The sequence below is a fragment of the Azospirillum thiophilum genome (assembly GCF_001305595.1).
Taxonomy (GTDB): domain Bacteria; phylum Pseudomonadota; class Alphaproteobacteria; order Azospirillales; family Azospirillaceae; genus Azospirillum; species Azospirillum thiophilum.
The window spans coordinates 2,500,489-2,556,376 of sequence record NZ_CP012401.1 but is presented as its reverse complement, the minus strand read 5'-3'; the positions used below and the strand labels follow the sequence as shown (position 1 = coordinate 2,556,376).

General features: G+C 66.8%; 56 protein-coding genes (2 of these 56 running past the window's edge). 30 read left to right on the top strand and 26 right to left on the bottom strand.

Features of this window, described 5'->3' with window-relative positions; all coding sequences use genetic code 11:
• Nucleotides 1-153 carry the 3' portion of a transglutaminase family protein gene (locus AL072_RS11830; protein WP_045580156.1) on the top strand. The gene continues 777 nt to the left of window position 1, outside the view, so the window shows 153 of its 930 coding nt (coding positions 778-930); the start codon falls outside the window, past its left edge; it ends in the stop codon at nt 151-153.
• A 6-nt stretch (nt 154-159) separates the two neighbouring features.
• Here the strand turns inward: AL072_RS11830 and AL072_RS11825 are convergent, their stop codons facing one another.
• From AL072_RS11825 to AL072_RS11800, 6 genes are all read right to left on the bottom strand, one after another.
• Nucleotides 160-540 (bottom strand): response regulator, encoded by a 381-nt coding sequence (locus tag AL072_RS11825; protein WP_045580157.1) that lies wholly within the window; start codon nt 538-540, stop codon nt 160-162.
• Entirely contained in the window at nt 533-2,098 is a 1,566-nt protein-coding gene (locus AL072_RS11820) for a sensor histidine kinase (protein WP_245636800.1), read from the bottom strand. Before AL072_RS11820 ends, AL072_RS11825 begins: the two co-directional genes overlap by 8 nt.
• Before the next feature lie 226 nt (nt 2,099-2,324).
• Nucleotides 2,325-3,932, bottom strand: coding sequence for a peptide chain release factor 3 (locus tag AL072_RS11815; protein WP_045580159.1), 1,608 nt, complete (start codon nt 3,930-3,932; stop codon nt 2,325-2,327).
• A 150-nt stretch (nt 3,933-4,082) separates the two neighbouring features.
• The gene (locus AL072_RS11810) at nt 4,083-4,328 is read right to left on the bottom strand and encodes a phage tail protein (protein WP_200909752.1); all 246 of its coding nucleotides are present in this window, start codon (nt 4,326-4,328) and stop codon (nt 4,083-4,085) included.
• 170 nt (nt 4,329-4,498) lie between these two features.
• Nucleotides 4,499-5,533 (bottom strand): aspartate-semialdehyde dehydrogenase, encoded by a 1,035-nt coding sequence (locus AL072_RS11805; protein WP_045580161.1) that lies wholly within the window; start codon nt 5,531-5,533, stop codon nt 4,499-4,501.
• A 411-nt stretch (nt 5,534-5,944) separates the two neighbouring features.
• Nucleotides 5,945-8,443 carry a glycogen/starch/alpha-glucan phosphorylase gene (locus AL072_RS11800; protein ID WP_045580162.1) on the bottom strand — a complete coding sequence of 833 codons (2,499 nt, stop codon included), beginning with the start codon at nt 8,441-8,443 and terminating at the stop codon, nt 5,945-5,947.
• 178 nt (nt 8,444-8,621) lie between these two features.
• Between AL072_RS11800 and AL072_RS11795 the strand changes: the two genes are divergently transcribed.
• Together AL072_RS11795 and AL072_RS11790 are read left to right on the top strand one after the other, a co-directional pair.
• Nucleotides 8,622-9,164 (top strand): GNAT family N-acetyltransferase, encoded by a 543-nt coding sequence (locus AL072_RS11795; protein WP_052709855.1) that lies wholly within the window; start codon nt 8,622-8,624, stop codon nt 9,162-9,164.
• A 409-nt stretch (nt 9,165-9,573) separates the two neighbouring features.
• Nucleotides 9,574-10,047, top strand: coding sequence for a sigma-70 family RNA polymerase sigma factor (locus AL072_RS11790; protein WP_045582271.1), 474 nt, complete (start codon nt 9,574-9,576; stop codon nt 10,045-10,047).
• A gap of 97 nt (nt 10,048-10,144) precedes the next feature.
• On the opposite strand, the gene AL072_RS11785 is transcribed toward AL072_RS11790, so the two are convergent.
• Nucleotides 10,145-11,017: an SDR family oxidoreductase gene (locus AL072_RS11785; RefSeq protein ID WP_045580163.1), complete on the bottom strand. Its 873-nt coding sequence runs from the start codon at nt 11,015-11,017 to the stop codon at nt 10,145-10,147.
• A 369-nt stretch (nt 11,018-11,386) separates the two neighbouring features.
• Here AL072_RS11785 and AL072_RS11780 point away from each other — a divergent pair, with 369 nt between their 5' ends.
• Nucleotides 11,387-11,611, top strand: a complete 225-nt coding sequence (locus tag AL072_RS11780; RefSeq protein ID WP_045580164.1) for an anti-sigma factor family protein — start codon at nt 11,387-11,389, stop codon at nt 11,609-11,611.
• Between the two features lie 171 nt (nt 11,612-11,782).
• Nucleotides 11,783-13,306 (top strand): hypothetical protein, encoded by a 1,524-nt coding sequence (locus AL072_RS11775; RefSeq protein WP_045580165.1) that lies wholly within the window; start codon nt 11,783-11,785, stop codon nt 13,304-13,306.
• Between the two features lie 15 nt (nt 13,307-13,321).
• Here AL072_RS11775 and AL072_RS11770 read toward each other — a convergent pair whose 3' ends face one another.
• Entirely contained in the window at nt 13,322-14,500 is a 1,179-nt protein-coding gene (locus tag AL072_RS11770) for a tetratricopeptide repeat protein (RefSeq protein WP_245636668.1), read from the bottom strand.
• Between the two features lie 764 nt (nt 14,501-15,264).
• Here AL072_RS11770 and AL072_RS11765 point away from each other — a divergent pair.
• Nucleotides 15,265-15,960 (top strand): transglycosylase SLT domain-containing protein, encoded by a 696-nt coding sequence (locus tag AL072_RS11765; protein WP_045580167.1) that lies wholly within the window; start codon nt 15,265-15,267, stop codon nt 15,958-15,960.
• Between the two features lie 96 nt (nt 15,961-16,056).
• The gene (locus AL072_RS11760; RefSeq protein ID WP_045580168.1) at nt 16,057-16,911 is read left to right on the top strand and encodes a 23S rRNA (adenine(2030)-N(6))-methyltransferase RlmJ; all 855 of its coding nucleotides are present in this window, start codon (nt 16,057-16,059) and stop codon (nt 16,909-16,911) included.
• An 81-nt stretch (nt 16,912-16,992) separates the two neighbouring features.
• Here the strand turns inward: AL072_RS11760 and AL072_RS11755 are convergent, their stop codons facing one another.
• The 7 genes from AL072_RS11755 to AL072_RS11725 form a co-directional block, all read right to left on the bottom strand.
• Complete coding sequence (locus AL072_RS11755; RefSeq protein ID WP_045580169.1) at nt 16,993-17,652, bottom strand: phasin family protein; 660 nt, start codon at nt 17,650-17,652, stop codon at nt 16,993-16,995.
• Between the two features lie 247 nt (nt 17,653-17,899).
• Nucleotides 17,900-18,910, bottom strand: a complete 1,011-nt coding sequence (locus tag AL072_RS11750) for a branched-chain amino acid ABC transporter permease (RefSeq protein WP_082108773.1) — start codon at nt 18,908-18,910, stop codon at nt 17,900-17,902.
• 4 nt (nt 18,911-18,914) lie between these two features.
• On the bottom strand, nt 18,915-19,802 hold the full coding sequence (locus tag AL072_RS11745; RefSeq protein WP_045582273.1) for a branched-chain amino acid ABC transporter permease: 888 nt from the start codon (nt 19,800-19,802) through the stop codon (nt 18,915-18,917).
• Between the two features lie 128 nt (nt 19,803-19,930).
• The gene (locus AL072_RS11740) at nt 19,931-21,175 is read right to left on the bottom strand and encodes an ABC transporter substrate-binding protein (RefSeq protein ID WP_045580170.1); all 1,245 of its coding nucleotides are present in this window, start codon (nt 21,173-21,175) and stop codon (nt 19,931-19,933) included.
• A 210-nt stretch (nt 21,176-21,385) separates the two neighbouring features.
• Nucleotides 21,386-22,678: a cation:proton antiporter gene (locus tag AL072_RS11735; RefSeq protein ID WP_045580171.1), complete on the bottom strand. Its 1,293-nt coding sequence runs from the start codon at nt 22,676-22,678 to the stop codon at nt 21,386-21,388.
• 262 nt (nt 22,679-22,940) lie between these two features.
• The gene (locus tag AL072_RS11730) at nt 22,941-23,414 is read right to left on the bottom strand and encodes a MarR family winged helix-turn-helix transcriptional regulator (protein ID WP_045580172.1); all 474 of its coding nucleotides are present in this window, start codon (nt 23,412-23,414) and stop codon (nt 22,941-22,943) included.
• 240 nt (nt 23,415-23,654) lie between these two features.
• On the bottom strand, nt 23,655-24,716 hold the full coding sequence (locus tag AL072_RS11725; protein WP_045580173.1) for an enoyl-CoA hydratase/isomerase family protein: 1,062 nt from the start codon (nt 24,714-24,716) through the stop codon (nt 23,655-23,657).
• A 311-nt stretch (nt 24,717-25,027) separates the two neighbouring features.
• Here AL072_RS11725 and AL072_RS11720 point away from each other — a divergent pair, with 311 nt between their 5' ends.
• The 5 genes from AL072_RS11720 (at nt 25,028) to AL072_RS11700 (ending at nt 29,531) form a co-directional block, all read left to right on the top strand.
• Entirely contained in the window at nt 25,028-25,921 is an 894-nt protein-coding gene (locus tag AL072_RS11720) for a diacylglycerol/lipid kinase family protein (protein WP_045580174.1), read from the top strand.
• Nucleotides 25,922-25,940: 19 nt separating this feature from the next.
• Nucleotides 25,941-26,831, top strand: coding sequence for a metallophosphoesterase family protein (locus AL072_RS11715; protein WP_045580175.1), 891 nt, complete (start codon nt 25,941-25,943; stop codon nt 26,829-26,831).
• A gap of 118 nt (nt 26,832-26,949) precedes the next feature.
• Nucleotides 26,950-27,954, top strand: coding sequence for a porphobilinogen synthase (hemB, locus tag AL072_RS11710; protein WP_063840334.1), 1,005 nt, complete (start codon nt 26,950-26,952; stop codon nt 27,952-27,954).
• A 91-nt stretch (nt 27,955-28,045) separates the two neighbouring features.
• A complete protein-coding gene (locus AL072_RS11705) occupies nt 28,046-28,627 on the top strand; it encodes a YbhB/YbcL family Raf kinase inhibitor-like protein (protein WP_082108774.1) in 582 nt (193 codons plus the stop codon).
• A 43-nt stretch (nt 28,628-28,670) separates the two neighbouring features.
• Nucleotides 28,671-29,531, top strand: coding sequence for a helix-turn-helix transcriptional regulator (locus AL072_RS11700; protein ID WP_045580177.1), 861 nt, complete (start codon nt 28,671-28,673; stop codon nt 29,529-29,531).
• Here the strand turns inward: AL072_RS11700 and AL072_RS11695 are convergent.
• Nucleotides 29,503-30,138, bottom strand: a complete 636-nt coding sequence (locus tag AL072_RS11695) for a TetR/AcrR family transcriptional regulator (protein WP_045580178.1) — start codon at nt 30,136-30,138, stop codon at nt 29,503-29,505. The genes AL072_RS11700 and AL072_RS11695 overlap by 29 nt on opposite strands.
• A 95-nt stretch (nt 30,139-30,233) precedes the next feature.
• On the opposite strand from AL072_RS11695, the gene AL072_RS11690 reads away from it, so the two are divergent.
• Complete coding sequence (locus tag AL072_RS11690; RefSeq protein WP_045580179.1) at nt 30,234-31,217, top strand: aldo/keto reductase; 984 nt, start codon at nt 30,234-30,236, stop codon at nt 31,215-31,217.
• 25 nt (nt 31,218-31,242) lie between these two features.
• On the opposite strand, the gene AL072_RS11685 is transcribed toward AL072_RS11690, so the two are convergent.
• From AL072_RS11685 to dapA, 3 genes are read right to left on the bottom strand one after another with little or no spacing between them, the layout of a single operon-like run.
• On the bottom strand, nt 31,243-32,280 hold the full coding sequence (locus tag AL072_RS11685; RefSeq protein ID WP_045580180.1) for a class I SAM-dependent methyltransferase: 1,038 nt from the start codon (nt 32,278-32,280) through the stop codon (nt 31,243-31,245).
• A gap of 20 nt (nt 32,281-32,300) precedes the next feature.
• Complete coding sequence (smpB, locus tag AL072_RS11680) at nt 32,301-32,774, bottom strand: SsrA-binding protein SmpB (protein ID WP_045580181.1); 474 nt, start codon at nt 32,772-32,774, stop codon at nt 32,301-32,303.
• Nucleotides 32,775-32,802: 28 nt separating this feature from the next.
• Nucleotides 32,803-33,678 carry a 4-hydroxy-tetrahydrodipicolinate synthase gene (gene dapA / locus AL072_RS11675; RefSeq protein WP_045580182.1) on the bottom strand — a complete coding sequence of 292 codons (876 nt, stop codon included), beginning with the start codon at nt 33,676-33,678 and terminating at the stop codon, nt 32,803-32,805.
• Between the two features lie 36 nt (nt 33,679-33,714).
• Here dapA and AL072_RS11670 point away from each other — a divergent pair, with 36 nt between their 5' ends.
• Nucleotides 33,715-35,703 carry a lytic transglycosylase domain-containing protein gene (locus tag AL072_RS11670; RefSeq protein WP_045580183.1) on the top strand — a complete coding sequence of 663 codons (1,989 nt, stop codon included), beginning with the start codon at nt 33,715-33,717 and terminating at the stop codon, nt 35,701-35,703.
• A gap of 33 nt (nt 35,704-35,736) precedes the next feature.
• Here AL072_RS11670 and AL072_RS11665 read toward each other — a convergent pair whose 3' ends face one another.
• From AL072_RS11665 to AL072_RS11655, 3 genes are all read right to left on the bottom strand, one after another.
• On the bottom strand, nt 35,737-35,967 hold the full coding sequence (locus tag AL072_RS11665; protein WP_045580184.1) for an FmdB family zinc ribbon protein: 231 nt from the start codon (nt 35,965-35,967) through the stop codon (nt 35,737-35,739).
• Nucleotides 35,968-36,080: 113 nt separating this feature from the next.
• Entirely contained in the window at nt 36,081-36,287 is a 207-nt protein-coding gene (locus AL072_RS11660) for a heavy-metal-associated domain-containing protein (RefSeq protein WP_045580185.1), read from the bottom strand.
• A 24-nt stretch (nt 36,288-36,311) separates the two neighbouring features.
• The gene (locus tag AL072_RS11655; RefSeq protein WP_245636667.1) at nt 36,312-37,457 is read right to left on the bottom strand and encodes a divergent polysaccharide deacetylase family protein; all 1,146 of its coding nucleotides are present in this window, start codon (nt 37,455-37,457) and stop codon (nt 36,312-36,314) included.
• Nucleotides 37,458-37,596: 139 nt separating this feature from the next.
• Between AL072_RS11655 and AL072_RS11650 the strand changes: the two genes are divergently transcribed.
• From AL072_RS11650 to AL072_RS11610, 9 genes are all read left to right on the top strand, one after another.
• Nucleotides 37,597-38,049: an STY0301 family protein gene (locus AL072_RS11650; protein WP_045580186.1), complete on the top strand. Its 453-nt coding sequence runs from the start codon at nt 37,597-37,599 to the stop codon at nt 38,047-38,049.
• Between the two features lie 180 nt (nt 38,050-38,229).
• A complete protein-coding gene (locus tag AL072_RS11645) occupies nt 38,230-38,826 on the top strand; it encodes an anthranilate synthase component II (protein ID WP_045580187.1) in 597 nt (198 codons plus the stop codon).
• Complete coding sequence (gene trpD, locus AL072_RS11640; protein WP_045580188.1) at nt 38,823-39,857, top strand: anthranilate phosphoribosyltransferase; 1,035 nt, start codon at nt 38,823-38,825, stop codon at nt 39,855-39,857. The genes AL072_RS11645 and trpD overlap by 4 nt, the downstream gene beginning before the upstream one ends.
• Nucleotides 39,857-40,660 (top strand): indole-3-glycerol phosphate synthase TrpC, encoded by an 804-nt coding sequence (gene trpC / locus AL072_RS11635; protein ID WP_045580189.1) that lies wholly within the window; start codon nt 39,857-39,859, stop codon nt 40,658-40,660. The genes trpD and trpC overlap by 1 nt, the downstream gene beginning before the upstream one ends.
• A gap of 46 nt (nt 40,661-40,706) precedes the next feature.
• Nucleotides 40,707-41,204, top strand: a complete 498-nt coding sequence (locus AL072_RS11630; RefSeq protein WP_045580190.1) for a GNAT family N-acetyltransferase — start codon at nt 40,707-40,709, stop codon at nt 41,202-41,204.
• The gene (moaC, locus tag AL072_RS11625) at nt 41,201-41,716 is read left to right on the top strand and encodes a cyclic pyranopterin monophosphate synthase MoaC (RefSeq protein ID WP_045580191.1); all 516 of its coding nucleotides are present in this window, start codon (nt 41,201-41,203) and stop codon (nt 41,714-41,716) included. The genes AL072_RS11630 and moaC overlap by 4 nt, the downstream gene beginning before the upstream one ends.
• Nucleotides 41,717-41,720: 4 nt before the next feature.
• The gene (locus AL072_RS11620; RefSeq protein WP_045580192.1) at nt 41,721-42,950 is read left to right on the top strand and encodes a molybdopterin molybdotransferase MoeA; all 1,230 of its coding nucleotides are present in this window, start codon (nt 41,721-41,723) and stop codon (nt 42,948-42,950) included.
• A gap of 508 nt (nt 42,951-43,458) precedes the next feature.
• Nucleotides 43,459-44,649, top strand: coding sequence for a ribonuclease D (gene rnd, locus AL072_RS11615; protein WP_045580193.1), 1,191 nt, complete (start codon nt 43,459-43,461; stop codon nt 44,647-44,649).
• A gap of 282 nt (nt 44,650-44,931) precedes the next feature.
• Nucleotides 44,932-46,191: an EAL domain-containing protein gene (locus AL072_RS11610; protein ID WP_245636666.1), complete on the top strand. Its 1,260-nt coding sequence runs from the start codon at nt 44,932-44,934 to the stop codon at nt 46,189-46,191.
• A gap of 33 nt (nt 46,192-46,224) precedes the next feature.
• Here the strand turns inward: AL072_RS11610 and AL072_RS11605 are convergent, their stop codons facing one another.
• Entirely contained in the window at nt 46,225-46,986 is a 762-nt protein-coding gene (locus AL072_RS11605) for an SDR family NAD(P)-dependent oxidoreductase (protein ID WP_045580195.1), read from the bottom strand.
• Between the two features lie 140 nt (nt 46,987-47,126).
• Between AL072_RS11605 and AL072_RS11600 the strand changes: the two genes are divergently transcribed.
• Nucleotides 47,127-47,993 (top strand): YicC/YloC family endoribonuclease, encoded by an 867-nt coding sequence (locus AL072_RS11600; RefSeq protein ID WP_045580196.1) that lies wholly within the window; start codon nt 47,127-47,129, stop codon nt 47,991-47,993.
• 5 nt (nt 47,994-47,998) lie between these two features.
• Nucleotides 47,999-48,646 (top strand): guanylate kinase, encoded by a 648-nt coding sequence (gmk, locus tag AL072_RS11595; RefSeq protein WP_045582276.1) that lies wholly within the window; start codon nt 47,999-48,001, stop codon nt 48,644-48,646.
• 18 nt (nt 48,647-48,664) lie between these two features.
• On the opposite strand, the gene AL072_RS11590 is transcribed toward gmk, so the two are convergent.
• Entirely contained in the window at nt 48,665-49,396 is a 732-nt protein-coding gene (locus AL072_RS11590; RefSeq protein ID WP_045580197.1) for a DUF6065 family protein, read from the bottom strand.
• Nucleotides 49,397-49,639: 243 nt separating this feature from the next.
• Here AL072_RS11590 and AL072_RS11585 point away from each other — a divergent pair, with 243 nt between their 5' ends.
• The 3 genes from AL072_RS11585 (at nt 49,640) to AL072_RS11575 (ending at nt 52,979) form a co-directional block, all read left to right on the top strand.
• Nucleotides 49,640-51,328 (top strand): methyl-accepting chemotaxis protein, encoded by a 1,689-nt coding sequence (locus AL072_RS11585; RefSeq protein WP_045580198.1) that lies wholly within the window; start codon nt 49,640-49,642, stop codon nt 51,326-51,328.
• Between the two features lie 90 nt (nt 51,329-51,418).
• Nucleotides 51,419-52,543: a PLP-dependent cysteine synthase family protein gene (locus tag AL072_RS11580; protein ID WP_045580199.1), complete on the top strand. Its 1,125-nt coding sequence runs from the start codon at nt 51,419-51,421 to the stop codon at nt 52,541-52,543.
• A 16-nt stretch (nt 52,544-52,559) separates the two neighbouring features.
• On the top strand, nt 52,560-52,979 hold the full coding sequence (locus AL072_RS11575) for a winged helix-turn-helix domain-containing protein (RefSeq protein ID WP_045580200.1): 420 nt from the start codon (nt 52,560-52,562) through the stop codon (nt 52,977-52,979).
• 98 nt (nt 52,980-53,077) lie between these two features.
• Here the strand turns inward: AL072_RS11575 and AL072_RS11570 are convergent, their stop codons facing one another.
• Both AL072_RS11570 and AL072_RS11565 read right to left on the bottom strand, forming a co-directional pair.
• Nucleotides 53,078-53,320 carry an Lrp/AsnC ligand binding domain-containing protein gene (locus AL072_RS11570; protein ID WP_045580201.1) on the bottom strand — a complete coding sequence of 81 codons (243 nt, stop codon included), beginning with the start codon at nt 53,318-53,320 and terminating at the stop codon, nt 53,078-53,080.
• A 4-nt stretch (nt 53,321-53,324) separates the two neighbouring features.
• Nucleotides 53,325-54,905 carry a DEAD/DEAH box helicase gene (locus tag AL072_RS11565; protein ID WP_045580202.1) on the bottom strand — a complete coding sequence of 527 codons (1,581 nt, stop codon included), beginning with the start codon at nt 54,903-54,905 and terminating at the stop codon, nt 53,325-53,327.
• Between the two features lie 256 nt (nt 54,906-55,161).
• Here AL072_RS11565 and AL072_RS11560 point away from each other — a divergent pair, with 256 nt between their 5' ends.
• On the top strand, nt 55,162-55,707 hold the full coding sequence (locus AL072_RS11560) for a hydrolase (RefSeq protein ID WP_045582277.1): 546 nt from the start codon (nt 55,162-55,164) through the stop codon (nt 55,705-55,707).
• A 17-nt stretch (nt 55,708-55,724) separates the two neighbouring features.
• Nucleotides 55,725-55,888, top strand: the 5' portion of a protein-coding gene (locus tag AL072_RS11555; protein WP_045580203.1) for an alpha/beta fold hydrolase. Its footprint extends 541 nt past the window's final position; only the first 164 of its 705 coding nucleotides appear in the window; it begins with the start codon at nt 55,725-55,727; its stop codon lies beyond the right edge, outside the window.

Genomic DNA, 55,888 nt, shown 5'->3' with positions numbered 1-55,888 from the left:
TGCCCGACCAATGCCTGTGTCGCCAATCGCGATTTCATCACCATCGCGTGGGGCCGCGATTACGACGATGTCAGCCCGGCGCGGGGCGTGCTGGTCGGCGGTGCCGGCCACGGCCTGACCGTCAGCGTCGACGTCGAACCGATGGAGGAGTGAGGGCTCTCAACCCTCCTGCGGCAGGCCAAGCATGCGATGCAGCGTGTTGCAGATGGTGCGCGGGTTGACCGGCTTGCTCAGGATCTCCAGCGGCTTCCAGCGCTCGTGGGTCAGGTCGCTGTCCTGGGTCAGAAAGCCGGTCATCACCACCACCGGCAGCGTCGCGTCGCGTTCGCGGATTTCCCTGATCAGCGCATGGCCATCCATCCGCGGCATGCGCAGGTCCGTCACCAGCGCATGCACCCGATCCCGTGCGTAATGTTCCAGCGCTTCCAGCCCGTTGGCCGCGACGGTGACGCGGAAGCCCTTGAAGGACAGGAAATCCTCCAGCGCCATTGCCGCCAGAACCTCGTCCTCCGCGACCAGGATGTGGAATGGGTCAGGCATGCGACAACTCCCGGTCGGATGAGGATACCGGCTGGCTCGGCAGGGTGATGGTGAAGCGGGCGCCGCAGCGTCCGTCATCCAGTTCGACGCTGCGGGCATCGATGCGGCCGCCCATGCCGTCGACGATGCCGTAACCGATGGACAGGCCGAGGCCAGAGCCCTTTCCGACCTCCTTGGTCGTGAAGAAGGGGTCGAAGATCCGGGGCAGCACCGTCGGATCGATGCCGCCGCCGTCGTCGGTTACCCGGATGACCGTGTTGTGTCCGTCGCGATCATCGTCCACCGCCACCATGATGCATCCTGACGTCCCGTCCGCCGCGCGACATGCGATGATCGCATCCCGGGCGTTCGACAAAAGGTTGAGGATGACCTGCTCCAATTCAAGGGGGCGTCCGCTCACCGGCAGGTCGGCCGAGGTGATGCTCTCGACGACCTCTATGTTCTCCAATGCATACTGGTGACGCACCAGTTCCACCGCACTGCGCACACAATGGGCGGGATGGAAGATCTGGGTTCCGCCGCCGTCCCGTCGTCCGAAGGTGCGGACATGGTCGATCAGCTTGGCCATGCGCTCGGTCTGTTCGATCACCAGCGTCAGCGCCCGTTCGGTTCTGACGGGGTCGAGCGTGGTCTCACGCAGCCGGGCCAGCGTATTCTCCGTCCACAGGCGGATGACATTCAACGGCTGGCTCATCTCATGGGCCATTCCGGCCGCCAGGGTACCGAGCGTCGCCAGCTTGGAGGTCTGCACCATCTCCTCCTGCAGCCTCTTGCGCTCGGTCACGTCGCGGCCGCTGCCCAAAAGCTGGGCCACCCGGCCGGCGGCGTCCCTCACCGGAACCAGCATGGTGTGGAACACACGCCGGCCGACCGGCAGCGACAGCACTTCCTCATAGTCGACGCTTTCACCACTGTCCCGGCATTGGGCATAGCGTGGGAGCACTCCGTCCGCTATCTCCGGCGACAGCGCATCCTCCACCCGCCTTCCGCGCAGTTTTTCCGGATCCAAGCCCGTTGCCCGCGCCAGTGCGGGATTGATCGCCTGATAGGCGAAACCGCCGTCGGGCAGCACCTCGACGATGAACAGCGCTTCTGCCAGATTGTTGAAGAAGCCGGAGTAGCGCTGCTCCATCTGCCGGCGGATGGCGATCTCATGCTCCAGCGCGGCGTTGCTGCGCGCCAGTTGCGCCGGGCTGGGCAATGCCAGGAGGCGTGGCATCAGCCACCACAGCGTTGCCGCGGTGGCCAGCGATACGACCGCGGTGATCAGCTTCACCGCTCCTTCCAGCAGGTAATCCGCCTCCCACAGCGTCCAGATCGAGAGGAAATGGGTGCTGCCGCAAGCGATGATGAACAAGGCGAACAGAACCGCGACCCAGCCGAAGGCCACGTCGCGCCGACGATAGACGAAATAGAGCAGCGCCAGGGGAATCGAGAAATAGGACAAGCCGATCAGCGTGTCGGACGCGACATGAAGCGCCAGCAGATCGGGACGCCAGAGCAGGCAGACGCCATGCGGCACGAAGCCGCCGGTATCCAGGAGTTCATCCAATCCCACAGCCATCTCCGCCCCTTGTCCGACGCCACCCGACCATTGGAGGTCGCTGATTGAGTGTCGAAACTGTTTCGCGCGTCAGCACACGTTCTTCCACCGGATTGACGGCGTCAAGCCGTCAATCCGTAGAGGGTCCAACGATGCCGAACTGCTATCTGGAAGGGTGCCCGCCCACGGTATCGGCGGGCGGGCTGGCGGCTGATCTGACAGCCGCTTCTCAGTCAGGCCGTCAGGCCGCGGTATGGACCTTGCGGTTCTGCTCGCGGGTCTTCAGGAAGCGCAGGGCGGGGAAATCTTCCTGCGCGCGGTTCAGGTGCCAGGCGTTGCGGGCCAGGAAGACCAGGGCGCCGTCATGGTCCTCCGCCAGCGCCGAGCGGTTGAGCTCGATGAACTTCTCCAGCTGGACCTTGTCGTCGGTCTCGATCCAGCGGGCGGCGTCGAGACCGGCCCCCTCGAAGCGGGCGGCGATGCCGTATTCCGCCTCGATGCGCGAGGCCAGGACCTCGAACTGCAGCTGGCCGACCACGCCGACCACCCAGTCGGCGCCGGTCAGCGGCTTGAACACCTGGGAGGCGCCCTCTTCGGCGAAATGCTCCAGCGCCTTGCGCAGGTGCTTCACCCGCATCGGATCGTCCGGGCGGACGCGCTGCAGCAGTTCCGGCGCGAAACTTGGTACGCCGGTGAAGCGCAGATCCTCGCCCTCGGTCAGCGTATCGCCGATGCGCAAGGACCCGTGGTTGGGGATGCCCATGATGTCGCCGGGCCACGCCTCTTCCGCCACCTCGCGGTCGCGGGCCAGGAACAGCACGGCGTTGTTCACCGCCATCAGCTTGCCCGAGCGGATGTGCTTGAGCTTCGCGCCGCGCTTGTAGCGGCCGGAGCACAGGCGAACGAAGGCGATGCGGTCGCGGTGGTTGGGGTCCATGTTGGCCTGGACCTTGAACACGAAGCCGGTGACCTTATCCTCGTCCGGCTGGACGGTGCGCGGATCGGCCGGCTGCGGACGCGGCGGCGGGGCGTTCTCCGCCAGGCCGGACAGCAGCTCGCGCACGCCGAAATTGTTGATGGCGGAGCCGAAATAGATCGGCGTCAGGTGGCCGGCGCGGTAGGACTCCAGATCGAAGGCCGGCATCAGGCCGCGCGCCATCTCGACCTCCTCGCGCAGCTTGGCGACGGCGTGGGCGGGCAGCAGCTCGTCCAGACGGGGATCGTCCAGGCCGTTGCACTCGATGCCCTCGTCGATCTCGTCGCCCTTGCTGCGGTCCATCAGGATCAGCCGGTCGCGGATCAGGTCGTAGCAGCCCAGGAAGTCGCGGCCCATGCCGATCGGCCAGCTCGCCGGGGTGACCTCCAGAGCCAGCGCGCTCTCGATCTCCGAGATCAGGTCGAAGGGATCGCGCGCCTCGCGGTCCATCTTGTTGCAGAAGGTCATGATCGGCACGTCGCGCAGACGGCAGACCTCGAACAGTTTCAGCGTCTGGGTCTCGATGCCCTTGGCGCCGTCGATCACCATCACCGCACTGTCCACCGCAGTCAGCGTGCGGTAGGTGTCCTCCGAGAAGTCCTCGTGGCCCGGCGTGTCGAGCAGGTTGAAGGTGCGCCCGTCGAAATCGAAGGTCATGACGGAGGCGGTGACGGAGATGCCGCGCTCGCGTTCCACCTTCATCCAGTCTGACTTGGCACGCCGCTGTTCGCCGCGCGCCTTGACGGCGCCGGCCATCTGGATTGCGCCGCCGAACAGCAGCAGCTTTTCGGTGAGCGTGGTCTTACCGGCGTCGGGGTGCGCGATGATGGCAAAGGTCCGACGGCGGGAGACGGCGTCCTGAAGTTCGGACATGCGCGAAGTCCCGTGACAAGAGAAGGTGATCTTACGAACGGCGAAAGGGGCCGGCAGGCGAAAAACGCCCACCGGCCCCCGTCGATTAGATAGCAGCAGCGCTGGGCGGATTCCAGAGCGTTCCGCCAGCCCGGTCCCGGGGCGGGTCCGTCAGGGCCGCTGCGGATAGATGCCGTCGTTGCAGATGACGTAGTGAAGGCTTGGCAACGGCTCCTTCCCCTTCAGGTTCGGCAGGGCGAAGGTCGTATGGCCGTCGCCGCCATATTGCGGGCCGATCAGGGAATAGAGCGCTTCGTACTGCGCGATGGGGAGGATGCTGCCGTCGCAGGGCAGAAAGCCCACGGGGACGAAGTTGCAGCCAACCAAAATAATGTCGCTGATCAGGTAATCCATCATCGCCTCGTGTCTGGATGCGACGGCGGCACGGGGCGAGCCGTGCCGCCCGAAGCGCTGTCGGGCGTATGATGAAACGCGCAATGGAATTTCCGCAACCGGGAAATCAATACGACTGTATTCTCATGCGGGAATTCTGCGGGACGGAGACCCGTCCCGCAGAGCTCAACCGATCAGAGAGCCAGCTCGGCGATCTGCACCGCGTTCAGGGCGGCGCCCTTCAGCAGCTGGTCGCCGCAGACGAACAGGTCCAGGCCATGGTCGCCGAACACCAGGTTGGTGCGGATGCGGCCGACCTCGACATCATACTGGCCGGTGGCGTTCAGCGGCATCGGGTAGGCGCCGTTGGCCGGATCGTCCACCAGCTTCACGCCGGCGGCATCGGCCAGTACCGCGCGGGCGGCGTCGGGCGTGACCGGCTGGATGGTTTCCAGCGTGATCGCCTCGGAATGGGCGCGGTAGGTTGGGATGCGGACGGCGGTGCAGCTGAGCAGGAGGTCCGGAACCTCCATGATCTTCCGCGTCTCCCACGTCACCTTCATCTCCTCCTTCGTGTAGCCGTTCTCCTGGAAGGCATCGATCTGGGGGATCAGGTTGAAGGGGATCGGGTGGCGGAACACGCTGTTGGTAACCGGCTTGCCGTCCAGCTGGTTGCGGGTCTGCTCCTCCAACTCGGCCATGCCCTCGGCACCAGCGCCGCTGGTGGCCTGATAGGTGGAGACGATGGCGCGCTTGATGCCGAAGGCCTTGTGCAGCGGGCCGAGCGCCACGACGGCGATGGCGGTGGTGCAGTTCGGGTTGGCGATCAGACGGCTGCCGGCGGCGTACGCCTCGCGGAAGACGTGGGCGTTGATCTCCGGCACGATCAGCGGGATGTCGGCGTCGTAGCGGAAGGCGGAGCTGTTGTCGATCACCAGCGCGCCGGCCGACGCCAGATCCTTGGCATGCGCCTTGGCGAAGTCGCCCGACACCGCCAGCAGGACCACGTCATAGCCCTTGACGACATCGGCGTCGAACGCCTTCAGGGTCAGGGCGCCATACGGGGTCTCCTGCACCTTGCCGGCCGAACGCTCGGAGGCGAACAGGCCCAGCTCGGCGACCGGGAAGTTGCGGTCGTGCAGGACCTTGACCATCTCGCGGCCGACGGCACCGGTGGCGCCGACCACGGCGACGCGGCGGGGGGAAACGGAGGCGGTGTTGCTGCTCATGTCGGGGTTCCGTCCTGTCTATCGCACTGTTGATCGGACCGGCCTATCGGTCGTTCGGACAGCGGACCCCGGATACGACGAGGCCCCGTCCGATGTCCGGCGGGGCCTGCCTCGTGGAAGAAACGCTGGTCGATCCGATCAGCACGCACCACGACGCTTCCCGCCGAAGCGAGTCGCTTTTTTCGTCGTAGTGATGGTGATGGCCTTGCGGTTCATACAGGTTGTCATAGCCCATTGGAGGGGGCTTGTAAAGCGCTGGGTATGGTTCGGCCGCAGCGCCACTTGCCCCCTCCCCGACCCCCCCCCCGCGGCGCGGGAGAGGGTGCCTTACGTAAAAGTGGCGGGAGTCCCCTCCACCGCCAAAGGCGGGGGAGGGTTAGGGAGGGGGCAAGATCTCAGCACCCAATCCCCTTACCGGTACCCCTCGCCCTCGTGGTTCGGATGTACCGGGTGTACGTCCCAGACCTCTTCGGCATACTCGTTGACCGTGCGGTCGGACGAGAACCAACCCATGTTGGCTGTGTTCAGGATGGCCTTGCGGGTCCACTCCTCCTGGTCGCGGTACAATTGCATCGCCGCGTCCTGCGCCTGGCAATAGTCGGCGAAGTCGGCCGTCACCAGGAAATGGTCGCCGCCGTCGGTCAGCGCCTGGACGATCGGGTGGTAGCGGTTGCGGTCGTCCGGCGAGAAGGCGCCGGTGGAGATCATGTCGAGCGCCCGCTTCAGGCTGGGGTTCGACGCGATCACCTCGCGCGGGTTGAAGCCGCCGGTCGCGCGCAGGTCGTTCACCTCGTCCGCGGTCATGCCGAAGATGAAGATGTTGTCGGGCCCGACATGCTCGCGGATCTCGACGTTGGCGCCGTCCAGCGTGCCGATGGTCAGCGCGCCGTTCAGTGCCAGCTTCATGTTGCCGGTGCCCGACGCCTCCATGCCGGCGGTGGAGATCTGCTCTGACAGGTCGGCTGCCGGGATGATGATCTCCGCCGCGGTGACGTTGTAGTTGGGCAGCAGCACGACCTTCAGGTTGTCGTGCACCGACGGGTCGTGGTTCACCACCTTGGCGACGTCGTTGATCAGTTTGATGATCAGCTTGGCCATGTGGTAGGACGGCGCCGCCTTGCCGGCGAAGATCTTGGTGACGGGCACCCAGCTGACGGTCGGGTTGTCGCGCATCTCGTTGTACAGCGCGATGGTGTGCAGCACGTTCAGGAGTTGGCGCTTGTATTCGTGCATGCGCTTGACCTGGACGTCGAAGATGCTGTCGACCAGCACCTCCTCGCCGGTCTGGCGGGCGATGTAGGCGGCCAGCCGCTTCTTGTTCTTGCGCTTGGCCCGGCGGAATTCCTCGCGGAACACCACGTCGTCGGCCTTCTCGCGCAGCGCCGATATCTGCGACAGGTCGGAGATCCAGCCCTGGCCGATGCGGGTGGTGATCAGCTCCGACAGGGCCGGGTTGGCCTGCTTCAGCCAGCGCCGCGGGGTGATGCCGTTGGTCTTGTTGTTGATGCGGTCCGGGAATTCCTCGTGGAAATCGTTGAAGACCGTCTGTTTCATCAGGTCGGTGTGCAGGGCCGAGACGCCGTTGACCTTGTGCGACCCCAGGAAGGCGAGGTTGCCCATGCGCACGCGTCGCTCGCCGCGTTCGTCGATCAGCGACAGGCGCGACAGCCGGGCATTGTCGCCGGCGGCCTTGGCCTTGGTGCGGTTCAGGAACTTGGCGTTGATCTCGTAGATGATCTGCATGTGGCGCGGCAGCACCCGCTCGATCATCCGCACCGGCCAGGCTTCCAGCGCCTCGGGCAGCAGGGTGTGGTTGGTGTAGGCGAAGGTGGCGCGCGTGATCTCCCACGCATTGTCCCAGCGCAGGGCGTGCTGGTCGACCAGCAGGCGCATCAGCTCGGCGATGCCGATGGCCGGATGGGTGTCGTTCAGCTGGATCGCCGCCTTGTTGGGCAGGTTGTCGAAGCTGGTGTGGTGCTGGAGATAGCGGCGCAGGATGTCCTGCAGCGAGGCCGAGGTGAAGAAATACTCCTGCTTCAGCCGCAGTTCCTTGCCGGTCTCGGTCGCGTCGTTGGGATAGAGGACGCGGCTGAGATTCTCCGACAGGATCTTCTGCTCGACAGCCTTCATATAGGCGCCGTCGTTGAAATGGCCGAAGTTGAAGTCGCGGGTGGCGCGGGCCGACCACAGGCGCAGCGTGTTGATGGTGTCGCCGCCATAGCCGACGACCGGCGTGTCGTAGGCCATCGCCAGCACGCGGTCGGCGTCGACCCAGCGATAGGCGCGCTCGCCGACGCTGTCGCGGAACTCCTCGACCCGGCCATAGAACTGGACCGGATACAGCACCTCCGGACGGGCGAATTCCCAGGGGTTGCCGAATTGCAGCCACTGTTCGGGATACTCGACCTGCCAACCATTCTCGAATCGCTGCTCGAACAGGCCGAACTCGTAGCGGATGCCGTAGCCGTAGCCGGGCAGTCCCTGAGAGGCCATGCTGTCGAGGAAGCAGGCGGCCAGGCGGCCGAGGCCGCCATTGCCGAGCGCCGCGTCCGGCTCCGCATCGACGACGTCCTCCATCGACAGGCCGAGACGGTCCAGCGCCTGCCGGCATTCGTCCATGATGCCCAGGTTCGACAGGCTGTTGGTCAGCAGCCGGCCGATCAGGAATTCCAGCGACAGGTAGTAAACGCGCTTGGCGTCCTCGTGATAATAGCTGCGCGTCGTGTCCATCCAGCGGTCGACGACGCGGTCGCGCACGGCGAGCGCAACGGTATGGAACCAGTCGCGCCGGGTCGCGGCCCGCGCATCCTTGCCGACCGAATAGACCAGCCACTCCAAGAACGACCGTTTGAGGCCGTCGACATCCAGACTGCGGCGTTCGATGTCACGCGATTTGTACCGAGCGTCCATGTCCTGACTTTCTGCTTGAAAGGCCAATGGGAGCGGGCGGCTGGAAGGACGACGCTCCAAGATGCGGGAAGTGTCTGCGCTGTTGGTTAAACAAAGCTTTCCCACACGGAGCGTACAATCGTTTCCCTGTGGTAAAAGGGAGTAGGATCACACCAACGCCCCTTTTTTCCCGTCAACGATGCGTCACGAAATCGTTCCTGTCCACTGCGATGCAACACGCATCGGCATTCGCCGCGCCGAACCGGCCGACATCCCCGCGCTGCTGGCGATCGAGGAGCAGAGCTTCGCGACCGACCGGATGACGCGGCGCAATTTCCGATATGCGATCCTCAAGGCGAAAGGTGTGGTTTTGGTGGCGGATGGCGGCCCGCCGGACGTCGCGCGCCAAGCGGTCGCCTACGGCGTCGTCGCGGTCCATGCCGGCACGGGCTTCGCCCGGCTCACATCCTTTGCTGTCGCACCGTCCCATCGCGGCCGGGGTATCGCCCGGCGACTGCTGCCGGCGCTCGAGGGTGCGGCAACGGCGATGGGAGCCACCGCCCTGCGGTTGGAGGTGCGGGCGGACAATGCGGCGGCCATCGCGCTCTACACCGCCGCCGGATATCGCCGCTTCGCCGTCTATCCCGCCTATTACGAGGATGACATGGCGGCGCTGCGGCTGGAGAAGGCGCTGGCTCCTTCCTATCCCCCGCCCCGCCCGCTGCTCATTCGATGGTGGTAAACCCGGCAAGCGGGACCGTGACCGGAATCGCTTCAATCTGCCACCGATGTCACTCTTTCCGAATCCTCCGGTGGAACATCGGCGACGGGCGGTGCGTTTAGCTCCCGACACGATCAACGACGGGCAAAGAGGGAACCGCCGATGACGCCACCGCCGACCGGATCGTGCCGCGGCATCCTGCACGGATCTCCGCCCCGCGACAGATGACGGGCCGGGCTGTGGCGGACCTCCGGACCGCCCGGCACCTCAGGATCTGAGGCCGCAAGACCGCACAAGACACCACCAGCTTTTCGAACCGGCAGCGCCAACGCGCGCCGGAACGCCCAATGCCGTCCCCGCCGGGTTCCGCCGTTCCCCGGCCGGAGACGCACCAGACCGTGGAGGCCAGACCGTGGAGGACGAAAAGACCATGGCGTACTCGTTCGAAAACGAACTGATCCGTTGCATGCCCAATCTGCAGCGCTATGCCTGCAAGCTGACCCGCGACGCCAACGCGGCGGAAGACCTGTTGCAGGATTGCATGGCCCGCGCCCTCTCACGCCAGCATCGTTTCGAACCCGGCACCAATATGCAGGCATGGTTGACCACCATGCTGAAGAACCTGCACTTCAACAATCTTCAGCGCGACCGCCACGTGACCAAGGTGGAACTGTGGGACGGCGCCATGTCGGTCGATGCGGCGCAGATGTCGCGGCTGGTCTTCCGGGACGTCGATCGCGCCTTTTCCTCCCTCACCCCCAGCCAGCGCAAGGTGGTGAAGCTGGTCGCCATCGAAGGCCGCCCCTACCAGGAGGCGGCGGAGACGCTGAACGTGTCGATCGGCACCATCCGTTCCCGCCTGTGCCGCGCGCGTGAACGGCTGAACACCCTGATGGCCGCCTGACCATCCTTTTCCCCGCCTCAGGCCTCCGCGTCATCGACGCGGGGGCCTTTTTTCCTGATCCCATCAAGCGCGCCTCCGGGAGAATCCCGGCCCGGAATCAGCCGTTCACCACCGTACCGCCGTTCGGGTGCAGCACCTGACCCGACATGTAGGAGGAATCGGCGGAGGCGAGGAACACGAAGCACGGAGCCACCTCGTCGGGCTGGCCTGCGCGTTTCATCGGCACGTTGCTGCCGAAGCTCTCCACCTTCTCCTCGTCGAAGGTGGACGGGATCAGCGGGGTCCAGATCGGGCCGGGAGCGACGGCGTTGACCCGGATGCCGCGGTCGGCCAGCGCCATGGATAGCGACCGGGTGAAGGCGACGATGGCGCCCTTGGTCGCCGAATAGTCCAGCAACTCCGGACTGCCCTTGTAGGCGGTGACGGAGGTGGTGTTGACGATGCACGCCCCCTCGTGCAGATGCGGCAGCGCCGCCTTCACCATGAAGAACTGGGAGAAGATGTTGGTGCGGAAGGTCCGTTCCAGCTGCTCGGCGGTGATGTATTCGATCGACTTCTGCGGGTGCTGCTCCGCCGCGTTGTTGATCACGATGTCGAGGCGACCATGGTCGGCGATCATGCGCTCCACCGCGTTGCGGCAGATTTCCTCCTGGCCGGCGTCGCCGCTCAGGATGGTGCAGGGCTGGCCCTCCGCCTCGACCAGGCGGCGGGTCTCGCGGGCGTCCTCGTCCTCGTTCAGGTATAGGATGCCGACCTTGGCCCCTTCGCGCGCGTACAGCACGGCGATGGCGCGGCCGATGCCGCTGTCTCCGCCGGTGATCAGCGCCACCTTGTCGCGCAGCTTGCCGCTGCCGCGATAGCCGGGCCGGGTCTCGGACGGCTGGGGGTTCATCGGACCCTGGTGTCCGGGCCGCTTGCCCTGGTGCTGCGGCGGTTGACCGGCCGGATGTCGGCTCTTTTGCTGAGCCATGGGCACTCTCCTTCCAAGGTAACGCCTTCGTGACGCGGGTGGGCTGCGTTGCACAACGACAACAGGCGCGATTGCGTCGCGTTCCGCCCGGCTGTCGGACGGAACAATAGGCGATGCCGCCCTGTTACTTGCCCGGGTGACGCGAAAGAGGATGCCGATGCCGGATTGCCCGCCTCGAAAGGGAGCGATGATCGTGCCGTTCGTCGGACTGGTATGGCCGAGGTTCATGCCCGTAAGATGTCGGGCAGGCGTCCTTTCGGCTGGCCTTTTCCGGGAACGGCGGCGGCGCCGGGCGTGTCACGCCGGACGTGCCACGGTTGATCGTGTCCCAGGGAAGACTCCCCGGCGACCCATCCGGGAACGACAGAGATGAAGCGTGTGACGATGACCGATATAAACGCCTATCTGGACGGCGCCCTGGATGAGCAGGAGCGTGCGGAATTCGAGAGCGTGGTGCAGAGCGACCCCGATGCCAGGGCGCTGCTCGTTCAGCACCGGCAGCATGTGGAGGAACTCCATCGCCTGTACGATCCGGTGCTGAGCGAGGAGGTTCCTTCCCGCATGCTGGAATTGTTGCGTAAACGGAACGGTTGATCCGGGCGTTGCCGGGCGATCCATGGACGGGCCGGGAAACCGGCTGGCCGTGGATCGGTCGATCGCCGATTGACCGGCTGCTTTATTTTTTTCTCCCTCCGGCAGCCCCTTGCGCTATGGGATGCGGTACCGCCTTTCTTTTGGTGAAGGCCCGGATCGGACGGATGGACCATGGCGCGCAGACGAGCGGAGCCGAGCATCCTGCTCGGCCCCATCCTGTATTTTCGCGGTGAACAACGCGACCGCTGGTGGCTGTCGGCGTTGTTCGTGCTGGATGGCGAGGTCGAACCGGACGATCTGCGGGTGGACGGCGTCACCCTCCCCGTTCCGCCGCGCCATTTGACCGTATGGCGCCGCCGCCATGTCTGGCGCTTCGACTTCGCCGTGCCGCGCGGCATGCGCGACACCGACGTCACCTATGGGTTTCCCGACGGACCGCGCTGGACAATAATTGTTCCGGGTCGTTATTCATTCCCACGAATGGCCATTCTGTATGGAAGCGGAATGATAGCGCTGGAGTCGCCCGGCGGCGCGTCAATCCCGGCCCCGCCCCAGCCCCCATCCCTATGGCCGGACCTCGTCTCCCGCCATGCCGCCGACCGTTACCATCTGCTGGTCCAGGCCGGCGGGCAGACCGATGGGGACGCGGTGCTGGCCGACGCTCCCCAGGCCGCCGGACTGTTGGCCGCCGTCCACCGGCTGGGCCCGCCTCGGCCCGGTCTGACGGAAGAACTGATGAATGCCGGCTTTGAGCGCATGCTGCAGTTCTGGAGCGGTGCGGCCGCGGCGGATGCGCTGGCGTCCATCCCGTCGGTGATGATGTGGGATCGCGCCGACCTCGGGCGCCTTCTGGCCGGCGCCTGGAGCGGTCGGGAGGATGGCGATGCCGCGTCGCGCAGTCTGTGGCCGCTGATTGCGGCGGCGCGGCGGCAGATCCAGCTGTTCCAGACCGCCTCGGTTGCCGATTCGCCACCCGATTGCCTATGGGGAGCCGCCGGCGGAACGCTGTCGCAGGGATTTGTCGTCGGCGAGGTCGGCCTGCTGGCGCTCGATCTGTGGAGCGACCGCAGCCGCCGGCACCTGCTGTCGGACCGCGACTGGAGCCTGCTGCCGGACTGGCTGGACCGTTTTTCCAGCTGCCGTCACCTGATCCTGGTCAGCGGCGGACCGCTGCTGATGCCCGCAGGCGCCGTGTCCGACCCCTCCGACAGCCGGCCCGCCGGCCTGTGGCAGCGGCTGGGCCGCCTTTTGGGGGGCCGGCCGGGCACTGCCTGGAGCACCCGATGGGCCGTTGCGGGGCGTCATGCCGACCGGGACCGGCTGGTCCATATGCTGGCCGACTTCTCCCGGCGCAGCGGCTGCCGCATCACCATCGCCTCGCGCGGGCTGGCCGGAAGCGCGGGGCGCGGCGTACTGCGCGGCGGCGGGCTGGAGATGTGGCAGCTCTATGCCCCCCGCTTCACCGGCGATGTCCACCCCGATTGGCGACTCCGCTGGCGGGCGCGTCTGGCGGCAATGGCGGCCCGGTCCGGCCGGACGCCCGCCCACCGCTTCGAGTTGCCGATTTTCGCCGAGGGCGGGCGGACGCTGTTGCAGGGGCCGGGATGGATCGCCTGCGCCTTCGACGGCAAGGGCCAGTTGCATGCGCGCTGGTGCCTGCCGGGCGACCCCGGTCACTACGCACAAGCCATTTGATTGCCCCCTGTTTGGTTACAGTGAGGCGCGCTCCATCACGAACAGCAGCCCGTCGACGGGCACTCCCTTTTCCCGGCGCGGGGTACAGGGCTCGATCAGGCGGACCGAGAAGCCTGCCGTCACCGCAGCGGCCCTGACATAGGTCTCCGCATGGGCATAGCGGCGTGTCGCTCCGAGCGCGAAGGGTTCGGCCGACTCCGTCGGCAACCGCTCCACCGTGGCGGCGAAGAGGCCCCCCGGCGGCAGGGCGGAGGCCGCCGCCGCGAAGACCGGGACGAGATCGCCGATGTAGACCAGCACGTCGGCGGCGACCAGCAGGTCCCAGGCGCCGGGCGTCCGCTCCATCGCCTCCACCACGTCGCCGACGCCGAGTTCGTCATAGAGCCCGCGCTGCCGCGCCTTTTCCACCATGCGCGGCGACAGGTCGACGCCGGCCAGATGCCCGGCCAGCGGCTTGAAGCTGACGCCGGCCAGCCCGGTGCCGCAGCCGAGATCGAGGATCCGCAGGCCCGCCGCTTCCGGCAGGACGCGGTCCACCGCCCCGCGCAGCAACTCCGGCGCCGCATATCCGAGCTTGCCGACGAGATCCTGGTCGAATCGGTCGGCATAGCGGTCGAACAGGGCGCGGACATAGGCGGCCGACAGGTCGGCCCCCTCCCCGGCCTCCAACGCCGCGACCAGCCGTTCTATGGCGGCGGCCTCGTCGCCTTCGGCCCCGTCACGCGCACGGCGCAGCGCCGCCAGGGCCTTAGCTGGTTCCCGCAGCGCCAGCCAGCCGCGGCCAAGCGCATGATGGACCGCGGCGTCGTCCTCGAAGCGGTGTGCCAGCGGTTGGAGCAGCTCCACCGCGGCCAGGGCATCGCCGCATGCGGTCAGCGCCTCCGCCAGGGCCAGGACCGCGTCACGGTCGTCTGGACGCAGGGCAACCGCCTCCCGGAACTCGTCCAGCGCCTCATCCATCCGCCCGAGTGCGGTCAGGCAGCGGGCGAGCCCGAGTCGGGCTTGCGCCGAATCGCTGCGCTCGGCCACCAACTGTGTATGGAACGCAAGTGCGGCAGGGATTTCGCCGCACTGCCGCAAGGCCTCGGCCAGCATCAGCCGCCAGGTCCAGTTCCCTGGCTCCAGGGTGACGGCGCACCGCCAGGCGGCGGCACTACGCCCCAAGGCGCCGGAGCCGCCATTGGCATCGGCCAACGCCGCCCAGGCCTCGCCATTGTCCGGAACGATGGCGGCCGTCCTGCGGAATCCATCGGCGGCAGCTGTGAAATCCCCACCATAAAGCCGATCGTAACCGTACCGGAACAGTTGATCGGAAGGGGAAGCGGGCGACGCTTCGCCGAAGGACGGATCCGCTGGCAAATGGGATTCCTCTATCGTCGGGTTTGGGCCGAAGCGGTGGCGCCGGACCGGCAGGCTCCCATCCGGCCGCTGTCGGGGCGATCCCGGGAGACGTTGCGGCATCGCTCGCGGCCCGGACTCCCGGGTCCGGCCAAGGTCCGGGGAAATGGGACGGCGGAGTTTACTGCCCCAACATGCTGCGTTGCGCAAGGGGGTGGTGAAAATCCTCTGGACGTGTGATTCGGGCGACACGCGGTCGCGTTAGCCCATTTTTCGTAGGGTGTCCGGAGGGGCGCGCCGGACGACTGGGCCACCCCGATCGATTGCGTCATCAAATGTGGCAATTCAAGGGCTTATGTGGCTCATCTAAGCGCCTACTCCTTCCGTCCGGCGGCCCGGGGTGACATCTGACGGACGAAAGCTGTGGTATTACCAGGGAGCAAGCGGGTTGACGATGGATCAAATTTTTGGAAGTGTGACCGCGGCGCCCGATCGGGAGGCGCAGAACACTTGGGTAGGAGGCGGTCGCCGTAAGCGACTCGGTGACCGGAAGAACGGCCCCGCGCGGGGGGTCAAACAGCCGCCGTAATGGACGGGGCGTCAGCAGAAGGAGATTTGGGATGCAGGCACGAAATCAGCGCGTACGCGCCACGGGGGGTGGGCGTTTCGCACTGGCTGCCGGACTGCTGACGGCTCCGTTGTTCGCCATGACCGTGGCCGGCGCCGCCCAGGCCCAATCCGCCTCTCCCGTTCTCTCCAAGGAAAGCTGCGTCACCCATGCGGTGGAAGCAGAACAGAAGCTGGGCATTCCGTCCGGCATGCTGGTCGCCATCGCCCTGATCGAAAGCGGCCAGGACGGCGCTCCGCACCCCTTCGCCATGAGCGTGCAGGGTCGTCCCTACTATGCCCGCAACGTCAGCGATGCGGCCCGCCACCTGCGCGACCATCGCGGCCAGCTTCGGTCCAACACCTATGTCGGCTGTATGCAGCTGTCGGTCGCCAGCCACCGCGGCGAGTTCCAACCGCTGGAGCGAATCGTCGAGCCGCGCGACAACGTCTTCTACGCCGGCCAGCTCCTGATCCGTTTCCATGGTGAGGAAGGCAACTGGAAGACCGCGCTGGCGCGCTACAATGGTGGTTCGGGCCGCCGCGCCCAGGCTTATGTCTGCAAGATCTGGCAGAGCCTTTCTGAGTTGGATGCGCAGAGCGCCAAGCTGCTCGCCTCCTCCCGTTGCGAAGACACCGATCCCGTCAGCGTCGCCCCGCGCACCCGCCGCAGCTTCCGCAATGCGCAGCAGGTCGCCGCGATCAACTGAGCCGCATTCCGGGCCGGCTCGATCCCCGATCGCACAGGTTTGGCCGCGCCGGCAAGATGCTGGCGCAGAGTGCCGTGATCGGGTAAACCCCGGCGCATGAACTACCGTCACATCTTTCACGCCGGCAACCCGGCCGACGTGATGAAGCATGCCGTGCTGGCGCTGATCCTGGATCATCTGCGCGCCAAGCCCGCGCCCTTCTGCGTGCTCGACACCCATGCCGGCATCGGCCGTTACGACCTCACCTCGGAAGCTGCCCGCAAGACCGGGGAGAGCGACGAGGGCATCGGCCGTCTGTGGGCCGGCCTGCAGGGCGACCCTCCGCCCCACCCGGCCCTGGCGCCCTACCTGGATGCTGTGCGGACCCTGAACCCGGACGGTGCGCTGCGCTGGTACCCCGGGTCTCCCCACATCGCCCGTGCGGCCCTGCGCCCGCAGGACCGGATGGTCCTGGTGGAACTGCACCCTGACGATGCCCGCAGCCTGAAGGCCGAGTTCGCCGGAGACCGCAGCGTCGCCGTCCACCAGACCGACGCCTACACGGCGCTGAAGGCCCATCTGCCGCCCCGGGAGAAGCGCGGGCTGGTGCTGGTCGACCCGCCCTTCGAACAGCCGGACGAGTTCGCACGCATGGCGGAGGGGCTGGCACTGGCGCATCGGCGCTGGCCTACCGGCGTCTTCGCCCTGTGGTATCCGATCAAGGAGCGGGCAGCCGTCTGGCGGTTCCAGGACGCGGTTGAGAAGACCGGGATCCCGAAGATCCTGATCGCCGAACTGACCTGGCATCCGGAAGACACCCATCTGCGCCTGAACGGCTCGGGCCTGCTGATCGTCAACGCGCCCTGGCGGCTGGACGAGACGTTGCGCGCCATGCTGCCGGCCCTGCATGCCGTCCTGCCCACCACCGGCGGCGGCAGCGCGGTCAGTTGGCTGACGCCGGAAGCGGCTTGAAGTGGAAACGGAAAAAACCCCCGGCCTTTGCGGGCCGGGGGCAGGTCAGGATGGAGATCGTCGAGTACTGATGCCGGCAGCTCAGAACCGCCGTTCGGTCTGCTGCGCCGCACCTTCGATGCGGGCGTTCAGCTTGGTCGCCGCATCGTTGGCGGAGCGTGCAGACATTTCGGAGATCTTGATGCTTCGATCCAGCACCAGTTGCATGTTGTCCTTCAGCATGCGGCTCTGCACCGCATAGAAATCGGGCACGCTGCGGCTGCGCAACAGGGCGTTCATGCCTTCGGCGTTGCGGGTGGCGACATCCTGCGCCAACCCCATCCATTCGCGCCACGCGTTCTGCCAGCCATCGGCAAGAACACTGCCGCACTGGACCATCACGTCCATGGTTTCGCGCGTCTGGCTGGCGACCTCGCCCTGTGCTTCCTTCGACAGGCCAAGTGCCCGCTGCAATTTTTCCGATGTGCGGCCCGCGACCTCGGAGGCGGTGCCCATCACGGATTGCGTTGTATCGGCACCGCGCCGGGCCATTTCGGCACTGGCGCCCAGTATCTTCCGGCCGGTCTCCGCACCCGCGTCCGCGGCACGGCGCCCGGTCTCGGCCGTGTCCTCTCCGATCGACCGGGCGGCATCGGCAGCCCGGCGGGTGGTGGCCTCCCCGGCGCGGGTCATGTCCTCGACCGAGCCCTTCGTCCGGTCTGCGGTTTCTCGTGTGGTGGTATGGTCTTTGTCGGTAGCCATGCGGGATGCTCCTCGAATATTTTCGTCCGGTTGGACGTTTCTTCCCAAAACCCGCGCCGGTCATTTTGCTGCACCGCCGCACGCGTTGAGTGGTATAACATCCGAGAAGCAAAACGTTCCAGGGCGCAAAATAACAGGACCACACCCCTTCTTTCGAGGTAGGGATGTTGTGAACCGGAACCGTATTTTATGTTACATTGTTCTGTAATATTGCATTGGCAACACTTTCTCCTTTGATTTGCACAGCTTATCCGTTCCGCTTCTGTTTCCCGAAGCGCGCAAGGATTTCGCCGGCGATGCCGCGGCGGAACAGCAGGACACAGACGATGAAGATGCAGCCGATCACCACCGGAACCGGCAGGCTGGTCGCCGCCAGATAGTTTTCCAGCGTCACCACCAGTGCCGCCCCGACCACCGGTCCGGACAGCGTGCCCATGCCACCCAGCAGCGTCATCAGCACCACCTCGCCCGACATCTGCCACGTCACGTCGGTCAGGGTCGCCAATTGGAACACGATGGCCTTGGTCCCGCCGGCCAGCCCGGTGAGCGTCGCCGACAGCACGAAGGCTAGCAGCTTGTAACGGTCGGTGCGATACCCCAGCGAGACGGCGCGCGGTTCGTTCTCGCGGATCGCCTTCAGCACCTGTCCGAACGGCGAATGGACTGTGCGCCAGATGATGGCGAATCCGATCAGGAACACCCCCAGAACCGTATAATACATCGCCATCGGCTCGTTCAGGTCGATGACGCCGAACAGCGTGCCGCGCGGCACCGCCTGGATACCGTCCTCGCCATGGGTGAAGGGCAACTGCAGCGCCAGGAAGAACACCATCTGGCTCAAGGCCAGCGTGATCATGGCGAAATAGATGCCCTGGCGCCGGATGGCGATGCCGCCGAAGGCCAACCCCAGAACGGCAGCCGCCGCGGTGCCCAACAGGATGCCCAACTCCGGCGACAAACCCCAGACCTTCACCGTGTGCGCGGTGACATAAGCGGCGCTGCCGAAGAAGGCGGCATGTCCGAAGCTCAACAGGCCGCCGAAGCCGATCAGCAGGTTGAAGGCGCAGGCGAACAGCGCGAAGCACAGCACCTTCATCAAGAAGACCGGGTAGAGGAAGAAGGGAGCCGCCAACAGGACCGCCAAAGCCGCCACCGCCCCCAGCCGCGCTGCCATTGCTCCGGTGCCGGCGGCCGGCGACTGGTCATCGGCTGACGCCTTGGCGGGAGTTCGGGCGCTGCTTTGCGAATGAAGGCTCATGCGGTCACCTTTCCCGTCCGAACAGGCCGGCGGGCTTGATCATCAGCACCACCGCCATGATGACGAAGACCACGATGTTCGAGGCCTCCGGATAGAACACCTTTGTCAGCCCTTCCAACAGGCCGAGACCGTAACCGGTCAACACCGCGCCCAAAATCGACCCCATGCCACCGATCACCACCACCGCGAACACCACGATGATCAGGTTGGAGCCCATCAGCGGCGACACCTGGTAGATCGGCGCTGCCAGCACCCCGGCCAGCCCGGCCAGCGCCACCCCGAAGGCATAGGTGAGCGTGACCATGCGTGGCACGTTGATGCCGAAGGCCTGGACCAGCACCGGATTCTCGGTCGCGGCACGCAGATAGGCGCCGAGCTTCGTCTTTTCGATGGCGATCCAGGTGCTGATGCAGACGATCAGCGACGCCACCACCACCCAGCCGCGGTAGTTGGGCAGGAACATGAAGCCCAGATTGTTGCCGCCCTTCAGCGCGTCGGGGATCGGATAGGGCTGGCCCGATACTCCGTACTGGTGGCGGAAGGCACCCTCGACGATCAGCGCCACCCCGAAGGTCAGCAGCAGCCCATAGAGATGGTCGAGCTTGTACAGCCGCGACAGCAGCGTCTTTTCGAGCACCACCCCGAACAGCCCGACGATCACCGGCGCCAGCAGCAACGCCCACCAATAGCCGATGCCGGTATAGGTCAGCAGCAGCCACGCCACGAAGGCACCCATCATGTAGAGCGCGCCGTGGGCGAAGTTGATGACGTTCAGCATGCCGAAGATCACCGCCAGCCCCAGGCTGAGCAGCGCGTAAAACGATCCGTTGATCAACCCCAGCAGGAGCTGACCGAACAGCGCCTGGGGCGGAATGCCGAAAATCGTTCCCATCATGAGCGTTAGCCTCCCCGACGGCACCCCCGCGGCGTCACGGCCCTGCGGCCGTTGTCGCAGCGGGGATGCCGGTCCCTGTCGAACTGCGAAAGTCCGTCACGCCACCCGACAGATCACGCGGCACATCACTTCGGCAGCTTGCAGCCGCTTTCCTCGAAGGTTGCGAAGGCCTCCTTGCCGGGGATGGTGCGCAGGATCTGATAGTAGTCCCACGGTCCTTTCGATTCGGCCGGCTTCTTCACGCGGGCCAGATACATGTCATGGACCATGCGGCCGTTGGGCAGGATGGTGCCGTTCTTGGCAAACATGTCGTTGACCGGCATCTCCTTCATCTTGGCAGCGACGGTTGGCCCGTCATCGGTGCCGGCGGCCTCGATGGCCTTCAGGTAATGGCGGACGGCGGAATAGCTGCCGGCCTGCACCATCGTCGGCATCTTGCCGTGGCGGTCGAAGAACTTCTTGGACCAGGCGCGCGTATCGTCGTCGCGATCCCAGTAGAAGCCGGTGGTCAGCACCAGATCCTGCGCGACGGCCAAGCCTAGCGCATGCACGTCGGACAGGAAGATCAGCAGGCCCGCCAGCTTCTGCTGGCCGCCCTGCGTCAGGCCGAACTCGGACGCCTGCTTGATCGAGGTGATGGTGTCGCCGCCGGCGTTGGCCAGCCCGACCACCTTGGCGCCCGACGATTGCGCCTGCAGCAGGAAGGAGGAGAAGTCGGCGGTGTTCAGCGGCGCCTTCACCGATCCCATCACCTTGCCGCCAGCCTTCTTGACCTCGACCGAGGTATCGGCCTCCAGCTGGTGGCCGAAGGCATAGTCGGCGGTGATGAAGAACCAGCTGTCGCCGCCTTCCTTCACCATGGCCTGTCCGGTTCCGACCGCGAGCGCGCGGGTGTCGTAGGGCCAATGGAAGCCGGTGGGGGAGCAGGCGTCGCCGGTCAGCCGGGAAGTGGCCGGACCTTCCATCAGGAAGATCTTCTTCTTCTCCTTCGTCACCTCCTGGACCGCCAGCGCCACGCCGGAGTTCGGCACGTCGACGATGACGTCGACACCGTCCTGATCGATCCATTGGCGGGCGAGGTTGGCGCCGATGTCGGGCTTGTTCTGGTGGTCGGCCGAGATGATCTCGATGGGCTTGCCGAGGATCTTGTTACCGAACTCCTCCGCGGCCATGCGCGCGGCGATGACCGATCCCTCGCCGCCCAGATCGGCGTAGAGACCGGAGCGGTCGTTCAGCACACCGATCTTGACCGCCTCCCCGGACAGCTTGCCCTGCTGGGCCATGGCCTGTCCGGTCGACAGAGGCGCGGTGGACAGGACACCGACCGTCAGGGCAGCCAGGGCGGCACCGGTCAGAAGACGTGCGATCATGCGTGGATTCCTCCCCTCAGCGTTGCGTTGCGCGTGGTTCCGGGCGACCGGTCCGAAACGGTTCGGCCGGCGATCCCGGGACGGTCGCGCCGGCCGTTCATTTGGTTTCATCGGAAACCGTCTGGCCGTGCGCGCCGCCCCTTGCCAAACACTATGCAGGTGCAGCCTGTTGTAAGCGAAGCGGATTTTCAGTTTAACAAGCAATTTTCATCAAGGGTCGGGCGAAACGCCGGCTTTTTCCATTCGGGGGTGTATGGAGGGGGCGGAGAGCGGGGCCGCCGCCTGCCGACGCCTGTCGATTCGCCGCATGACGGGGGTCACCGTGATGCCATGGACGAGAATCGAGAGCAGGACGATCAACCCGGTCATCGTCCACAAGGCGTTCGGCACATCGAATTCCGCCGCATTCAGGGCATAGGCGACGTAATAAAAGCTGCCCATGCCGCGAATGCCGAAGAAGGCGATGGCCAGCTTTTCGCCCGCCGGCATCGCCAGCCCGGCCAACCCCGCCATTCCGGCCAGCGGGCGCACGACGAACAGGATCGCCAGTGCGGCGCCGACCGTGCTCCACGACACCGGATGGAGCAAGCCGTGGGCCAGCGTGCCGCCGAACAGCACCAGCATCAGCATCATCAACAGCCTTTCGGTCTGTTCGACGAAATCATGCAGCCGCTCGTGATACGTGCTGTTGCGTTCCGCGTCCCGCAGTGACAGTGCTGCGACGAACACGGCGACGAAGCCGTAGCCGCCTGCCAGTTCCGTCACCCCATAGGCGATCAGCGTGATGCCGAGCGAGACGAAACCGTCGCCCGTCCGCGACAGGTTGGCCCGATTCGGCACGCGGAAGGTGACGAATGCCAGCAGCTTGCCGACCAGCCAGCCCATGCCGACACCGGCCGCCAGCTTCCACGCCACATCCAGGGCGGCCCAATGCAGCAGCATGGTCCAGGGCGGGTTGCCATTCAGCAGAGCCACCCCGATGGCCACATGGACGAACGGAAAGGCGAGTCCGTCGTTCAGTCCGGCTTCCGACGTCAGGCTGAAGCGGATCTCGTCCTCCTCGCCGGATTTCGGCGGCCCGACCTGGATATCGGAGGCGAGCACGGGATCGGTCGGCGCCAGCGCCGCACCCAGCAGGATCGAAGCCGATATCGGGAAATCCAACCAGTACCAGCCTATCAGCGCGATCATCAGGATGGACAGCGGCATGGTGACGGCCAGCAGCCGCCAGGTGACCATCCAACGCCGCCAGCCGATGCGGCGGTCCAGCTTGAGCCCGGCCCCCATCAGCGCGACGAGGACGATCAGTTCGGTCAGCCGCTCGGTCGCTTCGGGAAAGGCCAGCGGTTCGGGGTTGTCCAGCGGAAAGGCGGCGAAGGCCGCATATCCAAGGCCGACACAGATGATCGGCAGTGACAGCGGCAGTTCCTTCAGCATCATCGGCAGCCAGGCTACCAACAGTATCAGAACCCCGAGCCCAACCAGCAAGACGATGTAAGACATGCAAGCCCATCCCCGTGATGCCCCGGCACGACAAGCCGGCATCACAACAGGCTGCATTGCGATGTGCCGGCCGTAGGAGGGCAGGTCCCCCGGGGGCAGTTACCGATCAACACGCCAGCGCGTCGAAGGGTTCGCAAAGATGCTGTTCGAAGGGAGAGTTCGGAACCGGTAAGGCGAAGCTGAAGGAGATTCTCGCCCTTGCAGCCGCGCCCTGTTGCCGCCCGCGGGAGCCGGTAACCGCGGGGGCTTGAAGTACGGCCGGTCAGGCCGCGGAGGTCATCGGAAAGCCGCTGTAGTCGAGCGACGCCGACCAGAAGCGTTCCAGCTTGCGCAGGGTCTCGTTGGCCTTTGTCAGTTCCTCGTCGCTGAAACCGGCCTTTTCCAGGGCGGTCAGATGACGTTCGAACATGACGCTGATCTTCTCGCGCAGATCCAGTCCCTTTTCCGACAGGCGGACACGGACGGAGCGGCGGTCGTGCGGGGAGCGCTCCTGGCCGAGATAGCCGTTCTCGACCATCTTCTTGACGTTGTAGGACACGTTGGAGCCAAGATAATAGCCGCGCGCGGTAAGTTCGCCGACCGTCATCTCGTCTTCGCCGATGTTGTACAGAATGAGGCTCTGAACGTTGTTGATGTCCTGTATCCCAAGCCGGTCCAGCTCGGTCTTGAGCACCTCAAGAAAGTGGCGATGCAGCCGCTCAATCAACAGGATGCTCTCATAATAAGGTTTGCGCACCGCGGTCTCCTTTGGCTCTAACCGGCCGTTCCCCGCGCAAGGACGATACCGGGACCTTAAAGGGAGATTAACCGATCATTCGTCGGCAATCATCCTAATAATTCCGGAAAAAGTCCGGCACAACCCATTGTTCTGCCCCGAGTTGGGCGACCTTCCCGCCCGAACCTCGGCGTTCGGACGGGATTTGGCGGCGAAGCGGAAATCCGGATGGGAAATCCAACGATTTTCGACCGGTTTCCCTCAGTCGCGGAAGACCAGATCGCCGCCGGCCGGTTCCGCGAAGTGGCGCTCGACGTCTGACGGGCCGACATCGGCCAACCCGGCCGGCTTCCATTTCGGGTTCCTGTCCTTGTCGACCAAGGCGGCGCGGATCCCCTCGTAGAAGTCGTCGCCGGCAAGACAGGCAAGGCTGAGGCGCAACTCCTGCACCATGCAGGCCTCGAAATCCAGCTTGCCCCCGCGCCGCAGGGCGGCAAGGGTCACCTTGAGGCTGGTCGGCGACACCCGGCGCAGGGTGGCCAGTTGGCCCGCTGCCCACTCCGTCCCCTCTGCCTCCAGCGCCTTGACGATGGGTTCGATCGCATCGAAGGCATAGCAACGGTCGACGACGGCGCGAATCGCGGCAACCGTCGCCTCACCCGCCTCTCCGCGATGGGACGCGACCGCTTCGTCGGCCGGGATGCCGGCGGCCAGATCGTCGATCAGCGCATCAATCCTGCCGCTCGGCACGAAGGCGTCGGCCGCGCCGATGGCGATCAGGTCGGCCGCCTTCAGCCGGTCGCCAGTCAGGCCGAGCCAGATGCCGACCTGTCCCGGCAGCCGCGGCAGGAAATAGGTGCCGCCGACGTCCGGATACAGGCCGATCCCGGTTTCCGGCATGGCGAACAGCGTCCGCTCGGTGACGATGCGGTGGGTGCCATGCACGGACAGGCCGACGCCGCCGCCCATGGAGATGCCGTCGATCAGGGCTACATAGGGCTTGGACAACCGCTTGATCAGGCGGTTCAGCACATACTCTTCGCTGAAGAAGGCGCGCACAGGCGCGCTGTCGCCCAGGCCCTCCTTGGCGGCCTTGCCGGCCTCGTACAGGCTGACGACGTCGCCGCCGGCGCAGAACGCCTTCTCCCCTGCGCCGCGGATCACGACGGCCTTGACCTCGGGATCGGCATCCCAGGCCCGCAGCTGCGGATCGAACAGCCGGATCATGCCGAGAGTCAGCGCGTTCAGCGCCTTCGGCCGGTTGAGCGTGACGAGGCCGATGGCGCCCCGGCGTTCGAACAAAATCTCAGCGACGTCGCTCATCGTATTGTATTTTCTCGGTTATCGGTGGGTATCGGGCGGTGGCGGGCCGGCTCCTTCACCTCTGCGATGCATCGGACGGCGGAAGATCGGCCGGCAACGATGATACGGGAGTGGGCGCTTCTGTCAAACCGGCCATACGGCTCCGGATGTTCCCGTTCGTGGGCGTGGCGCGGATTGGGAACATCTCACCCCTTGGACCGTTGCGCCCACGCTCACATCTGTTGGCGACCAGCTTTGCGAAACAGCCCTACGGAAGGCCCGATCCCCATGCCGATTTCCCTCCTGCCGCACCAGATTTTCCACGGTGAGCAATGAAAGTCGGGATCATCCTCAACCGGCAGGCGGGGTCGCTGGTCGGCCGCCCGATCGACGGGGCGGAGACGGCGATCCGCAAGGCATTCGAGAAGCATGGCGCGACGGTGGACCTGCATGCGGTCGAGGGCGCCGAATGCACCCAGACGATCCGCAAGGTTCTGGACTCCGATGCCGAGACGCTGGTGGTCGGCGGTGGCGACGGCACGCTGCACAGCGCGGTGAAGCTGGCACTGCCGACCGGCAAGACACTTGGGGTGATTCCTCTCGGCACTCTCAATCTCTTGGCCCGTGATCTTCATGTTCCTCTTGAACTGGAGGCCGCCGCCGAGGCCCTGGCCGCCGGCCGGGTTCGCGCCATCGACATCGCCGAGGTGAATGGCGAGCCATACACCAACAGCTCGATACTCGGATTCTATCCGGCGGTGGTGCAGGAACGAGAACGCCAACGCCGGCAACACCGACTGCTGAAATGGCCGGGCGCCGCCCTGGCGCTGGCGAAGACGCTGTATCGGCTGCCGATGCTCGATGTCCGGCTGGACTGGGGCGATGGACCGAGGCGCATGCGGACGCCGATCCTGGTCGTGTCGAACAACGTCTACGACGAGGGGTTCGGGCTGGTCCTGACCCGTCAGGCGCTGGATGCGGGAAAACTGGGAGTCTATGTCGCCCGCGAGCGGAACGCCTTGGCGATGCTGCGGTTGATGGGACGGCTGATCGCCGGTTCCTGGAAACAGGACGAGGCGCTGGACACCTATGCGGTCACCAGCCTGACCGTCCACAGCCGCCGCCATCATCTGAAGATGGTCAACGACGGCGAGATCCGGAAGCTGGAGGCTCCGCTCCACTATCGGATTCTCCCAGGTGCCCTGAAGGTTCTGGCTCCAGGCTGAGATAGAGGATGAAGACGGCGTGAAACGGCTCGCTCATATTTCCGACCTGCATTTCGGGCGGATCGATCATCGCGTCGTCGACGGGCTGCTTGCCGACCTCACGGCCCAGGCGCCCGACCTGATCGTCATTTCCGGCGACCTCGTCCAGCGGGCGAAGCCGCGCCATTTCAAGGAGGCGAGCGCTTTCCTGGAGAAATTGCCCTTTCCCTACCTGGTCGTACCGGGAAATCATGACATCCCGGTTTATAATGTGTTCCGGCGCTTCACCAATCCGTTCGGCCATTACCGGCGCTACATCACCACCGATCTCAGCCCGCTGCACATCGACGATGAAATGGCCGTGCTGGGCATCAACACCGCACGCCCGGTCATCATGGATTTTTCCGAAGGCCGGATGAACCGCCGCCAGATCAAGCGGGTGCGCGAGGTGTTCAGCGACATGCCGGACACCATGTTCAAGGTGCTGTTCACCCACCACCCTTTCCTGCCACCACCCGACCTGCCCGGAACGCGTCTGGTTGGCCGCCACAAGCTGGCACTGCCTGCACTGGAAAGCTGCGGCGTCGACCTGCTGCTGGCCGGCCATCTGCACAAGGCCTATTCGGGCGACATCATGAGCTTCCATACCCAGATCGCCCGCTCGATCCTGGTCGCCCAGGCCTCCACCGCGACCTCCACCCGCCTGCGCAACGAGGCGAACGCCTACAACCTGATCACCGTCGCCCATCCGGACGTGACGTTCGAGGTGCGGTCGTGGGAGGGAGCCGCCTTCATGGGCGGGCTGGTGTCCTCCTACCGCAAGCATGGCCAGCGCTGGACCCTCCAGGCGCAGGACACCGGCTTCCGCCCCGTGGGCGGCGCCGGCCAGGAAAATGGCATGCGGGGAAGCGGCCTGGCCGACAGGGCATGACGCCCGCGCGAGGCTGCCGCAATGGTCCTTTGGGACCGCCGGCCGACCCGGCGGCTTGAGTTCACGATCCGGGAAGGCGTAGGATCGCCCCACTCGCTCTAAGTGCATGGTTTCCCCGATGCCGATCTCCCTGCCCGCCGCCTTCCCGCGCACCCGTCTGCGCCGCAACCGCGCCGATGCCTGGACCCGCCGCCTGGTCGCCGAGAACACGCTGACCGTCGACGACCTGATCTGGCCGGTCTTCGTGATCGAGGGCGAGAACCGGCGGGAACCGGTCGCCTCCATGCCCGGGGTCGAACGCCTGACCATCGATCTGCTGTGCGAGGCGGTTTCGCAGGCCGGATCGCTCGGCATCCCCTGCGTCGCGCTGTTCCCGGTCGTCGGCTCCGACGCCAAGTCCGAGGATGCGGCGGCGGCCTACAGGCCGGACAACCTGATGAACCGCGCGATCCGCGCGGTGAAGGCGGCTGCCCCCGACGTCGGCATTCTGGGGGACGTCGCGCTCGACCCCTACACCAGCCATGGCCATGACGGCATCCTGCGCGACGGCTACATCCAGAATGACGAGACCGTCGAGGTGCTGATCCGCCAGGCGCTGTCGCAGGCGGAGGCCGGCGCCGACATCGTCGCCCCGTCGGACATGATGGACGGCCGCATCGGCGCCATCCGCGACATGCTGGATGCCGAGGGCTACCAACTGACCCGCGTCTGTTCCTATGCCGCCAAATATGCGTCGGCCTTCTACGGGCCGTTCCGCGACGCGGTGAATTCGGGCGGTTTCCTGAAGGGCGACAAGACCACCTACCAGATGAACCCGGCCAACACCGACGAGGCGCTGCGCGAGGTCGCCTGCGACCTCCAGGAGGGGGCCGACATCGTGATGGTCAAGCCCGGCCTGCCCTATCTCGACGTCATCCGCCGGGTGAAGGACGAGTTCGCGGTACCGACCTTCGCCTACCATGTGTCCGGTGAATACGCGATGCTGCGCGCGGCTTCCGGCAATGGCTGGCTGAACTACGACAAGGCTCTGCTGGAGACTCTGATGGGCTTTAAGCGTGCCGGCTGCGACGCCATCCTGACCTATGGCGCGGTCGACGCGGCGAAGCTGCTCAGGCAGGGCTGAGCGGTTCGGAGCCGAATTTGAGCCGACCGGGGCCGCGGGGCGATCCGTAGCCCCGTATCGTCCGGGCATTCCCCAAGCATGGAGACGCCCGATGGTCCGCCCCACCCCCTTCATGACGTTTGCCCGTCCGATCCTGCCGGCGGCCATTCTGCTGGCTGCCCTATCCGCTGCCGCGCCTGCGGCGGCCTTCGAACTGCGCAGCCCTGACTTCACCGGGAATTCACCGATCCCGGAGCGGAACGTCTTCGCCGGATTCGGCTGTAGCGGCGGCAACCGGTCCCCGGCCCTGAGCTGGACCGAACCGCCCGCCGGCACCCGCAGCCTCGCCGTCACCGTCTACGATCCCGACGCGCCGACCGGCAGCGGCTGGTGGCATTGGGTGGTGTTCAACCTGCCGGCCGACAGCCGCGGCCTGCCGGCGGGGGCCGGAGATCCGGCGAAGCCTGCCCTGCCCGCGGGCGCCGTGCAAAGTCGCACCGATTTCGGCACACTCGGCTATGGCGGTCCCTGCCCGCCGCAGGGCGACGAGCCGCACCGCTATGTCGTTACGGTCCACGCCTTGAAAGTGGACAGTCTGCCGCTGCCGGCCGATGCGTCCGGTGCCATGGTCGGCTTCAACCTGAACGCCGCCAGCCTCGCCAAGGCCACGCTGACGGCCCGCTACGGCCGCTGAGGGTCGTTGATCGCCCGCCGTCCCCGGCCATAGGATGATCGCCATGGTTTCCGACCTCCTCGCCCGCCTGTCCCGCTTCGCCGCCCGCGACCTTCGTCCGGGCGGAGGCGACCGGCCGCATCGGCCGGAGCTGTGGTCCTTCGTCGCCCATGACCGGGAACGTCTGGCCGACGTTCGGATCGGGCGCACGGCACTGATCATGGTGCTGGAGGGTGCCAAGGACTTGACCGACGGGTCCGGCATCACCCGCCGCTTTTCCACCGGCACCGCCATGCTGCTGCCGCCGGGCTGGTGTGGTTCGGTGGTGAACGACCCCGGCGACTCCGGCCGCTATCGCGCCCTGGTGCTGGAGTTTCCGGCCGAAATGGTGCGGCGCCTGCTGCGGGCCCACGGCACCGAAGGTCTGACGCCGCGTGCCCGGCCGCGGGATTGGCATGTCACCCTGACGGCTGCCCTCACCGATGCCATCCAACACGCCGCTGCCGGGCTGACCGCCGATCCGCCGCTTCCTCCCAGGCTGGCGGACCATCGCTGCATGGAGGTTCTGCTGGCCATGCTGGAGGACGGCGTCTGGTGGCTCGGCCCGGTGGCGCCGACCGGCACGGCGGATGCGGTGCGCCAGTTGTTGCGTACCCAGCCCGAACGGCCCTGGTCCGCGGCGCTGGTCGCTGGCGCGCTGAATCTCAGCGCCGGCACGTTGCGCCGCCGGCTGGCGGAAGAAAGCTTTTCGGTCCGCCGCATCCTGACCGAGGAACGGGTCGCCCATGCACGCGATCTGCTGGAGCGCGAAGGGCTGAGCGTGCAGGAGGCCGCGGAAGCCTGCGGCTACGCCAACCGCTCCCACTTCGCCAGGCGGATCCGCGCGGCGGTCGGGGTCAATCCATCGGAATTGCGGGGGCGCTGACCCGGCCACCACCATGGGCGCGGACCAGCGCCGCCACCGAATCGGCGATCACCCGTTCTGGGTCGGCGGTGACCGGCAGGCCGAGCATGGTCGGCCAGAACAGCATCTCCTTCAGCCCGCCCAGCAGCTGCGCCGCCACCATGTGCGGATCCGGCGCGTTGAGCGATCCGCGTGCATGTTGCGCGGTGATATAGGCGTTGAGCAGCGAATAGGTCTGGCTCTTGCCCTCGAGATAATCCTGCGTCAGTTCGGGAAAACGCTGGTGTTCGGCGATCACCAGCCGCAGCAGGCCCTGGACCTCAGGCTGGCCCATATGGGCCAGCAGCGAGCGCAGAAAGGCCGGCAACGCCTGTTCCGGTGGCTGGTCATGGCGCAGGGTCTGGCCGCCGTCGCTGTTGAATCCCTCATACAGGCCGGCGACCACCGCCCGGAACAGCTCCCGCTTGCCAGGAAAATGATTGTAGACGGTGCGTTTCGACACGCCGGCATCGGCGGCGATGGCATCCATCGACGATGCCTCGTAGCCATGGGTCAGGAAGGCGCGGGTCGCCGCCTCCACCACCGCATCCCTTTTCGCCGAACCCCGCACCGCATGAACCGTTGACATTCCCCGCCCTCGAAATACACTGCACAGTGTAGTGTAATGCCTGCCGCCGGCCCCCAGGGTAATCCCCCCGGCCGCGGCATGGGAGGGGTAAAGCGATGAAACAGCGCAACATCGGTGGCATTCTTTCCGTCGGCGAGATCGGGCTCGGCTGCATGGGCATGTCGGAGTTCTACGGACCGACCGACGATTCCCAGTCGCTTGCCACGCTGGAGCGGGCATTCGAGCTCGGCGTTACCCATTACGACACCGCCGACATGTATGGCGCTGGCCATAACGAATCCCTGCTGTCCCGCTTCCTGGCCGGCAAGCGCGACCGCGTGGCGGTTGCCACCAAGTTCGGCATCGTCCGCCGGCCCGGCGACTATGCCCGCCGCATCGACACCAGTGCCGCCTATGTGGCCCAGGCCTGCGACGCCTCGCTGAAACGGCTGGGGGTCGAGACCATCGACCTCTATTACGCCCATCGCGTGAATCCCGATACGCCGGTCGAGGAAACCGTCGGCGCCATGGCCGATCTGGTGAAGGCCGGCAAGGTCCGCGCGCTCGGCCTGTCGGAGGTGTCGGCCGCCACCCTTCGCCGTGCCCATGCCGTGCATCCGATCGCTGCGGTGCAGAGCGAATATTCGCTGTGGACCCGCGACGTGGAAGCCGCGGTACTGCCGGCCTGCCGCGAGCTGGGAGTGTCGCTGGTCGCCTACGCCCCGCTCGGCCGCGGCATGCTGACCGGCACGGTGACCAGCCGCGAGCAGCTGGCCGAAAACGACTTCCGCCGCGTCGCGCCGCGCTTCGCCGACGGCAATCTCGACCGCAACATGGAGCTGGTCGAGCGGGTGAAGGCGCTCGCCGCGCAGAGGGGCTGCACCGCCGGTCAGATCGCCCTGGCCTGGCTGCTGGCCCAGGGCCCCAAGATCCTGCCGATCCCGGGAACCAAGCGCATCAAGTATCTGGAGGAGAATGTCGCCGCCGCCGCGGTGACGCTGACGGATGCCGAGGTCAAGGCGCTGGGCGACGCGCTGCCGCCGGGGGCGGCGGCAGGCGAGCGCTATACGGCGGAGGGAATGAAGGGGGTGAACGTCTGAGCCGGCACTCGGCGGCGCCGAAAGGTTATTTCGGGCTCCCGGCCCAGACCTGGAACTGCGGGGTTTCCAGCAGCATTTCGCTGTGACCGAAGGCGGTCTTGAACAGCTTGCCGACGCCGGCCGTCCGCTGCGTCACCGCGACCAGCGTGCCGCGCAGCTTCAGATACTGCTTCGTCCCCGCAACCAGCGCGTCGAGCATGCCGAAATCCTCGTCCTTGCCGCGGTGGAGCGGTGGATTGGACAGGATGAGGCCGAATCGTTCGCGGGTGCCGAGGCCGGACAGGCCGTCACTCAGCACCAGTTCGGCATCCGGCACATTCCGGCGGGCGGCATGCAGGGCGACCGCATCGATGTCCAGCAGGGTCAGCGGCGCATCGGGCTGGCGCTCGTACACAGCCCGGGCGATCACCCCGGCGCCGCAGCCGAAATCGAGCACGCGGGTACCGGCCGCGACCTCGGGCAGCACCTTCAGCAGGCATTCGGTACCGGCATCGAGATGACCGTGGGCGAACAGCCCTGGATAGGAGACCAGATCCAGAGCGCCATCGGGAGGCGTCCGGTCGGGCAGCGTCAGGGTGACGGTTTCCCGCCAATCCTCCAGATCGCCCCGTGCCGGCGCATCGGTTCGGCGGGTCTGGAGCAGGCGGGCGCGGCGCTTGACGATCAACGTTTGCGGCTCAGCAGCCAGATCGTCGAAATGCTTGGGTGCGCTGGTGATGCCCTCGTCGTTGCCGCCGGCGATCCACAGCGGGGCGCCGGGCGGCAGGCGCGAGGCAAGCGCATGCAGCGCCATCCCGAATCCGGCCCAGCCGCGCGGCAGGCGCAGGACCGCGCCGTCGAAGGCACCCTCCGCCGGCCACGCCGTCGCAGCCTGCCCGCCGTTGGCGAGCCGGTTCCATGCCACGACCTCCGCCCCGCCGTCACGCAGGGCCTCGGCGATGCCGCCGTCGCTGTCGAAGGCGACGAGGAGGCGGCCCTGGGGACGGATTTCGGACAGGGCTTCGGCGGCCACGGCGGCGACGGTCGAGTCGCGGTCGGTGGCCCGGTTGTCCAGACGTGACACCTTGGTTCAGTCCCCTGCCTTCAGCCCTTGTCGCGCATCAGCCGCGCCTTGTCGCGCTGCCAGCTGCGCTCCTTATCGCTTTCGCGCTTGTCGTGCTTCTTCTTGCCGGTGGCGACGCCGATCTCGACCTTGGCCATGCCGCGGTCGTTGAAATAGACCGACATCGGGATCAGCGTCACGCCCTTCTGCTTGATGCCGGCCGCGAGCTTGTCCAGCTCGCGGCGGCGGACCAGCAGCTTGCGCGGCCGCTTCGGCTCGTGCTGATCGATGCGGCCGGCCTGGAGATATTCGGGGATGTACGCGTTGAACAGGAACAGCTCCCCGCCCTTCAGGCCGGCATAGGCCTCGTTCACACTGGCACGGCCGCCCCGCAGCGACTTCACCTCAGTCCCGGTCAGCATGATGCCGGCCTCAAGGACATCGTCGATGAAGAAGTCGAATCGCGCGCGGCGGTTCTGTGCCGCGAACTTCTTTGCTTCCTCGCGCGTCGCCAAGTCTCTCTCCTTGCGGCCCCGCCATCCGTCAGGACAGCAGGCCGGCTTTGCTCATGGCCGCACGCACGGCGGCGCGGGCGGTATCGGTCGCGGTGACCAGCGGCAGGCGGACCTCGTCGGTCGACAACCCGAGCAGGCTGGCGGCGAACTTCACCGGGGCCGGGCTGGTCTCCACGAACATCGAATCGTGCAGCGGGGCCAGCACGTCGCGCAGGCGGAAGGCCTCCTTGAGGTCGCCCTCGGCCCAGGCAGTCTGCATGGCCGAACACAGCGCCGGGGCGATGTTGGCGGTCACCGAGATGCACCCCACCCCGCCCTGCGCGTTGAAGGCCAGCGCGGTGGCGTCCTCGCCCGACAGTTGGATGAAGTCGGTACCGACATCCTGCAGCAGGCGCGACGGGCGGGCCAGATCGGCGGTGGCGTCCTTCACGCCGACGATGTTGGGCAGCTTCGCCAGCCGCGCCATCGTCGCCACAGACATATCCACGACACTGCGGCCGGGAATGTTGTAAATGAAGATCGGCAAATCCGCCGCGTCATGGATCGCCTTGAAATGCTGGTACAGACCTTCCTGGGACGGCTTGTTGTAATAGGGCGTGACCACGAGCGCCGCCTGCGCGCCCGCCTGCCTGGCATGGCGGGTCAGCGCGATCGCCTCGTCGGTCGAGTTGGAACCGGTTCCGGCCATCACCGGGACCTTGCCGCCGGCCGCCTCGATGCACAGCTCCACGACGCGGTTGTGTTCCTCGTGGGAGAGGGTCGGCGACTCGCCGGTCGTGCCGCAGGGCACCAGACCGTGGGTACCCTGGGCGACCTGCCACTCAACGAAGGACTGGAAGGCCTTCTCGTCCACTTTCCCGCCCTTGAACGGAGTCAGAAGGGCGACGATGGAACCGTGGAACATGGCTGCCTCCTCAGTCGGCTTAGCTGGAAAAAAGAGTTGCGCACATTATCCCTCCCCGCCGTCATCGGCAAGAGCGCCCGGACCGCTGTTTTCGCAGGTCTCCTCGCCCTGATCGCCGCGCTTCCCGGCGCCCTTCCGGCGGCAGCCGCGCTGAGCCCCCAGGACATCGCGATCTATCGCGAAGCCTTCAAGCTGGCCGACGGCGATAGACTGGCCGAGGCGCAGGGCGTCGCGTCGCAGGCACGTGACCCGCTGCCGGCCAAGGTCATCCGCTGGATGGCGCTGGCCAGCCCCGGCGGCGGCAGCTTCGCCGACATCGCCGCCTTCGTCCGCGAAAATCCGGACTGGCCGAACATGGCGGGACTGCGCCGGCAGGCGGAAATGGCGATGCCGGATCTGCCGCCCGCCGACGTGGTGGAGTGGTTCCGCCAGAACCCGCCGCAGACCAACGACGGCTTCGTCCGCTACGCCGACGCGCTGATCGCCACCGGCAGCGTGGAGCGGGCGACCACCCTGATCCGCCAGCGCTGGGCCGACTCCATCCTGGGCGCGGACGAGGAGGCGACCTTCCTCGCCCGCTATACCCCCTATCTGCGCCAGCAGGACCACAAGGCCCGCATCGACCGGCTGCTCTGGGCCAGGCAGGAGGCGCCGGTGCGCCGCATGCTGCCCTTCTTCGACGAGGCGTACGACACGCTGATCGAGGCGCGCATCGCGCTGGACGGCGACAGCGCCGGCGCCGAGGCGGCGCTGTCGCGCGTCACCCCGGCCCTGCGCGACGATCCCGGCCTGATGTTCGACCGCGCCCGCTATCTGCGCCGCCGCGGCGACGATGCCGGCGCGCTGGAGATCATCGCCAAGGCCGGCAACGACATGGGCCGGCCGCAATCCTGGTGGTCGGAGCGCCATCTGCTGGCCCGCCGGGCGATGGAGCGCGGCGACCACAACCTCGCCTACCGGCTGGTCAGCACCAACGGCATGAGCGAGGGCAGCGCCTTCGCCGACGCGGAGTTCCTGTCGGGCTTCCTGGCGTTGCGCTTCCTCGACAAGCCGTCGGAGGCCTTCGCGCATTTCCACAAGCTCTTTCGCTCGGTCACCGCGCCGATCAGCAAGGCACGCGGCGCCTACTGGTGCGGCCGGGCCGCCGAAGCGCTGGGAGAGACCGGGCCGGCGCGTGACTGGTACGCCAAGGCGGCGACCTACCCCACCACCTTCTATGGCCAGCTCGCCTTCCGCCATGTCTCCGGCGGCAGCGTCGCCCTGCCCCCGCCGCCGGCCGTGTCGAGCACCGACACGGCGACCTTCAACAAGCGCGAGGTGGTGCGTGTCGCCCGCCTGCTGGCGGAGATCGGCGGCAGCACCGACGACCGGCTGGGCAGCTTCGTCCGCCGCGTCAGCCTCGATGCCAAGATCCCGGCCGACTATGTGCTGGCCGCCCGGCTGGCGAGCGAGGTCGGCCGCCGCGACCTCGCCGTCGCCGCCGCCAAGGACGCCGCGCAGAACGAGGTGTTCCTGGTCGATGCCGGCTATCCGATGATCGACGCCCGCCCGGCGGCGCCCGAACTTGCGCTGGTCCACGGCATAATCCGGCAGGAGAGCACCTTCAACCCGACCATCGTGTCGTCGGCCGGTGCGCGCGGGCTGATGCAGCTGATGCCGGCGACGGCGCAGCTGGTGGCCGGCAAGCTGGGGCTGAAGCATACCAACGCCCGGCTGACCGCCGATCCCGGCTACAACATCACGCTCGGGTCCGCCTATCTGGCCGACCTGATCGACCGCTTCAACGGCTCCTGGGTGATGGCGATCGCCGGCTACAATGCCGGGCCGAACCGGGTGCGCCAATGGATCCAGACCTATGGCGATCCCCGCACCGAGGCGGTGGACGTGGTCGATTGGATCGAGCTGATCCCGATCTCGGAGACCCGAAACTATGTTCAGCGCGTGCTGGAGGCCGTGCAGGTCTACCGCGCCCGGCTGAACGGCGACCGGGCGGAACCGAACCTGGACCGCGACTTGCGGCGGTAGGGGAAGCCGCGGCAAGGCGCGGCGGAGTTTCCCTCACCCCTTCGGCCGTTCCGACCGCCCGTAATTGCTGAAATGCCCCTGCTTGGCCGCCATCCGGCGGGCCGACTGGACGACGGCGCCGGACTTGCCCTCCGGCGCGACGTTCGACATCTGGCGGGACAGCCCGGCACTGCCGCAGGAGGGACAGGCGGGCGTGTCGCCGGAACGGACCAGGGTCTCGAACCCATGGCCGCAGTCGTTGCAGCGGTAGCTATAGAGCGGCATCGGGACCTCGCTGGACGGTCGGGCGGATCGCGCCGGCCCGATTATCCTGCAAAGACCATAAATTTAAAACGGCTTTGTTGCGCCGCACTCAAGACAGGGCAAGCGGCGCAGCTCTACGCCGCCGGCCCGCCGAAATCGAAGCCGGCGGCCTCGACCGCCTCGCGCACGGTGTCCGCCGGGATGCCGCCCTCGACCAGCACGGTGCCGGTGGCAAGGTCCACGGTGACGGCGGCGTCGGGCGCCGCCTTGGTGATCGCGTTCGAGACCGAGCGGGCGCAGCCGCCGCAGGTCATCCCATCCACCTTGTACGCATCGGCCATCGTCAAAGCTCCATCGGCTCCGGGTCAGCCACCGGCATGGTGCATCCGCACCACGGCGCTGACCGGGACAAGTACGAAGCCACGCTTTTGCACCTCCGGCAGCCAGGATGCCAGAGCGTCGATTGTCGCATCGTGCGGATGACCGATGGCGACGGCATAGCCCTGGTGCCTCGCCGTCTGCTCCACCTTCGCCAGCTGGGCCTTCACCGCTGCTACCGTCTCGACATTGTCGAGGAAGATGTCCCGGCCGACCCAGGGCATCTTCAATTCCCGCGCAAGGCCGATTCCGGCGCTGTTGGGCGTGGTCCGGCTGTCCAGCCACAGCAGGCCGCGGCGGTGCAGTTCGGCCAGCACCGGAGCCAGCGCCGCGCGGTCGGCGGTGAAGCGGCTGCCCATGTGGTTGTTGACCCCGACATAGCCGTCGAAGCTGTCCAGCGCGGCGCGGAAACGCCTGATGACCTCGCCCTTGTCCAGCGACACCAGCAGGGCGTTGGGGCCGGGGTCGGCCTTGACGCTGGGCTCCATCGGCATGTGCAGCATCAGTTCGTGCCCGTTGGCGCGGGCGGATCCGGCCTGCGCCGGCAGATCGCGGGCATAGGGCAGCCAGGACAGGGTCAGCGGGCCGCGCAGCGCCGCCATCCGTGTCGACCGTTTGCGGTCCAGCCCCATGTCGTCGATGACGATGGCGATCATCGGCCTGCCCGGCGGCACCTCGGTCGGCAAGGCGTTCCGGCGCCACAGCGCGGCGTTGCCGGGCGGGGCCTGGACCGTCGGCAGCGCCGGCGGGCTGGGAGGCGGCAGCATCGCAACATTGGTGACGGGCGGGCGCGGTTCGGCGGCCTGCTGGGCCGGCTTCTCCGACATGGCCTGCTCCGGTCCCTCTGCCGCTCCCTCTGCCGCCTGCTGGGCGGCAGCAGGCTTGGCGGCGGCCGTCGGTTCGGCCTTGACCGCTGGGAGCGGCGGAGGCTGTACGGCGGCCTGCTGCACCGGCGCCGTTTGGGCGCGCTCGCCTCCCGACCGGCCGCCGGTCAGGGTTGCCACCCCCATCGCCACGGCGAACACCGCGGCGACGGCGGCCAACGCCAGGACGAAGGGGTTGGACAGAAAGGGCGGGAGCGGAGACTTGCGGGTTTTCGAAGGCGCCTTGCGGGCCATGGTGACGACGTCCATCCTGCGACCGGGGCGCCGCACAGTGGCACCCCGTCCCGGCATCCGCAATCGCCCAAACGGCACAAGACCATAGCGGTCGGCGCAGGATTCCCCATCCGGCCCCTGCCCCGGCCAAGCCCTACTCCCCGGAGTCCGTCCGATGCGTCCCATCCTTGTCACTGCTGCGCTCGTGCTGGCCGCCGCCGCGACTCCGGCATCGGCCGCAGGACTGGACTGCCCGGCGAGCCTGACCGTGCAGGCGCAGCCCGACGCCCCCGGCGGCTGGTCGCCCTACCCAGGGCGCGACAGCCACGGCTTTGCCGGTGTCTCCATCGTCGAGGGCGACCGCGCCGCCCAGATGGCGTCCGCCGCCCCCGCCACCCTTGCGCCCGACCGGGAGGTGCGGCGCGGGCGCAACCTGCTCCAGGTCTGGGAGTTCGCCGGGCCACGGCGCGAGACCGTCTTCCTGGTCTGCCGCTACCGCGACACCCAGGCGACGCTGGCCGCCGACCTGCCGCGCAGCATCCGCCGCTGTACCCTGACGCTGGAGACCGACATTCGCGGCGCCGTCCTGGACGAGCCGAAGACGCCGCCCCGGCTCGATTGCCGCTGACCCAATCATCCCCCGGTGCCGCTGTCGGTCCTGCGCCATGCGCGGAGGCTGGAAATCCGCCCCCTCAGCGGCTAGGGTGTCCGTCGTTGGAACAGGGCCGGAACGGCCCCGCCCCGGTCCGGGTCCAACCGGATCGGGCGCGATACGACGATACGGCCGAAGGTGGAAGGCGGAAGGCGCATGCTGCTGCTCATCGACAATTACGACAGCTTTACCTACAACCTCGTCCATTACCTGGGCGAGCTTGGCGCCGACGTGCAGGTCCGCCGCAACGACACCCTGTCGGTGGACGAGGCGCTTGCCCTGCGCCCCGATGGAATCGTGCTGTCGCCCGGCCCCTGCGATCCCGACCGCGCCGGCATCTGCCTGCCCCTCATCGACGCCGCCGCCAAGGCGCGGCTGCCGCTGATGGGCGTGTGCCTGGGCCATCAGTCGATCGGCCAGGCCTTCGGCGGCCGGGTGATCCGCGCGCCGGTGCCGATGCACGGCAAGGTCGACGACATCCGGCATGACGGCCGCGGCGTGCTGGCCGGCCTGCCCAGCCCGTTCCGCGCCACCCGCTACCATTCGCTGATCGTCGAGCGCTCGACCCTGCCCGCCTGCCTGGAGGTGACCGGCGAGACCGCCGACGGCCTGATCATGGCGCTGGCCCACCGCGAGCTGCCGATCCACGGCGTTCAGTTCCACCCCGAAAGCATCGAGAGCGAGCATGGCCACCAGATTCTGCGCAACTTCCTGGACCTGACCGGTCCGCGCATGGAGAGTGCGGCGGCATGAGCGGCGACCTCAACGACATGAAGGCCATCCTGGGCAAGGTCGCCACCGGCGCCGCCCTGACCGAGGCCGAGGCCGGCTTCGCCTTCGACATCATCATGTCCGGCAACGCCACCCCGTCGCAGATGGGCGGCTTCCTGATGGCGCTGCGTGTGCGCGGCGAGACGGTGGACGAGATCGCCGGCGCTGCCCGCGTCATGCGCGCCAAGGCGATCCCGGTCGAGGCGCCAGAGGGCACCATCGACACCTGCGGTACGGGCGGCGACGGTGCCGGCACCTACAACATCTCCACCGCCGCGGCGCTGGTGGTGTCGGCTTGCGGCGTGCCGGTCGCCAAGCACGGCAACCGCGCCATGTCGTCGAAATCGGGCGCCGCCGACGTGCTGGGCTCGCTCGGCGTCAATCTGGACTGCGACTTCCCGCTGGTGCGCAAGGCTCTGTGGGACGCCGGCATCGGCTTCCTGATGGCGCCGCGCCACCATCTCGCCATGCGCAACGTCGGCCCGACCCGGGTCGAGCTGGGCACCCGCACCATCTTCAACCTTCTGGGGCCGCTCGCCAACCCGGCGACCGCAAGACGCCAGGTGCTGGGCGTCTTCTCCCGGCAGTGGGTGGAGCCGCTGGCCCAGGTGCTGAAGCGGCTGGGCTCGGAGGCCGCCTGGATCGTCCATGGCTCCGACGGGCTGGACGAGATCACCACCACCGGCCCGACCACCGTCGCCCAGTTGAAGGACGGCGAGGTCACGGTGTTCGAGGTGACGCCGGAGGATGCCGGCCTGCCGCGCGCCAGGGCCGAGGATCTGAAGGGCGGCGACGCCCAGGTCAATGCCGCGGCGATCCACGCCCTGTTCGACGGGGTGCGCACCCCCTACCGCGACATCGTGCTGCTGAACGCTGCCGCCGCCCTGATCGTGGCCGGCCGGGCCGCGACGCTGAAGGACGGCGTTGCCCTCGCCGCCGACGCCATCGACGGCGGCGGCGCCCGCGACCGCCTGCGCCGGCTGGTCGCCATCACCAACGAGGCTTTGGCCTGATGAGCGACGTTCTGACCCGCATCAATGCCGACAAGCGCGCGCTGGTGGCCTCCCGCAAGGCTGCCCGCCCGCTGTCGGAGGTCGAGGCCGCCGCCAGGGCCGCCACCGAGGCCGACCCGCCGCGCGGCTTCATCCGCGCGCTGGGCGCTGCGGTCGAGGCCGGCCGCTACGGGCTGATCGCCGAGATCAAGAAGGCCAGCCCATCCAAGGGGCTGATCCGCGCCGACTTCGACCCGCCGGCCCTCGCCCGCGCCTATCGCGATGGCGGGGCGAGCTGCCTGTCCGTGCTGACCGACGAGCCCTATTTCCAGGGCTGCGACGAATATCTGGTGGCCGCCCGCGCCGCGGTCGACCTCCCGGTCCTGCGCAAGGACTTCATGATCGACCCCTACCAGATCGTCGAGGCCCGCGCCCTGGGGGCCGACTGCATCCTGATCATCATGGCCTCGCTGTCCGACGCCCAGGCGGCGGAGATCGAGGATGCGGCGATCGCCCAGGGGCTCGACGTGCTGGTCGAGGTGCATGACCGCGCCGAGCTCGACCGGGCGCTGCTGCTGAGGACGCCGCTTCTCGGCATCAACAACCGCAATCTCAAGACCCTGGCCGTCGACATCGCGACGACGGAGGAACTGGCGGCCAACGTGCCGGCCGACCGCATGCTGGTGGCGGAAAGCGGACTCTACGGCCCGGCCGACCTCGCCCGCATGGCGAAGGTCGGGGCGCGCTGCTTCCTGGTCGGCGAATCGCTGATGCGGCAGGCCGACGTCACGGCGGCGACCCGTGCGCTGCTGGCAGCTGCTTGAACCCCGATGGCCTGACCCGCTTGGCGTGAATGGAGGAGTGCGAGGGATGCCGGACATCGTCATCGCCGCGGAAAGCCCACGGCAGGACGCCGTGATCGCCCTGGTCGCTGCGCTCGACCGCTATCTGCTCGACCTCTATCCGGCCGATACCTGCCACCTGCTGGACATCGACTCCCTGGAAGCGCCGGATGTCCGCTTCTTCGTCGCCCGCAAGGACGGCTTGCCGGCCGGCTGCGCCGCCCTGCGGGTCGATCCGGCCGGCTATGGCGAGGTCAAGCGGATGTTCGTCGACCCGGCAGCCCGCGGCCACCGCATCGGCGAACGGCTGCTGGCCCGGCTGGAGGAGCAGGCACGGGCGGAAGGCCTGACCGCCCTGCTCCTCGAATCAGGCATCCACCAGCACGAGGCGCTCGCCCTCTACCGCAAGGCCGGCTTCACCGACCGCGGCCCCTACGCCTGCTATGAAGAGAACGGGGTCAGCGTCTTCATGGAAAAGCCCTTGAACATCCCTGTGCCACATCCCGTGCCGGAGACCGTCGCATGAGCGGCTTCACCCATTTCGACGCCGAGGGCAAGGCAGTGATGGTCGATGTTTCCGACAAGGCGGACACCGAACGCACTGCCACCGCCGCCGCCACCGTGCTGATGCAGCCGGAGACACTGGCGCTGATCATGCAGGGCGGCGTGAAGAAGGGCGACGTGCTGTCGGTCGCCCGGCTTGCCGGCATCATGGGCGCCAAGCGCACGCCGGACCTGATCCCGCTGTGCCATCCGCTGATGCTGACCTCGGTCAAGGTCGATCTGTCCTGCGACCCGGCGCGCAACGCGGTCGACCTCACCGCCACCTGCAAGCTGAAGGGACAGACCGGCGTGGAGATGGAGGCGCTGACCGCCGTCACCGTCGCGGCGCTGACCGTCTACGACATGTGCAAGGCGGTGGACCGCGGCATGACCATCACCGACGTGCGCCTGCTGCACAAGGCCGGCGGCAAGAGCGGCGAATGGGGAGCCGCCACATCCTCCATATCCGCCACGCCGCCGGCAACCGGAGCCTGATGCCATGATCTCCGTTGCGGAGGCGCGTGCCCGCATCCTGTCGGCCTTCGCCCCCCTGCCGGCGGAGACGGTCGCCCTGCCCGACGGCTTGGGGCGCGTGCTGGCCGAGCCGGTGGTGTCCCGCCTGACCCAGCCGCCTTTCCATGCCGCAGCGATGGATGGCTGGGCGGTGCGCGCCGCCGACATTGCCGCCGCGACCGCCGACCGTCCGGTGCCGTTGCGGCGCTCCGGCGAATCCGCCGCCGGCCATGCCTTCGCCGGCAGCGTCGGCGCGGGCGACGCGGTGCGCATCTTCACCGGCGCTCCCCTGCCCGATGGCGCGGACGCCGTGGTGATGCAGGAGGATTGCCACGCCGACGACGCCGTCGTCCGGGTCGGCCGGTCGGTTGCCGCCGGCCGTTTCGTGCGCCGTGCCGGATTCGACTTCGCCGCCGGGCAGGAACTGCTGCCGAAGGGACGGCGCCTGACCGCGCGCGACATCGCGCTGGCTGCCGGCGGCAACGTACCCTGGCTGACAGTGCATCGCCGGCCGCGGATCGCCGTGCTTGCGACCGGCGACGAGATCGCCCTGCCCGGCGACCCGCTTGGGCCGAGCCAGATCGTCAGCACCAACGCGCTCGGCCTGTGCGCGCTGATTGCCGCACAGGGCGGCCTCGCCCACAATCTGGGTGTCGCCAAGGATACGGCGGACAGCGTCGCGACCATGGCGAAGGGGGCGGCCGGCTGCGACCTGCTGGTCACCACCGGGGGCGCCGCTCAGGGCGACTACGACCTCGTGCGCGACGTGCTGGCGGAAAGCGGCGTCGCGCTCGACGTGCAGGCCGTGGCGATGCGGCCGGGCAAGGCGCTGATGTTCGGCCGGGCCGGGGCGGTGCCGCTGCTCGGGCTGCCCGGCAACCCGGTTTCCACCGGCGTCACCGCACTGCTGTTCCTGCGGCCGATCCTGCGTGTCCTGCAGGGGCTGCCGCCGGAGGACGACCGGCTGCCGCTGCGCGCCCGCCTGACTGTCGGGCTGCGGGCCAACGACCGCCGCGAGGACTATCTCCGTGCAACATTGGCGGCAGATGGCGACGGTGCCCTAACAGTGACCCCCTTCGCCCGGCAGGACAGCGCCCTCACCTCGCTCTATGCCCAGGCCGATTGCCTGATCCCCCGGCTACCCAACGCCGACCCGGAGCCGGCCGGAGCAGTGGTTACAGTGCTACCTCTGATAGATGGCGTGCTAAGTCTCTGATATTTCAGGAGTTTTCATCCCGTTCTTACCGGCATCCGGCTGTCGTGATACCCAGGTTCGACCTGCTTTTCACCGCGGAGGATCCTGTATGTTTTGCTCGCTGGCACCCGTCGACGCAAGATCGCCGACATCGAAGCGCGGGGAATCGCTGTCAATTATACAGCTTGTCAATGAAGCAATCGATGCAGGCCCGTGCCGGGACGATGTCGGCATAAGTGCGGCCGCCGATCTATTCGGTCTTGAGCGTCGTGATGAAGCTATCCGCCATGGCATTGTCCTAAGGACAGTCAGCCCGGCTCATGCTTGATGAACGCTATGAGCCTCCAGACAGGCCCGTTTCAGGCCCGGCATCGCGGCCTGAGCCTGACCAGCCAGCGGCAGACCGCGCCGCTAAGCCCCGGTTGAAAATCGCCGTCCGCGCCTCCCCCCTTGGGTCTCGATGCGTCCACACGCCAGCCGGTGCGTCGGCGGACTTTCACGCGCCCGCACGGTCGTGTATGAAGCAACCATGACGCTCATCACGACAACCGACGCCCTGCAGGCCTTCTGTCAGTCACTGGCAGGGGCCGAATTCATCACGGTCGATACCGAGTTCCTGCGGGAAAAGACCTATTGGCCCCAACTGTGCCTCGTCCAGATCGGCGGGCCCGACAGTGCGGTCGCCATCGACCCACTGGCGGAAGGAATCGACCTGACGCCTCTGTTCGCGCTGATGAGCGATGCGTCGGTCCTCAAGGTGTTCCACGCCGCCCGCCAGGACGTGGAAATCTTCTGGCACCTTTCCGGTCAAATTCCGCACCCGCTGTTCGACACCCAGGTCGCCGCGATGGTCTGCGGCTTCGGCGAGAGCGTCGGATATGAGACCCTGGTCACCAAGCTGGCAGGCGCCCGCATCGACAAGTCCAGCCGATTCACCGACTGGTCGCACCGCCCGCTGACCGAGCGGCAGTTGACCTACGCGCTTTCCGACGTCATCCACCTGCGCCCTGCCTACGAGAAGCTGAAGCGCCGCCTCGCGCGGTCCGGCCGGTCGCACTGGCTGGAGGAAGAGATGGCGATCCTGACCGACCCGAAGACATATCGGGTTGATCCGGAAAGTTCCTGGATGCGGCTGAAGGTCCGGACCAACAAGCCCCGCTTCATGGCGATCCTGAAGGAGCTGGCGGCGTGGCGCGAGCGTGAGGCCCAGCGCCGGGATCAGCCGCGGTCCCGCGTGCTGCGCGACGAGGCGCTGCTGGAGATCGCCGCCCACGCCCCCACCACCGTCGACGACCTCGCCCGCACCCGCGGGCTCGGCCGCGGTTTCGCCGAAGGGCGGCAAGGGACCGACGTGATGGCTGCGGTGCAGGCGGGACTCGACCTGCCGGACAGCGCCCTGCCCCGCGTCGAACCGCGCGAGGAGCCGCCGCCCGGACTGCAGCCCATCGTCGAACTTCTGCGCGTCCTGCTGAAGATGAAGTGTGACGAGAACAACGTCGCGGCGAAGCTGGTGGCGTCCTCGGCCGATCTGGAGGCGCTGGCCGCCGATGATTCCGCCGATATTCCGGCGATGCAGGGATGGCGGCGCGAACTGTTCGGCAATGATGCGCTGGCGCTGAAGCACGGAAAGATCGGTTTGGCGGTCATCGAACGTCGCGTCCGCATCGTTCCTGCTGGGGAACCGCGCCCGGTTGCCGTGCCGGCCGAATCGGAAACTTGACCTTTTCGGATGGCGTCGCTTCGATGATTGCATCGCCTTTGCGGAGATCCGGGCATGGCGATGCCCGGACTTGGTCCTTAAGGGCTTTTTAAGGACAGTTACAGTTAACATAGGTTCGGCTCCGCAGGATCTGCGCGGCGACCATGCGGTCGGGGTCTCGTGCCCCAGGCCGGGAATGAAGGCTGCCGCGATAATGAGCAGCCGGCGATACGGATGGTTGGCAGGCGCGAGGCTTGTTTTGGGAGTGAAGCACCGATGAGCAGGTTTGGCGGCAGACCACCGATGGGACGGGACCGTGTCCGGCTTTCCACCACGGAAAAGCAGGCTGCCGTCGCCGCCGCCAAGGATCAGAAGCCCGAGTTCGACAATGACAAGCTGCTGAACCTGCTGCGGTCCGCCAAGAACGAGCTGCAGGGCATGCGCCTGATCCACATGCACCTGTCGCTGCTGAAGGATCGCGACCCTACCGGCCAGATGATGGTGCGCAGCATCATCCAGGAGTTGGCGAGCAAGGCGTCCTACCTCCAATCCTTCAACATATCCAATGGCGACGTCATCGTCCTCTACAAGGGGTTGAAGCTGACCGGAGTAACCGACGTCTGCCAGACGGTGGAGCAGGTCTTCCTGTCAAAGACGACGCTGACCGGGCCGAATCCCTACAAGGAATATTCGCTTTATTCCATTATGGAACTGGCGTTGAACTTCATCAACGTCATCCGTTTCATCGAGGAATTGCAGGCGACGGAGACGGGCCACCACGTCACCGAGACCAAGCCGCCGATCACCCTGGAAGAGTTGGGCAAGCTCGAACGCTCGATGCAGATGTTCGACCTGTCGCCCTTCCTGTTTAACCAGGGCATCGCCAACATCGGCGGCGGCGAAGCCGACATGGAGTATTATGAGCTCTACATCTCGATCAAGCTGCTGCAGGAGCGGCTCTGTCCGGATTACGACATCACAGCCAACAAGTGGCTGTTCAACTACTTCACCGCCAACCTCGACCAGTCGGTGCTGCGGGCACTGAACCATGGACTCAGCTTCATGCGCGGACGGCGGATCGGCATCAACATCAACCTGTCCACCGTCATCTCCACCGGCTTCGTGAAGTTCGACGAACGGCTGCCGATCGACTTCCGCGGGCAGGTGGTGCTCGAGGTGTCGAAGGGCGACCTGATCGAGAATCTGCCGCTGTTCAACGAGGTGGTGGAATTCGCGCAAGATCGCCGGTATCAGATCGCGGTCGACGGGCTGAACCCGTTCTGGGTAACGAATTTCGACCTGGAATACCTGAACGCGGACTACGCCAAGATATTCTGGTCCAACGACATGCTAGAGATGGAGCCAAGCTTCGAGAAGTATTTCCGCGAGCGCATCTCTGAACAGGACCGCTGCAAATTTATCCTGGCGCGCTGCGACAGCGTTTCCAGCTTGGTCTATGCCCACAAGATGGGGATCAATCTGGTCCAGGGCCGCGCGGTGGACAACATCCTGCGCAAGGGCGTCAGCGTCCGCGAAGCCATCGCCCACGCCAAGGTTGATTGACGCCCGGCCCAGTCAGGGTCAGAGATTACGGTTTCAGGACTTGCGGGGCGCCTGCCGCAGCAGCCGGTCGGCCCAGGCCGGCGGCAGCAGCGCCAAGAGCCAGACCGCGGTCATCATCGGCCAGGGGAAGGCGATCCGTGCGGCGTTGCGCTCCAGCCCGCGGCGGATGACCAGGGCGGCGTCCGCCGTCTCCATCAGGAAAGGCATGGGGAAACGGTTGACCGCCGTCATCCTGCTCTTGACGAATCCCGGGCAGATCACCGACACGCGAATTCCCGCTTCGGCCAGATCGCCGCGCAGTGCCTCGCCGTAGACCCGCACCATCGCCTTGCTGGCGCAATAGGCCGGCGCACCTGGCAGGCCGCGGAACCCGGCGAGCGAGGCCATCAGGGCGATCTGTCCCCGCCCCCGCGCACGCATCGTCGGCAGCAGCGGATGGATGCTGTTGAGCACGCCGTCGATATTGACGGCCAGGATGCGGCGCGCCTGTTCCTCCGTCTCGCCGCCGGCTCCGGTGCCGGCCGACATTCCGGCATTGGCGATCAGGAGATCGACAGGCGTGCCGGCATCGATTCGCTGCAACCAGTCCGCCATCGCCGCCCGGTCGGTCACATCGACGGTCGCCACAGCGACATGCGCCCCGGCGACACGACAGCGTGCCGCCACCTCCTCCAGCCGCGCGGAGTCGCGGCCGGTCAGTGCCAGGGCCACGCCCGGGGCGGCATAGAGAACGGCAAGTGCTTCGCCGATACCGCTGGAGGCACCGGTGATGACGATGGAACGCGGCTGCTTCATGGAACCTCTGCCCTGTCCGCCAGTTGCCGGATGGTGCCGGAGCTTGTTGTCGGGTACTGTCGAGTTTATAAGCTCCGCAAATCCGACACCGCTTTTAAAATGAGGCCGCCTTGCCCGCCCATCGCCCCGTCATAGCCAGCATGACCGGATTCGCACGAGTCGACGGGCACGGCGACGGCTATTCCTGGACCTTCGAGGCCAAGAGCGTCAACGGCCGCAGCCTCGACCTGCGCTGCCGCCTGCCGTCGGGTTTCGATAGCATCGAGGCGGCGGCCCGCGCCGACCTGCCGAAGCGGCTGGCGCGCGGCAACGTCAATCTGACGCTAACCGTCAATCGTGCCCAGGACGTGTCGCAACTGCGCATCAACCGCGTGCTTCTGACCCAGGTGCTGGAACTCGCCCGCGAGATCGAGGGGGCCGGTGCGGCGCCGCCACGTCTGGATTCGCTGCTGGCCATCCGCGGCATCATCGAACCGGTGGAAGAGGATCAGACCGAGGCGCGTGAGCGCGTCGAAGCGGCGATCAAGATCGACCTCGCCAAGCTGATTGACCAACTCGTCGTCAACCGCATCGCCGAGGGCAACCGCATCGCAGAAGTGCTGAACGGCCATCTCGACGAGGTCGCCCGGCTGGTCGATGCCGCGTCGGCCTGCGCTTCGACCCAGCCCGAGGCGCTGCGCGAGAAGCTGCGAGCCCAGGTCACCGCGATCCTGGGATCCTTCCCGGCCTTGCCCGAGGAACGGCTCGCCCAGGAAGCCGCCATCCTGATCGGCAAGGCCGACGTGCGGGAGGAACTGGATCGGCTGCGCGCCCACATCCGCGCCGCCCGCGACCTGATGGCGGAGGGCGGCGCCATCGGCCGCCGATTCGACTTCCTGTGCCAGGAATTCAACCGCGAGGCCAACACCCTGTGCTCCAAATCGGCCGACGTCGAACTGACCCGCATCGGCCTCTCGCTGAAGGCCTCGATCGAGCAGCTTCGCGAGCAGGTCCAAAACATCGAGTGATCGCCATGGCCCCGACCACTTCATCCCTCATCCACCGGCGCGGTTTCATGCTGGTGCTGTCCTCCCCGTCCGGCGCCGGCAAGACGACCATTGCCCGCGGCCTGCTCGAGCGCGATACCGGCATCACCATGTCCGTGTCGGTCACCACGCGGATGATGCGGCCGGGCGAGATCGAAGGGCAGGACTATCACTTCATCGACCAGCAGCGCTTCGACCGCATGGCCGAGAGCGGAGACCTGCTGGAACATGCCCGCGTCTTCGGCAACTGCTACGGCACGCCGCGCATGGCGGTGGAGGATGCGCTGGGGGCCGGCCGCGACGTGCTGTTCGCCATCGACTGGCAGGGCGCGCAACAGCTGGCGCAGAATGCCCGCGACGATCTGGTCAGCGTCTTCGTACTGCCACCGTCGGTAACGGAGTTGGAACGCCGCCTGCGCGGCCGTGGCCAGGATTCTGAAGAGGTCATCGCCAACCGCATGGCCAAGGCCTCCAACGAGATCAGCCACTGGCCGGAATACGACTACGTCATCGTCAACAGCGACGTCGACGAGAGCATCGCCGCGGTCGCGTCGATCCTGCACGCGGAACGGCTGCGCCGCCGCCGTCAAGTTGGTCTGCCGGAGTTCGTGCGCAGCATTCAGGACACGCTGTAAAGCGCTGCTTTTAGGGATTTACCGGTTGGGAAAGGGCTTCGGCCTGACCTTGATCTCATGGTCGGGCGGGCCGTCGCCGCCGTCCGGCTGGCGGCCACGGTAATAGCCTTTTTGCCAGCGTTCTTGGGCTGCCGTGCTTCCGGGGGTCTTCAGGTCGGTGTTGAAGCGGCTGCGCGACTCGGCCCAGGCCCGGTACTGCGCCGCCGTTTCCGGATCGCCGTCCAGGTCGCGGACCTCGGGCGTCAGGCTCTCCACCAGACCGCGCTGGACCGGCATCAGGTGGGCGAAGGGTTCGCCCTTCTCCCAGGTGACCGGCACATCGGGTGCGGTGAACTTCCAATTCATGGTGAAGGGATAGGGCGACCAGTCGGTCTCGATGATGCCCGATAGCCCAACGATGCCGTGTTTCGGGTGGTTCAGCGGCCCGGTGACCATCAGGTTGACGCCCGGCGGCGTGCGGAACAGCGCCGCAACGTGGAATGTCAGCACGCCGCTACCGAAATGGCTGGCCGGCAGCAGCGGATGGGGTGCGTCCGCCGTGATGCGGATGGCGTCGACGCCGGTGCCGCCGTCCCAAACGGCGGTGGCCCGCACCGGGCAGCAGACTTCCCACCCATGCATGCTGGCGATGTTGAGCGGCAGGCAGCGGTAGCCGTACTGCTCCGGCAAGGCGTCGATCCAGTCGCGCGTCGGGCGCGCCGGGCGAATGTCGGGCAGCGCTCCCGACAGCGGATAGGCGATGAGCGTCATGCTTGGCATCCTGCCAGACTTCCCCATCGGACGTAACCCCGTGGTTGCCGGATGGCAACAACCGGCAAGACGCCCATTCGGATTAATCCTAAGCGCGCATTAGAGATTGGACTTACCGGTCATAGTCCAGTATCGAATCCGCTTTACATTAGTATTTTTTAATTGATGCAACCGGCCGCGAGTCGACGCCCTCTCCCCGACGGCGGCGGAGGCGTGTGGTGCGGATGCGGGGGAAGACGGGCAATGATCTTCAGACTTCACAGCATCAAGGCAAAGCTCTTGATCCTTCAGGGGCTTTTTCTCGTCGCCATCCTTGCGGCCGGCATCTGGTCGGCAACGTCGAAGCGCACGACGATGGTCGAGGGTTACCGCAACTCGATCCAGGCGGTGGTGCAGACGTCGCTGTCTATCATGCAGGCCTACGAAGCGCGCGTCGCCAAGGGCGAGTTCAGCCGGGAGGAGGCGCAGAGCCGCGCCAAAGGCGAACTTCGTGCAATCCGCTATTTCGGCAACGAGTATATGTTCGGCTATCTCTTCGATGGCACCAACATGTTCCACGGGGTGCGCCCCGACCTGGAGGGCACCCGCAAGCTGGCCGACTTCAAGGACAGCAACGGGGTGCTGGTGATCCGCGGACTGATCGACTCGGCCCGCAGCGGCGACGGCTTCCTGATCTACAATTTCCCCAAGGCCGGCGGCGCCGAACCGATGCCGAAGCTGGCGCTGGCCGCGATCTTCGAGCCCTGGGGCTGGATGATCGGCACGGGCGTCTATATCGATGACGTCGACGCCGCCTTCCAGCGGACGCTGATCGAGACGCTGGCTGTCACTCTGATCACCGCGCTGCTGCTTGGGCTGGTCGGTTTCCGGCTGGTCACGCGCATCTCCAAGGGGTTGGACTCCATCGGCAACGCCACCGACCGCATCGCCAGGGGCGAACTCGGCACCGAAGTGGCCGGTACCGCCCGCGGCGACGAGGTCGGTGCGCTCGCCCGCTCTGTCGAAACGCTCCGCCTCAGCGCGATCGAGGCCGAGGAGTTGCGCCGGCGCCATGCCGCGCTGGAGCAGGAGGCCGAGCAGGCACGGCGCGTCGCCATGGCCCGCTTGGCCGACGAGTTCGAGAGCAGCGTCGGGGCGATGGTTCGCAGCGTCGCCGAATCCGCCGGTCAGCTGACCCACACCTCCGGCGCCATGAGCAGCGGCGCCGAACAGACCACCCGCCTGATGGGCAGCGCCGCCGGTGCCGCTGAAACCACCTCCGGCAACGTGCAGGCGGTGGCCGGCGCCACCGAGGAGTTGGCCGCCTCCATCCGGGAGATCGCCCAGCAGATCGCCGAATCGACCTCCGGTTCGGCCCGGGCCTTGGAGGATGTGCGCCGCACCTATGCGCTGATCGAACAGTTGGACGACGTCGCCCGCCGCACGGTGGAAGTGGTCGACCTGATCCGTTCCATCGCCGAGCAGACCAACCTGCTGGCGCTGAATGCCACCATCGAAGCGGCCCGCGCCGGCGAGGCCGGCAAGGGGTTCGCCGTGGTGGCGAGCGAGGTGAAGAATCTCGCCAACCAGACGGCCAAGGCGACCGACGACGTCCAGGCCCAGATTTCCGCGATGACCGACGCCACCGCCTCGGTGGTCGAGGCGATGCGCGGGGTCGGCGGCGTCATCGAGACGGTGAACGACGTCGCCTCGAGCATCTCCGCCGCCATCGAGGAGCAGGGTGCCGCAACCCGCGACATCAGCCAGAACGTCAACGAGGCGGCGCAGGGAGTCACGTCGGTGTCGAACAGCCTGAGCATGGTGTGCAGCCACGCCACCGCCACCGGCCAAGCCTCCGCGGAGGTCGCATCCGCGGCCCGCAAGATGGGCGAGCGCGCCGACCGCATGCTGACCGAGGTGTCCGCCTTCGTCGCCCGCGTCCGGCAGGGGTGAAGGACATGCGGCAAGGGAGGTGCCGCGCCGGATGCAATCCGCGACGATCCGCGCTATGGATGACCACAGCCAAACGCCGGACAGGATTCCATGAGCACCCCCCTCCCCGCAGCAGCCGCAACCACCACCCGCCGGGGCTGGCTCGACGAGGCGCTGCGGCGCATCGAAGCGGATGTGAACCGTTCCGCAGACACCCATCTGCTGCGGCTGCCAATCCCGGCCGCCCAAGGGATCACGCTGTACCTGAAGGACGAGTCGACCCACCCGACCGGCAGCCTGAAGCACCGGCTGGCGCGGTCGCTGTTCCTCTATGCGATCTGCAACGGCTGGGTGCGTGACGGGACGACGGTGATCGAGGCCTCGTCTGGTTCCACCGCGGTTTCCGAGGCCTATTTCGCCCAGTTGCTCGGGCTGCCCTTCGTCGCGGTGGTGCCGCGCAATACCTCCCCCGCCAAGATCGCGCAGATCGAGTTCTATGGCGGCCGCTGCCATATGGTGGAGCGAGCATCGGAGGTCTGCGCCGAAGCGCAACGGTTGGCCCAGGACTGCGCCGGCCATTTCATGGACCAATTCACCTATGCCGAGCGCGCCACCGACTGGCGCGGCAACAACAACATCGCCCAATCGATCTTCGAACAGCTTGCCCAGGAACCGCACCCGGTGCCGGACTGGATCGTCTGCGGCGCCGGAACCGGCGGCACCTCCGCCACCATGGGGCGCTATGTGCGCTATCGCCGGCTGCCGACGCGGGTGTGCGTGGCCGATCCGGAGCATTCGGCCTTCTTCGAGGGCTTCCGCGACGACAACCCGAAGGCCGATGTCGGCCGCGGTTCCGGCATCGAGGGAATCGGGCGCCCGACGGTCGAACCCTCCTTCCAGCCGACGGTGATCGACCGGATGATCCGCGTGCCCGATGCCGCGAGCATCGCCGCGGTCTGGGCACTGCGCAACCGGCTGGGCCGCGCCTGCGGTGGCTCCACCGGCACGAATCTGGTCGGCGCCATCGAGTTGATCGCCGGCATGATGCGCAACGGCCGGCAGGGCAGCGTCGCCACCCTGATCTGCGATCCGGGCGACCGTTACATGGGCACCTACTTCAACCGCGACTGGCTGGCGGCTTCGGGGCTGGACATCGATCCGTGGATCGCCCGGATCGATGAATTCTTCCGAACCGGTGCATGGAGCGGTGATGGCCTCGCCTCCGCCGAGCGTTGAGAAGGAAGGCGCAGCCATGACCCGCATGCGGATTCGCATCGATTTCGACAGTGGCGGCTCTGTCGGCCCCGGTAAGATCATGCTGCTGGAACGGATACGCGAGACCGGCTCCATCTCCGCGGCCGGGCGGGCGTTGGGCATGTCCTACCGTCGGGCTTGGCTGCTGGTGGACGATCTCAACCGCATCTTCCGCGAACCAGTGGTGAGCGCCGCGGTCGGCGGCAAGCATGGCGGCGGCACCGTGCTGACCGCCTTCGGCGAGCAGGTGATCGACCATTACCGCGCCGTGGAACGCGAAGCCCGCGTTGCCACCGCCCACCGCTTGGCCGCTCTGGCGGAAGGGATCAACCCGGACTATCGCACCGACAAGCAGGCCGATGACGGCGGCTTTGCCAAAGACCCGGGATTGAAGCCGGGATGCGCCACGGAGGAATAGGCAGCATCGCCAGCCGAGCACGGCCCGACCTTGTCCTTGCGTCCAAAGAAGAAGGCCGGGCAAACTGCCCGGCCTTCTTCATCCGAAATCTCAGAACCCTATGCGAAGGCCTTGTATGCGATCAGCGTGAAGGTATCACGCACTCCCGGCAGGGTCTGCACATGCTCGGTCACGAAACGGCCGATGTCATCGTCCTGCTTCAGGTAGCACTTCATCAGCAGGTCGTATTGCCCGGAAATGGAATGCACTTCCGACACCTGTTCGATCAACTGGACGGCCTGATCAGCGACCTCATAGGCCTTGCCGAGATCGCATTTGACCATGACGAAGATGGTCTGCACGGTCTCAGCCCTCCTGCGACGAGTCGGTCGTGGTCTCGATGGTCGGGCGCGGACGGGCGGAACGCAGCATGAATGCCGGCATATGGTCGCCGAAGCCGATCACCGGCATGTCGTCGTCGTCCTCGTCGCGGCGACGGCGGCGATCACGGTCGCGGTCGCGGCGCGGATCATTGTTGCGGCGGGCCTCGGTGGCAGCGAGCGATTCGCGGGGCTGGCGCTCCTCACGGACCGGACGCTCCTCGCGCACGGCGCGCTCTTCGCGGACAGGACGCTCCTCACGGGCAACGCGCTCTTCCCGGACGGGACGCTCTTCCCGGACTGGACGGTCGTCGCGCGGCGCACGCTCTTCACGCGGAGCCCGTTCCTCGCGGCCGCCACGGGCGGGCCGCGCCTCAGTCTTGACGGCACGGCCCCCGCGACCGCGCCGGCGGGCGCTGCTGTCTTCCTCGCCGAACTCGGCCGTCTCCAGGCCGTCGATGGCGATCATTGGAATCTCCCGCTTGATGAGGCGCGCGATGGCGCCGACCAGTTTGGTGTCGTCGGGCGTGGCGAGCATGAACGCGCGGCCCTGCTTGCCGGCGCGGCCGGTACGGCCGATGCGGTGGACATAATCGTCCGGAGTGAGCGGCACGTCGAAATTGAAGACGTGGCTCAGACCCTGCACGTCGATGCCGCGTGCGGCAACGTCGGAGCAGACCAGCAGCGTGATCTCGCCCTGCTTGAACCGCTCCAACGTCTCGGTGCGCTTCGACTGCACCATGTCGCCGTGCAGCGCGCCGACGTTGAAGCCATGGCGTTCCAGCGACTTCTGCAGGACTGCGATGTCGCGCTTGCGGTTGCAGAAGATGAAGGCGTTCTTGACGTCTTCCGTCTGCAGCAGATGACGCAGCGCCCGGCGCTTGTCCATCTCCTGGACCAGAACCATCGCCTGTGTCACCGTTTCGGCCGGCGACGCTGGCGGTGCGACGGAAATCTCCATCGGATCGTTCAGGAATGCATCGGCCAGCCGGCGGATTTCCGGCGGCATGGTGGCGGAGAAGAACAGGGTCTGACGGTTCTTCGGCAGCTTGCTGACGATCCGCTCGATGTCGGGAATGAATCCCATGTCGAGCATGCGGTCGGCCTCGTCGATCACGAAGACCTTGATGTCGTTCAACATGATGTTGCCGCGCTCGAACAGGTCAATCAATCGACCCGGAGTCGCGATCAACACATCCACCCCGCGGTCAAGCTTCTTCACCTGCTCGGTGAAGGTCTCTCCGCCGATCAGCAGAGCCATGCTGAGCTTGTGGTGCTTGCCGTAAGTCTCGAAGCTCTCCGAGACCTGGGCCGCCAGCTCACGCGTCGGCTCCAGGATCAATGACCGCGGCATCCGCGCACGGGCGCGCCCCGATGCCAGGATGTCGATCATGGGCAAGGTGAAGCTCGCCGTCTTGCCGGTGCCCGTCTGCGCGCAGCCCAGCACGTCGCGGCGTTGCAGGACACAGGGAATCGCCTGTTCCTGAATGGGCGTCGGTTGGGTGTAACCCTTGTCCTCGATAGCGCGCAGGACGTCAGGGCCAAGCCCAAGTTCCGAAAAAAGCATCCAACCTGTTTCTGTTCTGGAGTGCGCAAATCGAGCGGGCAACGCTCGATGCCTGGATAGGGCCGAAGAATAGGAAGTCATGGCTGCATGTCAATAGATGCGATGTTCCCATCCCGAAAATAGGCGTGAAAACACGCCGCGTTGGCGAATTGGGCAGCCTGCGGTAGGGTGCTGGACGGCGGTGTCGCGAGTCGCGGTCATTGCCGACGCCATGATCCGGGGCCAACGCCCCAAATCGAACGGTCGAGTGCATTCGATGATTCTACATGCCCAGGAATCGGTGCTGGTGGTGGTCGACGTCCAGGAACGTCTGCTGCCGGCCATCCACGAATCCGGCCGCGTCGTCCGTCACACCGGCATGCTGCTGAAGGCGGCCGCCGCCCTTTCCGTGCCGGTGCTGGTGACCGAGCAGTATCCGCGCGGCCTCGGACCGACGATCGAAGCGGTGCGCGCCGAGTTGCCCGTCGGCACCCCGGTGATCGAGAAGATCACCTTCGGCTGCACCGGCGAGCCGGCGTTCAACGCGGCCATCGTGGAACTGAAGCGCCCGCAGATCGTGCTGTGCGGGACGGAGGCCCATGTCTGCGTGATGCAGACCGCGCTGGGGCTGCGCCAGCAAGGTCGTTCGGTGTATCTGGTGGCCGACGCGGTGTCGTCGCGCACCCCCGCCAACCATGCCGCGGCGTTGGAGCGGATGCGTGCCGCCGGCGTCACCATCGTCACCACCGAGATGGTGCTTTTCGAATGGATGGAACGGGCCGGCACGCCGGTTTTCAAGGTCGTCAGCGCGCTGGTGAAATGAACGTAGGAGAGCTTGGCATGACAACGCGCCCCACCCTGATCCTGCTGCCCGGCATGCCGCTGGATGCCGCGCTGTGGGATCATCAGGTCAGGCATCTCGCCGAAATCTGCGACCCGAAGGTGGTCGAACTGGCCACGTGCAGCAGCATCGGCGGAATGGCGGACACCGTGCTGGCCGCAGC

Excerpts from the sequence above, each read along its gene's own strand:
- AL072_RS11605 (WP_045580195.1), bottom strand. The coding sequence starts at position 46,986 with ATGAAGCAGCCGCGTTCCATCGTCATCACCGGTGCCTCCAGCGGTATC.
- gmk (WP_045582276.1), top strand. The coding sequence starts at position 47,999 with ATGGCCCCGACCACTTCATCCCTCATCCACCGGCGCGGTTTCATGCTG.
- AL072_RS11585 (WP_045580198.1), top strand. The coding sequence starts at position 49,640 with ATGATCTTCAGACTTCACAGCATCAAGGCAAAGCTCTTGATCCTTCAG.
- AL072_RS11700 (WP_045580177.1), top strand. The coding sequence starts at position 28,671 with ATGGTTTCCGACCTCCTCGCCCGCCTGTCCCGCTTCGCCGCCCGCGAC.
- AL072_RS11775 (WP_045580165.1), top strand. The coding sequence starts at position 11,783 with ATGGCGCGCAGACGAGCGGAGCCGAGCATCCTGCTCGGCCCCATCCTG.
- hemB (WP_063840334.1), top strand. The coding sequence starts at position 26,950 with ATGCCGATCTCCCTGCCCGCCGCCTTCCCGCGCACCCGTCTGCGCCGC.
- AL072_RS11610 (WP_245636666.1), top strand. The coding sequence starts at position 44,932 with ATGGGACGGGACCGTGTCCGGCTTTCCACCACGGAAAAGCAGGCTGCC.
- AL072_RS11760 (WP_045580168.1), top strand. The coding sequence starts at position 16,057 with ATGAACTACCGTCACATCTTTCACGCCGGCAACCCGGCCGACGTGATG.
- AL072_RS11580 (WP_045580199.1), top strand. The coding sequence starts at position 51,419 with ATGAGCACCCCCCTCCCCGCAGCAGCCGCAACCACCACCCGCCGGGGC.
- AL072_RS11705 (WP_082108774.1), top strand. The coding sequence starts at position 28,046 with ATGGTCCGCCCCACCCCCTTCATGACGTTTGCCCGTCCGATCCTGCCG.
- AL072_RS11805 (WP_045580161.1), bottom strand. The coding sequence starts at position 5,533 with ATGAGCAGCAACACCGCCTCCGTTTCCCCCCGCCGCGTCGCCGTGGTC.
- AL072_RS11665 (WP_045580184.1), bottom strand. The coding sequence starts at position 35,967 with ATGCCGCTCTATAGCTACCGCTGCAACGACTGCGGCCATGGGTTCGAG.
- AL072_RS11735 (WP_045580171.1), bottom strand. The coding sequence starts at position 22,678 with ATGTCTTACATCGTCTTGCTGGTTGGGCTCGGGGTTCTGATACTGTTG.
- AL072_RS11785 (WP_045580163.1), bottom strand. The coding sequence starts at position 11,017 with ATGGCTCAGCAAAAGAGCCGACATCCGGCCGGTCAACCGCCGCAGCAC.
- AL072_RS11720 (WP_045580174.1), top strand. The coding sequence starts at position 25,028 with ATGAAAGTCGGGATCATCCTCAACCGGCAGGCGGGGTCGCTGGTCGGC.
- AL072_RS11600 (WP_045580196.1), top strand. The coding sequence starts at position 47,127 with ATGACCGGATTCGCACGAGTCGACGGGCACGGCGACGGCTATTCCTGG.
- trpC (WP_045580189.1), top strand. The coding sequence starts at position 39,857 with ATGAGCGACGTTCTGACCCGCATCAATGCCGACAAGCGCGCGCTGGTG.
- moaC (WP_045580191.1), top strand. The coding sequence starts at position 41,201 with ATGAGCGGCTTCACCCATTTCGACGCCGAGGGCAAGGCAGTGATGGTC.
- AL072_RS11795 (WP_052709855.1), top strand. The coding sequence starts at position 8,622 with ATGCGTCACGAAATCGTTCCTGTCCACTGCGATGCAACACGCATCGGC.
- AL072_RS11590 (WP_045580197.1), bottom strand. The coding sequence starts at position 49,396 with ATGACGCTCATCGCCTATCCGCTGTCGGGAGCGCTGCCCGACATTCGC.
- AL072_RS11790 (WP_045582271.1), top strand. The coding sequence starts at position 9,574 with ATGGCGTACTCGTTCGAAAACGAACTGATCCGTTGCATGCCCAATCTG.
- AL072_RS11740 (WP_045580170.1), bottom strand. The coding sequence starts at position 21,175 with ATGATCGCACGTCTTCTGACCGGTGCCGCCCTGGCTGCCCTGACGGTC.
- AL072_RS11565 (WP_045580202.1), bottom strand. The coding sequence starts at position 54,905 with ATGCTTTTTTCGGAACTTGGGCTTGGCCCTGACGTCCTGCGCGCTATC.
- AL072_RS11650 (WP_045580186.1), top strand. The coding sequence starts at position 37,597 with ATGCGTCCCATCCTTGTCACTGCTGCGCTCGTGCTGGCCGCCGCCGCG.
- trpD (WP_045580188.1), top strand. The coding sequence starts at position 38,823 with ATGAGCGGCGACCTCAACGACATGAAGGCCATCCTGGGCAAGGTCGCC.
- AL072_RS11695 (WP_045580178.1), bottom strand. The coding sequence starts at position 30,138 with ATGTCAACGGTTCATGCGGTGCGGGGTTCGGCGAAAAGGGATGCGGTG.
- AL072_RS11630 (WP_045580190.1), top strand. The coding sequence starts at position 40,707 with ATGCCGGACATCGTCATCGCCGCGGAAAGCCCACGGCAGGACGCCGTG.
- AL072_RS11660 (WP_045580185.1), bottom strand. The coding sequence starts at position 36,287 with ATGGCCGATGCGTACAAGGTGGATGGGATGACCTGCGGCGGCTGCGCC.
- rnd (WP_045580193.1), top strand. The coding sequence starts at position 43,459 with ATGACGCTCATCACGACAACCGACGCCCTGCAGGCCTTCTGTCAGTCA.
- AL072_RS11810 (WP_200909752.1), bottom strand. The coding sequence starts at position 4,328 with ATGATGGATTACCTGATCAGCGACATTATTTTGGTTGGCTGCAACTTC.
- AL072_RS11575 (WP_045580200.1), top strand. The coding sequence starts at position 52,560 with ATGACCCGCATGCGGATTCGCATCGATTTCGACAGTGGCGGCTCTGTC.
- AL072_RS11780 (WP_045580164.1), top strand. The coding sequence starts at position 11,387 with ATGAAGCGTGTGACGATGACCGATATAAACGCCTATCTGGACGGCGCC.
- AL072_RS11745 (WP_045582273.1), bottom strand. The coding sequence starts at position 19,802 with ATGGGAACGATTTTCGGCATTCCGCCCCAGGCGCTGTTCGGTCAGCTC.
- AL072_RS11765 (WP_045580167.1), top strand. The coding sequence starts at position 15,265 with ATGCAGGCACGAAATCAGCGCGTACGCGCCACGGGGGGTGGGCGTTTC.
- AL072_RS11815 (WP_045580159.1), bottom strand. The coding sequence starts at position 3,932 with ATGTCCGAACTTCAGGACGCCGTCTCCCGCCGTCGGACCTTTGCCATC.
- AL072_RS11755 (WP_045580169.1), bottom strand. The coding sequence starts at position 17,652 with ATGGCTACCGACAAAGACCATACCACCACACGAGAAACCGCAGACCGG.
- AL072_RS11655 (WP_245636667.1), bottom strand. The coding sequence starts at position 37,457 with ATGGACGTCGTCACCATGGCCCGCAAGGCGCCTTCGAAAACCCGCAAG.
- AL072_RS11825 (WP_045580157.1), bottom strand. The coding sequence starts at position 540 with ATGCCTGACCCATTCCACATCCTGGTCGCGGAGGACGAGGTTCTGGCG.
- dapA (WP_045580182.1), bottom strand. The coding sequence starts at position 33,678 with ATGTTCCACGGTTCCATCGTCGCCCTTCTGACTCCGTTCAAGGGCGGG.
- AL072_RS11620 (WP_045580192.1), top strand. The coding sequence starts at position 41,721 with ATGATCTCCGTTGCGGAGGCGCGTGCCCGCATCCTGTCGGCCTTCGCC.
- AL072_RS11750 (WP_082108773.1), bottom strand. The coding sequence starts at position 18,910 with ATGAGCCTTCATTCGCAAAGCAGCGCCCGAACTCCCGCCAAGGCGTCA.
- AL072_RS11725 (WP_045580173.1), bottom strand. The coding sequence starts at position 24,716 with ATGAGCGACGTCGCTGAGATTTTGTTCGAACGCCGGGGCGCCATCGGC.
- AL072_RS11690 (WP_045580179.1), top strand. The coding sequence starts at position 30,234 with ATGAAACAGCGCAACATCGGTGGCATTCTTTCCGTCGGCGAGATCGGG.
- AL072_RS11645 (WP_045580187.1), top strand. The coding sequence starts at position 38,230 with ATGCTGCTGCTCATCGACAATTACGACAGCTTTACCTACAACCTCGTC.
- AL072_RS11800 (WP_045580162.1), bottom strand. The coding sequence starts at position 8,443 with ATGGACGCTCGGTACAAATCGCGTGACATCGAACGCCGCAGTCTGGAT.
- AL072_RS11560 (WP_045582277.1), top strand. The coding sequence starts at position 55,162 with ATGATTCTACATGCCCAGGAATCGGTGCTGGTGGTGGTCGACGTCCAG.